This window comes from Streptomyces sp. NPDC058741, from assembly GCF_042746715.1.
Lineage (GTDB): Bacteria > Actinomycetota > Actinomycetes > Streptomycetales > Streptomycetaceae > Streptomyces.
In genome coordinates this window covers 1-56,599 of the sequence record NZ_JBHYQH010000039.1, presented here as the reverse complement: position 1 = coordinate 56,599, position 56,599 = coordinate 1, and the positions used below count along the sequence as shown (strand labels likewise).

Below are 56,599 nucleotides of genomic sequence, written 5' to 3'. Positions count from 1 at the left end.
AGGCCTTCGTCATCCCGTCGGGCTCCATGGAGCAGACGATCCAGATCGGCGACCGCGTGCTGGTCGACAAGCTCACTCCGTGGTTCGGCTCCAAGCCGCAGCGCGGGGACGTCGTCGTGTTCAAGGACCCCGGCGGCTGGCTCCAGGACGAGCAGACCACGACCAGGAAGAACGACCCCATCGTCGTCAAACAGGTCAAGGAAGGGCTCACCTTCATCGGCCTGCTGCCGTCGGAGAACGACAAGGACCTCATCAAGCGGGTCGTCGGCGTCGGCGGCGACCGCGTCAAGTGCTGCGACGCCCAAGGGCGCGTGACCGTCAACGGCATCCCGCTGAACGAGGACTACCTCTACCCCGGCGCCGCGCCCTCCGACACGCCGTTCGACATCACGGTCCCCCCGGGACGCCTGTGGGTGATGGGCGACCACCGCAACAACTCGGCCGATTCCCGGGCCCACCAGGACACGGACTACGGCGGCACGGTCTCCGAGGACGAGGTCGTGGGCCGCGCCATGGTCATCGCCTGGCCCCTCGGCCACTGGACCACCCTGGAGGAGCCGAACACCTACGCCTCCGTGTCCGACTCGGGCACCGGGTCGACCGCTGCCGCACGGCTGTCGCATAGGGTTGCCTCGGACGATTCGAACGGAACGATCCAGCTCCCGACTCCTGCGGAACTCCCGCTCGTTATGGGAGTGGTGGGCCTGCGCCGCGGATGGGGCAGGCGGCGGCACAGAGTGAGGAGTTGGCGTGGGGGATGTGGCGGTTGGCGCACGGTCCGGACACGACGGCGAGGAGCACCGCGGACGCCCGGCGGAATCCACCGTCCCGGCCGCGGACAGCGCCGTGACCTCAGGGAATGACTCCGGGGCAGCCGAGGACGACAGGGTGACGGGCGAGTACGGCACAGCCGAGAGCGAAGGTCCGGGCGGTACCTCGGGGACACCGAGGAAGCCGCGCTCCTTCTGGAAGGAGCTGCCCATCCTGATCGGCATCGCGCTGGTGCTCGCGCTGCTGATCAAGACCTTTCTGGTGCAGGCGTTCTCCATCCCGTCCGACTCGATGCAGAACACCCTCCAGCAGGGTGACCGCGTCCTGGTCGACAAGCTCACCCCCTGGTTCGGCTCCGAGCCCGAGCGCGGCGAGGTCGTCGTCTTCCACGACCCCGACAACTGGCTGGCGGGCGAGCCGACCACCGACCCGAACGCCCTCCAGACGTTCCTCAGCTGGATCGGCCTCATGCCGTCCGCGGAGGAGAAGGACCTCATCAAGCGCGTCGTCGGCGTCGGCGGTGACACGATCGAGTGCAAGGGCACCGGCCCGCTGACGGTCAACGGCAAGGCACTGAACGAGCAGTCCTACGTCTACGCCGGCAACACGCCGTGCAGCGTCGACGACCAGGGCGGCCGGTTCAAGGTGAAGGTCCCCGAGGGCTTCATCTGGGTCATGGGCGACCACCGGCAGAACTCGCGCGACTCCCGCTACAACCAGTCGGACAAGAACAACGGCATGGTCCCCGTGAAGGACGTCGTCGGACGCGCCGTCGTCATCGCCTGGCCGGTCAACCGCTGGGGCACCCTGCCGGTGCCGGACACCTTCGACCAGCCGGGGCTGAGCGCACGGGCGACCGCCGCCGTCCTGCCCCTCGCGCCGCAGGGACTGGCGCTGGCCGGCATCGTGCCGGTGGTGTGGTGGCGCCGCAGGAAGCCCTGATTCCGGCAGCGGGCTGACCCTGGTCGGTACCCCCGGGTAGGGTGCGGACCCATGGGTGGCGAGAGCTTGACGCACACGGCCCCGCGCGGCGGCGGCCCAGGTACGGGCCCGGTGGGCAGCCGGACCGGACAGCGGTTGTCCGGGCTGGCCGTCGCACTGGGCCTGGTGCTTTTCCTCGGGGGCTTCGCCTGGGGAGCGGTCGTCTACCGGCCGTACACCGTCCCCACCAGCTCGATGACGCCCACGATCGACGCCGGCGACCGGATCCTGGCGCAGCGCGTCGACGGCGGCGAGGTGCGCAGGGGTGACGTCGTCGTCTTCCAGGACACGTCCTGGGCGAACGCGCCGATGGTCAAGCGCGTGGTCGCCGTCGGCGGCGACACGGTCTCCTGCTGCCAGGACGGCAGGCTCAAGGTCAACGGCAAGGAGATCGACGAGACGTACCTGCCCGAGGGCACACCGGCGGGTACGACCAACTTCCCGACCGTGACCGTCCCCGAGGGCCGTCTCTTCCTGCTCGGCGACGAGCGCGGCAACTCCGTGGACTCCACCGCCCACCTCACCGACGCCGCCCGCGGCACGGTGGCCCGCTCCGCCGTGGACGCGCGCGTGGACGCCGTCGTCTGGCCCTTGAAGGGCATGGTGGAGCGTCCCACCGGCTTCGAGCCCCTCAACACCCTCTCCTCGCCCGGACCGCTGCGGACGATCACGCTCCTCGTGATCGCCGGCGCGGTCCTCGTCCTCGCCGGCGGCGCCTACGGGCCCGTGGCCAAGCGTGCGGGGGCGGCCCGGGCCCGGCGGGCGGACGCGGAGCCCGCCGGTGTCCGCTGAGACCGCGGGCGCGGTTCAGGACACCTACGAGGACGGGCTGCGCAAGGTCGCCCGGGTGGTCCTGCTGGACCCGCGCGACCGCATCCTGCTGCTGCACGGGCACGAGCCGGACGATCCGGCCGACGACTGGTGGTTCACGCCCGGCGGCGGTGTGGAGGGCGAGGAGACCCGTGAGGAGGCCGCCCTGCGGGAACTCGCCGAGGAGACGGGGATCACCGAGGTCGAGCTCGGCCCGGTGCTGTGGCGGCGGACGTGCTCGTTCCCGTTCGCGGGCCGCCGCTGGCACCAGGACGAGTGGTACTACCTGGCCCGTACGGACCGTACGGCGGTCGCGGCCGCCGGGCTGACCGACCTGGAACGGCGCAGTGTCGCCGGAGCGCGCTGGTGGACGTGTCCGGAACTGACCCGGGCACATGAGACGGTGTATCCGACCAGACTCGCCGGGCTGCTGCGCACGCTGCTCGACGAAGGTCCCCCGGCCAGGCCCGTGATCCTTGACCCGGAAATCGTCTAGGGGCTCGCGGCACTGGCGCACAATGGTGGGATCGCACGGCTGAAGGGGAACATGCCATGAGCGCCGAGGACCTCGAGAAGTACGAGACCGAGATGGAGCTGAAGCTCTACCGGGAGTACCGCGATGTCGTCGGTCTGTTCAAATACGTGATCGAGACTGAGCGGCGCTTCTACCTCACCAACGACTACGAGATGCAGGTGCACTCGGTCCAGGGTGAGGTGTTCTTCGAGGTGTCCATGGCGGATGCCTGGGTGTGGGACATGTACCGGCCGGCGCGGTTCGTGAAGCAGGTCCGGGTGCTGACGTTCAAGGACGTGAACATCGAGGAGCTGAACAAGAGCGACCTGGAGCTGCCGAGCGGCTGAGACCGCTCGCTCCTCAGTTCGCCCGCGCTGATTTCCCGTCCTGGGGATCACCCGGGAGGGGGGGTGGAGTTTTCCACATCCACCGGGCCGTCCACCAAGATCCACTCGGCGGGCGCGGCTGCCTGATCGTCGGTGCCGGAGGTGGTGCCGACATGACCGCACATCGGGCACGCAGCGCAATGGGCAGGTACGGCGAGACCCTGGCCGCACGACGGCTGGCCGAAGCCGGCCTGACGGTACTGGAGCGCAACTGGCGCTCCGGCCGTACGGGTGAGATCGACATCGTGGCCAGGGACGGCGACGTCCTGGTCGTCTGCGAGGTGAAGACCCGCAGGGAAGGTACCTTCGAGCATCCGATGGCGGCCGTCACGCCGCGGAAGGCCGAGCGGCTGCGGGACCTCGCCGAGCGCTGGATCCAGACCCACGGGGGCGCTCCGCCCGGCGGGGTCCGCATCGACCTGGTCGGCGTGCTGCTGCCGGCCCGTGGTGCCGCCGTGGTCGAGCACGTGCGGGGGGTGGCGTGATGGGATTCGCCCGTACGTGTTCGGTGGCACTGGTGGGCGTCGAGGGCGTGGTCGTCGAGGTCCAGGCGGATCTCGAACCGGGTGTCGCGGCGTTCACGCTGGTGGGGCTGCCCGACAAGAGCCTCACGGAGAGCCGCGACCGAGTCCGCGCGGCGGTCGTCAACTCGGGCGCGGCCTGGCCCCAGAAGAAGCTCACGGTGGGCCTGAGCCCCGCTTCCGTCCCCAAGTCCGGCAGCGGCTTCGACCTGGCGGTCGCGACGGCCGTCCTGGGCGCGGCCGAACGCATCGACCCGCGGGTCCTCGCCGACATCGTGATGATCGGCGAGCTGGGCCTGGACGGGCGGGTGCGGCCGGTGCGGGGCGTTTTGCCGGCGGTGCTGGCGGCGGCGGACGCGGGCTACGAACAGGTGGTGGTGCCGGAGTGCGCGGCCGCCGAGGCGTCGCTCGTGCCCGGGGTGTCCGTGCTGGGTGTGCGCAGCCTGCGGCAGCTGATCTCCGTCCTGACCGACGAACCCGTGCCGGACGAGGAGCCGGACGAGCAGGGGCGCCCCGACCCCCTCCTCGCCGGTCTGCGGGTGCCGGGCACGGGCGCGGCGACCGGCATGCACAGCGCCGGCGCGGCCCAGCACGACCACGGGCACGACCTGGCGGACGTCGTCGGGCAGACCTCGGCGCGCACGGCCGTGGAAGTGGCGGCGGCGGGCGGGCACCACCTCTTCCTCGAAGGCCCTCCCGGAGCCGGCAAGACCATGCTCGCGGAGCGGCTCCCCGCCATCCTGCCCCGGCTCGGCCGGCAGGAGTCGCTGGAGGTCACCGCGGTCCACTCCGTGGCCGGCCTGCTGCCTCCCGGCAAGCCGCTGATCGACGTCGCCCCGTACTGCGCCCCGCACCACTCGGCCACCATGCAGTCACTGGTCGGCGGCGGCCCCGGCGTCGCCCGGCCCGGCGCGGTCTCGCTGTCCCACCGGGGCGTACTTTTCCTGGACGAGACCCCGGAGTTCAGTGGCCGGGCCCTGGACGCCCTGCGCCAGCCGCTGGAGGCCGGGCACGTCGTGATCGCGCGCAGTGCGGGCGTGGTGCGCTTCCCGGCCGAGTTCCTCATGGTGCTCGCGGCGAATCCGTGCCCCTGCGGCCGGTTCTCGCAGCGGGACACCCTGTGCGAGTGCCCGCCCTCGGCGATCCGCCGCTACCAGGCCAGGCTCTCCGGCCCGCTGCTCGACCGCGTCGACCTGCGGGTCGAGGTGGACCGCGTCACCCGCACCGAGCTGACCGCCCGCGGTGCCCGGGGCGAGTCCACCGCCACGGTCGCCGACCGGGTGCGGGCGGCCAGGGAACGGGCCGCCGAGCGCCTCAGCGGTACGCCCTGGCGCACGAACAGCGAGGTGCCCGGCCGCGAGCTGCGCAGCCACTGGTGTGCCCTGCCCGGAGCGATGGACGCGGCCGAGCGGAGCCTGGAGCGGGGCGTGCTGACCGCCCGCGGACTGGACCGCGTCCTGCGCGTCGCCTGGACCGTCGCCGACCTCGTCGGCCACGACCGGCCCGACGCGACGGACGTCGCCCTCGCGCTCCAGCTGCGCACCGGTGTGCCGCGGGGCGTGCCCATGGCCATCGGGGCGCCGGCGTGAGCGGCGTGGACGTGAGCGGCGCGGACGTGAGCGGGCCAGGGGTGCCCGACGACGACCTGCTCGCCCGTGTCTTCCTCACCCGGGTCATCGAACCGGGCGACGAGACCGGCGGGCGGTGGGTGCGGGAGCTCGGGGCCGGGGAAGTGGCGCGGCGATTGCTGGAGGGCGGGACGGCGCTGCCAGGGGTGAGCGGGAAGCGGTGGGCCGGACTGCTCGCCCGGGCCGCGGTCGCGCAGCCGCGGCAGGACCTCGCCGTCGCCCGCGGCGCCGGGGTGCGGTTCGTGTGCCCCGGGGACACCGAGTGGCCGGGCCAGCTCGACGATCTCGGGGACTCCCGGCCCCTCGGGCTGTGGGTGAGGGGGAGGGCCAGCCTGCGGATGTGGGCGCTGAGATCCGTGGCCCTCGTCGGGGCCCGCGCCTGCACCGAGTACGGGGCCCACATGGCGGCCGCCCTCGCCGCCGGCCTCGCCGAGCAGGGCTGGGTCGTGGTGTCCGGCGGGGCCTACGGCGTCGACGGAGCGGCACATCGCGGGGCACTCGGCGCCGGCGGCGCCACCGTCGCCGTCCTCGCCTGCGGGCTCGACCAGCCCTACCCGCGCGGACACACCCAGCTGATCAGCAGAATCGCCGAACAGGGACTGGTCATGGGCGAGCTGCCGCCTGGCGAGCATCCGACCCCGAGCCGTTTCCTGCTGCGCAACCGGGTGATCGCCGCCCTCACCCGCGGAACCGTCGTCGTCGAGGCCGCCCTGCGCAGCGGCTCCCTGGTCACGGCGCGGGCGGCGCAGCGTCTCGGCCGCCACACCATGGGCGTCCCGGGCCCCGCCACCAGCGGCCTCTCCGCGGGAGTGCACGATCTGCTGCGCGGCGAGGCGGTCCTGGTCACCGACGCCGCCGACGTCGTCGAACTGGTCGGCGACATCGGACAGCTCGCTCCCGACCGGCGCGGCCCCGTCCTGCCCCGGGACCTGCTGGATCCGGCCACCCGGCAGGTGCTGGCCGCGCTGCCGACGCGCCGGGCCGCCCGGCCGGACGAGATCGCGCGCCGCGCGCAGACCGCACCCGACGACGCGGTCGCGAGACTGTACGAACTCCGCGCACTCGGTTACGTCGAACGACATGGCGAGGGCTGGAAGTTGACACGCCAGGCGGTGACGTCGGCGCGGCGTGATCGGGAGCCGTGTTGACCGCTCCTGTTCGGCCGTCCGGGGGAACCCCTACAGCCCTTGGAAATGCGCCCAGTTGGGCCTCTGCGGTGATCGCAGGGAGCCGTTCGCGCGAGTGGGCGGACCACCTTCCGGAACGACTCTACGCCCGCTCCGGTCCTCACTCTTCGCGCACCGCGACACCGCAGTCACGCTACGCTCACGAGGATCCCGACACGGACAGGCAACTCGACATCAGACAGACAGCTCACGCCAGCGACACCACTCCGCAGCAGAACGGCACAAGGCGACGAATGCCCCAGCACACCTCCGGCTCCGACCGGGCGGCGATTCCCGCAGCCGCCCGTGACGGCGGCAGCGTGCGGCCGCCCGCTCCCTCGACGCTCGACGAGCTGTGGCGGTCGTACAAGGCGACGGGGGACGAGCGGCTGCGGGAGCAGCTCATCCTGCACTACTCGCCGCTGGTCAAGTACGTCGCGGGACGGGTCAGCGTGGGCCTGCCGTCCAACGTGGAGCAGGCGGACTTCGTCTCGTCCGGGGTGTTCGGGCTGATCGACGCGATCGAGAAGTTCGACCTCGACCGCGAGATCAAGTTCGAGACGTACGCGATCACCCGGATCCGGGGTGCGATGATCGACGAACTGCGGGCGCTGGACTGGATCCCACGCTCGGTACGGCAGAAGGCGCGCAACGTGGAACGGGCCTACGCCACGCTGGAGGCGCGCCTGCGCCGGACTCCCACCGAGGGCGAGGTGGCCGCCGAGATGGGCATCGCCGTGGAGGAACTGCACGCGGTCTTCAGCCAGTTGTCGCTGGCCAACGTGGTGGCCCTGGAAGAGCTGCTGCACGTCGGGGGCGAGGGCGGCGACGGGCTCAGCGTCATGGACACCCTGGAGGACACGGCCGCGGACAACCCGGTGGAGGTCGCCGAGGACCGGGAGCTGCGGAGATTCCTCGCCCGGGCGATCAACACGCTGCCCGAGCGGGAGAAGACGGTCGTCACGCTGTACTACTACGAGGGCCTCACCCTGGCCGAGATCGGCAACGTGCTCGGTGTGACGGAGAGCCGGGTCAGTCAGATCCACACCAAGTCGGTGCTCCAATTACGGGCGAAGCTGGCGAGCTTCGGCCGTTGAGCGGACCCGGCGGTGCCGGACGGGGGGAGCCACTCCCCACGGGCCCGGCGCGTCCGTACAGTGGTCGGCGTGCCAAGGATTCGAGCGGCCTCCGTGGCCGAGCACCGGTCGATGCAGCGAGCCGCCCTGCTGGACGCGGCTCGTTCCTTGTTGTCCGAGGGCGGTACGGAGGCGCTGACCTTCCCGGCCCTCGCCGAGCGGACGGGCCTCGCGCGCTCGTCCGTCTACGAGTACTTCCGGTCACGGGCCGCCGTGGTCGAGGAACTGTGCGAGGTCGACTTCCCGGTCTGGGCGGCCGAGGTGTCGGCGGCGATGGCACGCGCGGGGACGACCGAGGCCGAGGTCGAGGCGTATGTGCGCCGGCAGCTGGAGCTGGTGGGGGACCGGCGGCACCGGGCCGTGGTGGCGATCTCGGCGAGCGAGCTGGACGCCGGAGCGCGGGAGAAGATCCGGGCCGCCCACGGCGGGCTGGTCGCGCTGATCGTCGACGCTCTGGGGGAGTTGGGCCACGAGCAGCCCCGGCTCGCGGCGATGCTCGTGCAGGGGGTCGTGGACGCGGCGGTGCGGCGGATCGAGCTGGGCGCGGAGGAGCCCGGGGCGGTCACGGAGGCGGCCGTCTCCATGGCTCTGCGGGGTGTCCGGGGCTGAGCCGGGCCCCGGCCCGGGCTCACACGAGCGGCAGCAGCCGTGACGGGCCTGCGCGCAGGAGCCACGGCGGCAGCAGGGACAAGGGATTCAGGTAGCCCCCGGCCCTGCGCAGGCCCCAGTGCACGCAGGTCGTCGCCGTGCAGTGCGAGCCCTTCGCCTCCACCGTGCCGATGACCTCGCCCGGTGCCACCTCCGTGCCCTCCTCGACGGACGGCGTGACCGGTTCGTACGTCGTGCGCAGGGGAGGGGCGCCCGTCCCCGACAGCTCCACCGAGACCACCCCCCTGCCCGCCACCCGGCCGGCGAAGGACACCGTCCCCGCCGCCACCGCCCGCACCGGTATGCCCGGTGCGGCGGCCAGGTCCACGCCCCGGTGGCCCGGACCGTAGACCGTCGCCGGAGGCTCCCAGCCGCGCAGGACCGCGGGGCGTGAGCCGACCGGCCACCCCCGCCCCACCGCCGGCACCGGGCCGTCCGGCACTGGGCCGTCCGGTACGGGGCCGTCCGGTACGGGGCCGTCCGGTACGGGGCCGTCCGGTACGGAGCCGTCCGGGACGGGGGTGTCCGCCGCGAACAGGGGCGGCGGCGGTGCCAGCAGGGCCGCGGCCGTCAGGACCAGCAGCAGGGCCAGGCGCGTGATCACACGCACAGATCGCTTCGCTCGCATGCGAGAAGCGTCCCGGATCACCGGTCGCCACCCCCCGCTCCTGTGGACCGGTGCCCGGTTGTGGACAACGGCGTCACCCGGGGCCCCGCGGGTCCCGTACACTTCTGGTGGCGACCCGGGCCACCGGGTCGACTTCGCACGCCCCGGTACGCACCCCGGAAACGGGTCGTATCAGCGCCCCTCGGTCCCTCGTGGCACGGCGCACAGCGGGCGTCAGGCGCGGAAGCCGTCCGGCATCCGCGGCACAACCGAGAACATTCAAGGAGATACGGCCATGGCCGTCGTCACGATGCGGGAGCTGCTGGAGAGCGGCGTCCACTTCGGTCACCAGACCCGTCGTTGGAACCCGAAGATGAAGCGCTTCATCTTCACGGAGCGCAACGGCATCTACATCATCGACCTGCTCCAGTCGCTGTCGTACATCGACCGCGCCTACGAGTTCGTCAAGGAGACCGTCGCCCACGGCGGCACGGTCATGTTCGTCGGCACGAAGAAGCAGGCGCAGGAGGCCATCGCCGAGCAGGCCACCCGCGTCGGCATGCCCTACGTCAACCAGCGCTGGCTCGGCGGCATGCTCACCAACTTCTCGACCGTCTACAAGCGCCTGCAGCGCCTGAAGGAGCTCGAGCAGATCGACTTCGAGGACGTCGCGGCCTCCGGTCTGACCAAGAAGGAGCTCCTGGTCCTCTCCCGCGAGAAGGCCAAGCTGGAGAAGACCCTCGGCGGTATCCGCGAGATGCAGAAGGTGCCGAGTGCCGTCTGGATCGTGGACACCAAGAAGGAGCACATCGCCGTCGGTGAGGCCCGGAAGCTGAACATCCCGGTCGTCGCGATCCTCGACACCAACTGCGACCCCGACGAGGTCGACTACAAGATCCCGGGCAACGACGACGCGATCCGCTCCGTCACCCTGCTCACCCGCGTCATCGCCGACGCCGTCGCCGAGGGCCTGATCGCCCGCAGCGGTGTCGCCACCGAGGGCAAGGGCGAGAAGGCCGCGGGCGAGCCGCTCGCCGAGTGGGAGCGCGATCTGCTCGAGGGCGAGAAGAAGGCCGACGAGCCCGCCCCCGCCCCCGCCGACGAGGCCGCCCCGGCCGCCGAGGGCGAGCAGCCGGCCGAGGCCGACAAGCCCGCCGAGGCCGCCCCGGCCGCCGAGGGCGAGCAGCCGGCCGAGGCCGAGCAGGCCTGACCCGTCAGTCCGAGGTGACGGCGGGAGCGGCACCCATCCCCTGGCGCCTTCGGCGCGGGGAAGTCCGTTCCCGCCGTTCACCCGTAGGACAGCGGAAGGACAGCGCCCTCTGGCTCCCTGGGGCGCATCAGCGGATCTCCGATCTCCCAGACTTCGAGAAAGATTCACAGACTCATGGCGAACTACACCGCCGCCGACGTCAAGAAGCTTCGTGAGCTCACGGGCGCCGGCATGATGGACTGCAAGAAGGCGCTGGACGAGGCCGAGGGCAACGTCGAGAAGGCCGTCGAGGCGCTCCGCATCAAGGGCCAGAAGGGCGTCGCCAAGCGCGAGGGCCGCTCCGCCGAGAACGGCGCCGTGGTCTCGATCATCGCCGACGACAACTCCTCCGGTGTCCTCGTCGAGCTGAAGTGCGAGACGGACTTCGTCGCCAAGGGCGACAAGTTCCAGGCCGCCGCCACCGCGATCGCCGAGCACGTCGCCAAGGCCTCCCCGGCCGACCTCGACGCCCTGCTGGCCTCCGAGATCGAGCCCGGCAAGACCGTCCAGGCGTTCGTGGACGAGGCCAACGCCAACCTGGGCGAGAAGATCGTCCTGGACCGCTTCGCGCAGTTCGCCGACGGCTTCGTGCTCGCCTACATGCACCGCACGATGCCCGACCTGCCGCCGCAGATCGGTGTCCTCGTCGAACTCGACAAGCCCAACGCCGAGGTTGCCAAGGGCATCGCCCAGCACATCGCCGCCTTCGCGCCGAAGTACCTCTCCAAGGAGGAGGTCCCGGCCGAGGTCGTCGAGGCCGAGCGCCGCATCGCCGAGGAGACCACCCGCGCCGAGGGCAAGCCCGAGGCCGCCCTGCCGAAGATCGTCGAGGGTCGCCTCAACGGCTTCTTCAAGGACGCCACGCTGCTCGGCCAGCCCTACGCGCTCGACAACAAGAAGTCGGTCCAGAAGGTCCTGGACGAGGCCGGTGTCGCCCTGAAGCGCTTCACGCGCATCAAGGTCGGCATCTGAGTCCGTACCGCGATCGACGCCCGGCCCCGATAGGGTCGACAGCAGTCGTCCGCGTACGCCGCCACATGGGTGGCGGACGACAGCAGATCTGACGAGGAGGCCATTGCCGTATGGGATGCGAAACACGCCCCACCGGCAATGGCCTTCTTGGTATGTGCAACACGTGAAAGAGGCGGGAACCCCATGACCACCAAGGCCCAGAAGAGCGACGACGGCAAAGTACGCGGCCGGTTTCTGCTGAAGCTGTCCGGAGAGGCCTTCTCCGGTGGTGGGGGCCTGGGCGTCGACCCCGACGTGGTGCACAAGATCGCCCGCGAGATCGCGGCCGTCGTGCGCGACGGAGCGCAGATCGCGGTCGTCATCGGCGGCGGCAACTTCTTCCGCGGCGCCGAGCTCCAGCAGCGTGGCATGGACCGTGCCCGCTCCGACTACATGGGCATGCTCGGCACCGTCATGAACTGCCTCGCCCTCCAGGACTTCCTGGAGAAGGTCGGTGTGGACTGCCGCGTGCAGACGGCCATCACCATGGGCCAGGTCGCCGAGCCGTACATCCCGCTGCGCGCCGTACGGCACCTGGAGAAGGGCCGCGTGGTGATCTTCGGTGCGGGTATGGGCATGCCGTACTTCTCCACCGACACCACCGCCGCCCAGCGCGCCCTGGAGATCGACGCCGAGGCGCTGCTGATGGGCAAGAACGGTGTGGACGGGGTCTACGACTCCGACCCGAAGACCAACCCGGACGCCGTGAAGTTCGACCATCTCGGCTACGGCGAGGTGATCACGCGCGACCTCAAGGTCGCCGACGCGACGGCCGTGACCCTGTGCCGTGACAACAAGCTCCCGATCGTGGTCTTCGAGCTGCTGACCGAGGGCAACATCGCGCGGGCCGTCAAGGGTGAGAAGATCGGCACGCTGGTGGGGGACCCCGGCAGCCGGGACTGATACACCGAGTACCACCCCGTCCGGGGGACGGACGGGTCGGAGCCGGGCCGGGGGGATGGACAATGTCCCGCCGGTCGGGAACCGTGCAGAAGGAAGACGCGACGCAGCCGGCCGCCGCCCCACCTGGAACCGCAGCCGGGCCTACTCAAGACACGCAGGAGCAAGTGGTGATCGAAGAGACCCTCCTCGAGGCCGAGGAGAAGATGGAGAAGGCCGTCGTGGTCGCCAAGGAGGACTTCGCCGCGATCCGCACCGGCCGTGCGCACCCGGCGATGTTCAACAAGATCGTGGCCGACTACTACGGTGCGCCGACCCCGATCAACCAGCTGGCCTCGTTCTCGGTGCCCGAGCCGCGTATGGCCGTGGTGACCCCGTTCGACAAGAGCGCGCTGCGCAACGTCGAGCAGGCGATCCGCGACTCCGACCTGGGCGTCAACCCGAGCAACGACGGCAACATCATCCGAGTGGTGTTCCCCGAGCTGACCGAGGAGCGCCGCCGGGAGTACATCAAGGTCGCCAAGGGCAAGGGCGAGGACGCGAAGATCTCGATCCGCTCCGTGCGCCGCAAGGCCAAGGAAGCCATCGACAAGCTGATCAAGGACGGCGAGGTCGGCGAGGACGAGGGCCGCCGTGCGGAGAAGGAGCTCGACGACACCACCGCGAAGTACGTCGCGCAGGTGGACGAGCTCCTGAAGCACAAGGAAGCGGAGTTGCTCGAGGTCTGATGAACGACTCTTCCTGGGGGGCGCCGCCACAGGCCGGGTACTGGGGGCCCACCGACCAAGGGCATGGCCACGCATACGGCCGGAGCCCGGGCCACGGGCACGTCCGGATCCAAGGCCACGGGTACGTCCAGGGGGCCGCCCCGGCGGGTCCCGCATACGATGCGCAGGAAGCGCCTCAGACTCGGCCCATGCCCATCGTGCCCGACGCAGCCGCGTACGGCGGCAACCAGGATGACGACCGGGTGGCCGCTCCACCGAGCGGCCCTCCGGTACGAAGCGAGACGAATCCGGAGCCCATGCCCGACGCGTCACAGCCGGCGCCCAAGCCGCAGAAGAAGAGCGCGGGTCGCGACCTCAGTGCCGCGATAGGGGTCGGCGTCGGTCTCGGAGCGGTGATCGTCGCCTCGCTGTTCATCGTCAAGGCCGTGTTCGTCGGTGTCGTCGCGGTCGCCGTCGTCGTGGGGCTGTGGGAGCTGACCAAGCGCCTGGAGGAGCGCAAGGGCATCCGGGCGCCGCTCGTGCCGCTCGCGCTCGGCGGTGCCGCGATGGTCGTCGCCGGGTACGTCCGGGGCGCCGAGGGCGCGTGGGTGGCGATGGCGCTCACGACCCTGGCCGTGCTCGTCTGGCGCATGACGGAACCGCCCGAGAACTACCTGAGGGACGTCACCGCGGGCGTCTTCGCGGCGTTCTACGTGCCGTTCCTCGCGACGTTCGTCGCGTTGATGCTCACCGCGGACGACGGGTCGCAGCGGGTGCTCACCTTCCTGCTGCTCACCGTGGTCAGCGACACCGGTGCCTACGCCGTCGGCTGGCGGTTCGGCAGCCACAAGCTCGCCCCGCGCATCAGCCCCGGCAAGACCCGCGAGGGCCTGCTCGGCGCGGTGGCGTTCGCGATGGTCGCGGGCGCGCTGTGCATGCAGTTCCTGATCGACGACGGAGCCTGGTGGCAGGGTCTGGTGCTGGGCCTCGCCGTCGCGTGCACCGCCACGCTCGGCGACCTCGGCGAGTCCATGATCAAGCGGGACCTCGGCATCAAGGACATGGGCACCCTGCTGCCGGGGCACGGCGGCATCATGGACCGGCTCGACTCCCTGCTGCCCACCGCTCCGGTGGCGTGGCTGCTGTTCGTGCTGTTCGTCGGCTCCGGCTGACCCGGCCCCGCCTCGCCCGGCGAGCCCCCGCCCCACCGGGCGGGGGCTCGCCCGCTTCTCGCGGCCGTCTCGGGAAGACGACCGCGGGGACGAAGTGGGACGATGCTGATGTACCTGCAGCAAAGGGGCCATCATGTCCAGCATCAGAGAGACCATCGATGTCGACTGCCGTCCCGAGGACGTCTACGACTACGTCACGGACTCCTCGCACATGCCGGAGTGGCAGCTGAGCGCCGTGTCCGCCGAGCGCCTCGACAAAGGGCCCGTCGGTGTCGGCAGCCGGGTCCGCGTCACCCGGCACATGGGACGCCGGGTCATGCCGCAGACCATGGAGATCACCGAGTACGACCCGCCGCACAGCTGGGGCATGCGCGGCGTCGACGGCCCGGTCCGGGCCCTGGTGCACGGCGAGATCGAGCCCTTCGACGAGGGCCGCCGCTCCCACGTCACGATCGACGTCGACTTCGAGGGCCACGGCATGGGCAAGGTCCTGGTCCCCCTCGTCGTACGCCCGCAGATCCGCAAGGAACTCCCACGCAACGAGCGGCTCCTCAAGGACCGTCTGGAGCGCCCGGGGGAGTAGGCGGGCCCGAGGTGTGCGCTGCGACGTCATGGCGCGGCGCACACCCGGGACGGCTCAGCGAGATGTGAGCATCGGTTCTCGCCAGGGTGAGCTCACGCCCACGGGTCGGTGAACGACCCGCCGGGTACCGGCTTGGCGATGAGCGCTGTGGGGATGAAGAAGTTCACCTGTCCGATCGCGAACAGCAGCGTGGCAAGCGCCTTGGGCTCGTAGTGCTCGGCTGCCTGCGCCTACGGCGCGTCCGGGCCCCTCTCGCCGGCCGCGGACGGCTGCAACCCGGCTTCCACGCGTGCCGGCGCGGCACGCTCCGCACCCGTGAAGTACGGCGAGTCCCGCCAGGACGCCACTGAAGTGATCCGCTCCTTCGACTGCCCGCCCCTACCGCACGGAGACCGAACGACGCGAAGCGTTCCCCGGTTGGCTCCACACCTACAATCACCACCGCGGACACACCGCGCTGAAAGGCCAACCACCCGCCAGCCGCGTCCCCAACCTCACGGCTCAGTACACCTAGCGCAGGAAGCCCGTGTGCAACACGGTCAGGTAGGTGCTGCCGACGATCTGACCAGCACGGAGCTGGAACAGGCTGATCGTGGAGCGCGGTACCGAACCGTTGCCGGTGGCTCTGAACAGCGCCGTCGACACCTCCGCCAGCTCGGGAACGAGCTCCGCGGGATCGCCGGGCATCCGCGGAACCATCGGGATCTCCGCCGTGATCGAACATGTTTCCATCGCCTTCTCCTCAGGCCTTCAGGTTGCTGTCACCGTCCTGACGGATCGCGGCAGAGGAATGCGACACGGGAGGTGATCGACGACCAGCGGCGACCACCGACGCCGGGCGCCCGGGTCGGCAGGGGCAGGCCACCCGAGTCGATCTGCGACACTGATACAGCCATGCCTAAGCCCGGAGAACTCACATTCGTCGCCCCCCGCGGAGCCAAGAAGCCGCCGCGGCATCTTGCCGATCTCACTCCTGCCGAGCGCAAGGAGGCCGTCGCCGCGGTCGGGGAGAAGCCGTTTCGCGCCAAGCAGCTGTCGCAGCACTACTTCGCGCGGTACGCGCATGATCCGGAGCAGTGGACGGACATCCCCGCCCAGGCGCGCGGCCGGCTGCAGGAAGCGCTGCTGCCCGAGCTGATGACCGTCGTGCGGCATCTGTCGACCGACCAGGGCACCACCCGCAAGACGCTGTGGCGGCTGTTCGACGGGACGCTCGTCGAGTCCGTGCTGATGCGCTACCCGGACCGGGTGACCATGTGCATCAGCTCGCAGGCCGGGTGCGGGATGAACTGCCCGTTCTGTGCGACCGGGCAGGCGGGGCTGGACCGGAACCTGTCCACCGCCGAGATCGTGCACCAGATCGTGGACGGGATGAGAGCCCTCAGGGACGGGGAGGTCCCCGGCGGTCCCGCGCGGCTCAGCAACATCGTGTTCATGGGAATGGGCGAGCCGCTGGCGAACTACAACCGGGTCGTCGGTGCCATCCGGCGGCTGACCGACCCCGAGCCCGACGGGCTGGGTCTCTCACAGCGCGGGATCACCGTGTCGACGGTCGGGCTCGTCCCGGCCATCCACCGGTTCGCCGACGAGGGCTTCAAGTGCCGGCTGGCGATCTCGCTGCACGCCCCCGACGACGAGCTGCGCGACACCCTCGTCCCGGTGAACACGCGGTGGAAGGTCCGGGAGGTGCTGGACGCCGGTTTCGAGTACAGCGACAGGTCCGGACGGCGGCTGTCCGTCGAGTACGCGCTGATCCGCGACATCAACGACCAGGCCTGGCGCGGAGACCGGCTCGGGCGGCTGCTCAAGGGCAGGCCCGTGCACGTCAACCTCATCCCGCTGAACCCGACGCCCGGGTCGAAGTGGACCGCCTCCCGGCCCGAGGACGAGAAGGCGTTCGTCGAGGCCATCGCCGCCCACGGTGTGCCGGTGACGATCCGGGACACCCGTGGACAGGAGATCGACGGGGCGTGTGGTCAGCTCGCGGCCACCGAACGGTAGTCTGACCGGCGTAAGAACATCTGCATATTCCGACAGGGGAGCGCCACAGCGCTGAGAGTGCGGCACACGGCCGCAGACCCTCCGAACCTGGCCCAGGTCATTCTGGGTAGGGAGATCGGTCACCACTCGAGCTGTTGCGCCCTGGCCGGGACCTCGGAACGTCCCGGCCAGGGCCGCGTCTTCTCCTGGTCACCCAGGAGGAATCCAGTGAGCATCAACAGGAACCGGCTGACGGCGGCGGTCGTGGGGCTCGGGCTGGCCGGCACGCTCGCCGCGTGCGGCTCGTCCGGCGGCGGTCAGGGGTCCGGCGGCTCCAGGACCGTCACCCTCGTCAGCCACGACTCGTGGGCCGCGTCCGAGGACGTCATCGCCGCCTTCGAGAAGGAGTCCGGCTACAAGGTCGACGTCCTCAAGGACGGCGACGCCGGGCAGGCCGTGAACAAGGCCATCCTCACCAAGGACAACCCGCAGGGCGACGTCTTCTTCGGCGTCGACAACACCCTGCTCTCCCGTGCCCTCGACAACGGCCTGTTCCAGCCGTACGAGGCGAAGGGCTCGGAGCAGATCAAGGCCCAGTACCGGGTCGATCGGGAACGGCATCGCGTCACGCCCGTCGACACCGGCGACATCTGCGTCAACTACGACAAGAAGTACTTCGCCGACCGGGGTCTCGAGCCGCCGAAGAGCTTCGACGACCTGGTCAAGCCCGCCTACAAGAACCTGCTGGTCACCGAGAACGCCTCCTCGTCCTCGCCCGGCCTCGGATTCCTGCTCGGGACCGCCGCGCGGTACGGCGACGACGGCTGGCAGGGTTACTGGAAGAAGCTCAAGGCCAACGGTGTGAAGGTCGTCGACGGCTGGGAGCAGGCCTACAGCGAGGAGTTCTCCGGTTCGGCCGCGGGCAAGAAGGCCAAGGGCGACCGGCCGCTCGTCGTGTCGTACGCCTCCTCACCGCCCGCCGAGGTCGTCTTCGCCGATCCGAAGCCGAGCACGGCCCCGACCGGGGTCGCCGAGGGCACCTGCTTCCGGCAGGTCGAGTACGCCGGGCTGCTGAGCAACGCGAGGAACAGCGAGGGCGGCAAGGCGCTCCTCGACTTCCTGATCAGCGAGAAGTTCCAGAACGACATGCCGCTCAACATGTTCGTCTACCCGGTGCGCGCGGGCGCCCAGGTGCCGCCGGAGTTCGTCAAGTACGGGCCGCAGGCGAAGGATCCCGGGACCATGGACCCGGCGAAGATCGCCGAGAAGCGGGACGAGTGGATCAAGTCGTGGACGTCACTCGTACTGAAGTGACCGGCCGGGCGCGGGGCGCGGCGGCGCGGATCGGCCTGCTGGCCGTGCCCGTCGCGTTCTTCGCGGTCTTCTTCGCCTACCCCGTCGCCGCGATCGTCGCGCGCGGGCTGAAGGTGGACGGGGCCTGGCAGTTCGGGCGGCTGGGGGAGGTGCTGGCGCAGTCCGACGTCCGGCACGTCCTGTGGTTCACCACCTGGCAGGCCTTCGTCTCCACCGCGCTCACCTTGCTGATCGCGCTCCCCGGCGCGTACGTCTTCGCGCGCTTCGACTTCCCCGGCAAGCAGGTGCTGCGGGCGGTGGTGACGGTGCCGTTCGTGCTGCCGACGGTGGTCGTCGGCACGGCGTTCCTGGCGCTGGTCGGACGCGGCGGGCTGCTGGACGAGCTGTGGGGCCTACGGCTGGACACCACCGTCTGGGCGATCCTGCTCGCGCACGTCTTCTTCAACTACGCGGTGGTCGTACGCACCGTGGGCGGGCTGTGGGCGCAGCTCGACCCGCGGCAGGAGGAGGCCGCGCGGATGCTCGGCGCGTCACCGCTGAGGGCGTGGCGGCAGGTGACCCTGCCGGCCCTCGCCCCGGCCGTGGCCGCCGCCGCGCTCATGGTCTTCCTGTTCACCTTCACCTCCTTCGGCGTCGTCCAGATCCTCGGCGGGCCCACCTTCTCGACCCTGGAGGTGGAGATCTACCGGCAGACGTCGGAGATCTTCGACCTGTCCACTGCGGCCGTGCTGACGCTGATCCAGTTCGCCGCGGTGGGCGCCATCCTCGCCGTGCACGCCTGGACCGTGCGGCGGCGGGAGACCGCGCTGTGCCTGGTGGACGCGGCCACGACCGCGCGCCGGCCGCGCGGCGCCGGGCAGTGGGCGCTGCTCGGCGGGGTGCTCGCCACCGCCGTCGTTCTGCTGGTGCTGCCGCTCGCCGTGCTGGTGCGGCGCTCCCTGGACGCGCCCGGGTTCGGCTACTACCGGGCGCTGACGCGGGACGACGGGGGAGTGTTCCTGGTGCCGCCGATCGAGGCGATCGGCAACTCCCTGTCGTACGCCGCCGCCGCGACCGCCGTCGCCGTGGTGATCGGCGGGCTCGCCGCCGTCGCGCTGACCCGACGGGACGCGGGGCGGTTCGTGCGGGGCTTCGACGCGCTGCTGATGCTGCCGCTGGGGGTGTCGGCGGTGACCGTCGGCTTCGGCTTCCTGATCTCCCTCGACGAGCCGCCGCTGGACCTAAGGGCCTCGTGGATCCTCGTCCCGCTCGCGCAGGCGCTGGTCGGGGTGCCGTTCGTGGTGCGGACCATGCTGCCCGTGCTGCGGGCGGTGGACGCGCGGCTGCGGGAGGCGGCGTCGGTGCTGGGGGCCTCGCCCTGGCGGGTGTGGCGCGAGGTGGACCTGCCGATGGTGCGGCGCGCGCTGCTCGTCGCGGCCGGGTTCGCCTTCGCCGTGTCGCTCGGGGAGTTCGGGGCGACGGTGTTCATCGCCCGGCCCGACAACCCGACGCTGCCGGTGGCCGTGGCACGGCTGCTGGGGCGGCCCGGGGAGCTGAACTACGGCCAGGCGATGGCCCTGTCGACGATTCTGATGGTGGTGTGCGCCGTGGCCCTGCTGATGCTGGAACGGCTGCGCACGGACCGGAGCGGGGAGTTCTAGATGCTGCTGAGTCTCAAGGGCGCGACGGTCCGATTCGGCGGGCGGGCCGTGCTGGACGCCGTCGATCTGGCGGTCGCCGAGCACGAGATCGTGTGTGTGCTCGGGCCGAGCGGCAGCGGCAAGTCGACCCTGCTGCGGGCGGTGGCCGGGCTGCAGCCCCTCGACTCCGGGCGCGTGGCGCTCGACGGGCGGGATCAGGCGGGCGTCCCCGCGCACCGGCGCGGGGTCGGGCTGATGTTCCAGGACCACCAGTTGTTCCCGCAGCGGGACGTGGCCGGGAACGTCGCCTTCGGCCTGCGGATGCACGGGGCGTCGAAGGCGCGGCAGGCCGACCGCGTGGGGGAACTGCTGGAGCTCGTCGGGCTGCCGGGCGCGGGGCGCCGGGCCGTCACCGCCCTGTCCGGCGGGGAGCAGCAGCGGGTCGCGCTGGCCCGGGCCCTGGCGCCGAGCCCCCGGCTGCTGATGCTGGACGAGCCGCTGGGCCAGCTCGACCGGTCGCTCCGGGAGCGGCTGGTCGTCGAACTCAAGGAACTCTTCGGACGGTTGGGCACCACGGTGCTCGCCGTGACGCATGACCAGGGGGAGGCCTTCGCACTGGCCGACCGGGTCGTGGTCATGCGGGGCGGGCGGATCGCCCAGTCCGGGACGCCGCTGGAGGTGTGGCAGCGGCCGGCCGACGCGTTCGTCGCGCGCTTCCTCGGCTTCGAGAACGTCGTCGAGGCGGCGGTCGGGGCGGAGGCCGCGGACACGCCGTGGGGCAAGGTGCCGGTGCCGGAGGGCGCCCCGCAGGGCACGCGGGTGCTGCTCGTACGCCCCGGTGGTGTGCGTCTGGTGGCCGCCGACGCGGGTCTGCGCTGCACGGTGGCGGCGCGGACCTTCAGGGGCACCCATGTCGCCGTCCACCTCCAGCCGCGCGACGCCCCGCGTCTGGAAGCGGCCTGTGCGCTGCGGGCGGCGCCCGAGGTGGGGGACGACGTCGGGGTGGAGTTCGACGCGGCCGAGATCGTGGTGCTCGGCTGAGGCGGGCGTCCCCCGAGGGGTCCTGCTCCCTCCGGCGGGAGACGGGCCCGCCCCCTGGTGAGGGGACGGGGCGTGTCGGGGTCGCGGTGAGGCGTCAGCTGTCGCTCTTCGCCCCGCGGCGGCGCATGCCGTAGAACACCGCGCCGCCGCCCACGACGACCAGGGCCGCAGCGATGCCGGCGATGACACCGGTGTTGGAGCCGGCGCCGGTCTCGGCGAGGTTCGAGTCACCGGCCGGGCCGGCTACGTTGCCCGCCGGCGTGGTGCTGTCGCTCTGCGACGGCTCGGGAGCCGGGGTGGCGGTCTTCTCGGCCGGCTTCGACGGGGTGGCCGACGGGGCCGACGGGGCGGGCTTGGCGGGCGGAGCCGAGGCCCGGGGCTTCTCCTCGTCCTTCTTCTTGCAGGCGGTCGCCGGCGTGACGAGGTTGGGCTTGATGTCCTCGTCGACGTACGGGGTGGCCTTGACGCGGACGCGGTACTCGGCGTTCGGCTTCCACTTCTCCGCGAAGGTGATCGTGGTGCCTCCGCGGGAGCCCTTGACCACCAGCGCGCCGACCTTTCTCGCGTCGGCGCCGTTGTTCTGCAGGTACACGGTGACCGTGGCCGGGACGCCGGTGGGGTCCACGTCCGTGACGGTGATGAAGCCCTTGCCGCCCTCACACTTGGCCTCGGCGGAGAACTCCTTGATGTTCCAGGCGAGCGCGTCCCCGGCGGCACCGAGCGCGAGCGCGGCCGAGGCGGAGACGACACCGAGGACCCGCAGGGAACGGGCGACCGTACGATGCGAGGCCCTACGGCGGAATACGGACAGAACTGCCACGTTTGTCCTTAACGGGATGTGTGATGAGGGGGTTTCAGGCGGTGTTGACGGAACATCAGCACCACCCGGAGGCTCACAGGTCTATAAGCGCCGCATAAGTAGTGTCAACGCATAGACGGCTCGCAAGCACGTGCTTTGCCGTCTCATTAACCGCCGAGACGTTTCAACGCCCCGGGAGCCTCCTCGATCCGGTCGACGAGCGCGATCCGCGTCTCCATCGGCCGTCCCCCGGCCAGCGACTTCAACAGCGGCCACGCGGGCAGCCGTTCCGTCCAGTGCGCCCGGTCCACGAGCACCATCGGCGTCGGCTCGCCGCGCGACTCGTAGTAGTCGGGCGTCGCGTTCTCGAGGTCTCCTGCACGGTACCGGCCGCGCCCGGCAGGAACACCACCCCCGCGTTCGAGCGGGCCAGCGGGCCGTCCTCGCGGGTGGCGTTGACGAAGTACTTGGCGAGGTGCGAGGCGAAGGCGTTCGGCGGCTCGTGGCCGTAGAACCAGGTCGGGGTGCCGACGGAAGGCCCGCCGCCGGGCCACCGGGTGCGTATCCCGAAGGCGGCCGACGCCCAGGCGGTGATCGACGGGGTCAAGTGCGGTGCCTCGGAGTGCAGTTCGAGCGACTCGGCAAGCATCCCGTCGTCGAACGGTGCCGCGAGGGCACCGAGGTTGGCCGCCTCCATCGCGCCGGGGCCGCCGGCGGTGGCGACGGTGAGGCCGGCCCGGGCCAGTTCCCGGCCGAGCCGTGCCGCTCCCGCCTACTCCTCGGTGCCGCGGGCCATCGTGTGCCCGCCCATCACGCCCACCACCCGCGCGCCCGAGAGGACTTCGTCCAGGGCGTCCGAGACGGAGTCGTCGTGGACCGCGCGCAGCATCGACGTGTGGATGTCCTTGTCCGCCTTGGTGCGCTGGAACCAGGAGGAGGCCAGGGCGTCCGGGGTGGACTCGTAGCCGTCGGCCAGGGACGCGAACAGCTCGTCCGGTGAGCAGAGCAGACCGCGGTACGGATCGAAGGGCAGGCCGGGCACCGGAGGGAAGACCAGGGCGCCGTCCGCGCGCATCTTCGCGGCGGCCTCCTCGCGCGTCGCGCAGCCGAGCGAGACGGCGCCCGTGGTGTCGGTGGTGAGCAGTTCGCGCGTACGGTCCGTCAGGTCCACGCCCCGGACGCGGTAACCGGCGAGCGTGCCGCGCGCCGAGACGGTCGCGTCGAACTCCTGGAGCGTCTCGATCTCATGGTCGTCATGGTGGGCCGTGGGGCCCCTGCTCGAACGGAGTCGAGAGCTTGGGGGAGGGCGGCATCCTCCGCACCCGCCCATGCCAGGGGCGGTCGTCAGCCCTGGACGGCGGCCGGGTCCATCCACACGACCTCGAAGGTGTGGCCGTCCGGGTCGTCGAAGGCGCGACCGTACATGAACCCGTGGTCCTGCGTCTCGCCGGAGACGGAGCCGCCGCCCGCGACGGCCCTGTCGACCAGTTCGTCGACCTTCTCGCGGCTCTCGGCGCTCAGCGCGATCAGCACCTCGCTGGTCCGCGTGGAGTCCGCGACCTCCTTCTTGGTGAACTGGCGGTACTTCTCCTCCGTGTGCACCATCACGACGATGGTGTCGCTGATCACGACGGACGCGGTGGAGTCGTCGCTGAACTGCGCGTTGATCGAGTAGCCCAGCTCCGTGAAGAACTTCTTCGAGGCGCCGAGGTCGGCGACGCACAGGTTCACGAAAATCATCTGCCGGTACATGCGAGGTCTCCTCCGACGGGGTCCTGCTCGTTACGCTGGGATAGACCTGGGACCCCGGCGGAACTCATCGCCGTCCCGGGATCTTTTCCCGCCCGGGTCTTCCGGCGGTCCTGAAGGGGCCTCAGCGCGCCAGGGGCAGGGCCGCCAGCTCGGCGACCGTCAGGGTGAGCGGGCCGAACAGGGCGAGCAGCGCGCCCGCGCGCAGGGCGGCGGCGCTGCGCAGCACCGAGGCGGGGGCGCCGAGGCGCAGCAGCGCGGCGGTGGTCTCGGCGCGGTCCTGCCGGGCCTCCACGGCGGCCGTGAGCAGGGTCGCCACGGTGCAGCCGGTCACCAGGACCACGCCGAGGGTGGTGAGCGGGCCCAGGGACAGTCCGTCCGGGCCGTGCAGCAGCGCCATGGCCCACGCGGCGGACAGCACCGCGCAGACGACACCCAGGGGGCGGCCGACGCGGACGGCCTCCGCCATGAGGATCCGCCCGGCCAGGAGCCGGAGGGCGCCGGGGCGGGCCGACTGGAGCAGCCGTCCGCACAGGTGCGTCAGACCCGGTCCGGCCAGGGCCAGCCCGACGGCGGCCAGCGCCCAGCCGGCCAGGATGCCGGGGGAGGCGCCGGAGAAGGCGAGGTCGGGGGGCGTCGGAGCGGTGCGGCTGGTGTAGGTCTCGACGGCGAGCCCTGCGGCCAGGACGGCGATGCCCCAGGGAAGGCCGGAGGGTGCCGCGGTGGGGCTGTCGCTCTGCGGGGTCTCGCGCAGGGCCGCGTCGAGGGCATCGGGGTCGTCGGCCCCCAGGGCGGCCACGGCGTCCGGCGCCGCCGGGTGGCGGCCGGCCGGGCCGGTGGTGTCGCCGCCGGGGTGCGTCGCGACCGTCCGGGCGTCGTCCGCGGCCGGCCCCGTCGTGCCCGTGTGCGGGCCTCCGGGCCGCGCGGAGTCCCCGGCCGCGGGGGCCGGCGGCTCGGCGGGATCCGCGACCGCGCTCACCGTGCCGCCGGTGCCCGCCGCCGTCGCCGGGGCCGCCGCTCCCGCGCCGGCCGTCGGGGGGCCGCCATGCGTCGCGGGCGCGGCGGGGCGGCCGCCGGAGGGCCGGACGATCTGCCGGCCGAACCGGCCGTACGCCCCGAACGTCTCGCGTGCGCTCTCGCGACGGTACGCGCCGAAGCGGCCGTACATCCCGGGCGTCCGGGGCGCGGCCGGGCTCGCCTGCCGCGGCCGGAGCGACAGCGCCACCGCCACCGATGCGCCGACGGGCACGACGCCCAGCAGCGTGAGGGTGCCCGCGAGCGGCAGGGGCCGGCCGGCGCCGAGGGGCTCGGCGGCGGCGCCGTCGAAGGGCAGACCCGTCAGGTCGCCCCGCAGGTGCAGGAAGACGAGCAGGGCCAGCATCGAGCCGAGCGCGCAGGACAGGGCCGTGGTCGTCGCCGAGACGGCCATCATGCGCAGCGGGCCGAGGCCGATCGCCGACAGGCCCTGGCGGGGCCGGGTGCCGGGGTCGGTGCGGGCCACCGCGACCGCGAAGTACACCGTGGCGGCGAGCGGGGCCGAGCACCAGGCCAGACGCACCAGGGAGCCACCGGTGGAGGCGGGGTGGCCGAGGGCGTGGCCCAGGGCGCAGAGCAGCAGGAAGGCCGTGCCCCCCGAGGCCGCGGCGACCAGCAGGCGGCGCAGCTGGACGGCGGGGTGGCCGCCGCGCGTCAGACGGAGAGCGAGCACGCGGCCCGGCCTTCCGCCTCGGAGGGCTCGGCGACCGGCGGCAGGTGCACCGTCTGCACGCGCCGCCCGTCGAGCAGCGAGACGGTGCGGTCGGCGAGGGCCGCGGTCTCCGCGTCGTGGGTGGAGAGGACGACGGTGATGCGGTGGGAGCGTGCCGCGGTGGTCAGGGTGCGCAGCACATGGGCGCGGTCGGCGCGGTGCAGGGGCGCGGTGGGCTCGTCGGCGAACAGCACCGAGGGGGCGGGGGCCAGGGCGCGGGCGATGCAGACGCGCTGCCGCTCGGCCTGCACCAGCTGGTGCGGGCGCTTGCGGGCGCTGTCGCCGATGTCCAGACGCTCCAGCCACTCCAGGGCCGCGGTCTTGGCGCGGCGCCGGCTGGTGCCGCGCAGCATCAGCGGCAGCGCGGTGTTCTCCCAGGCGTTGAGCTCGGGGACGAGGGAGGGGGAGGGGTCGATCCAGCCGAAGCGGTCGCGGCGCAGCCGCTCGCGGTTGAGGGGGCCCATGGTGTGCACGGGCACGCTGTTGAACCAGACCTCGCCGCGCCGGACGGGCACCAGGCCGGACAGGCACCGCAGCAGGGTCGTCTTGCCGCTGCCGCGCGGGCCGCCGATGGCGAGGATCTCGCCCTCCCGGACGCCGAGCGAGACGCCGCAGAGCGCGGGCGAGCCGTCGTCGTGCTGGAAGTGCAGGGCACGTGCCCAGAGCACGTCGTTGTCCGGCGGGGCCTCCATGGGCGTACACCTCGGTTCAGATCCGTAGTTCCCGTGCCATCCCCCGTGCGGGGGAACGAAGGCGGGGCCGATCGGTCACTGGGCACGCTAGGCAGACGGCGGCGGGGCGCCGGACAGCACGTGGCCCCGGGCCGCCGTTTCTCACTCGAACGGGCGGCACCGGGGCCGGTGTTGATCATCCATGCAGACGATCGGAGCGACGGCTCAGAGCTTGGTCCACGCCTCCTCGAGGGTGACGCGCAGGATCTGCTCGATCTCGTCGAACGTCGACTGGTCCGAGATCAGCGGCGGGGCGAGCTGGACGACCGGGTCGCCGCGGTCGTCCGCACGGCAGTACAGGCCGTTCTCGTAGAGCTTCTTGGAGAGGAAGCCGTACAGCACGCGCTCGGTCTCGTCCTCGTTGAAGGACTCCTTGGTGGCCTTGTCCTTGACGAGCTCGATGCCGTAGAAGAACCCGTTGCCGCGGACGTCGCCGACGATCGGCAGGTCGTGGAGCTTCTCCAGGGTGGCGCGGAAGTTGCCCTCGTTGTCCAGGACGTGCTGGTTGAGCTTCTCGCGCTCGAACAGGTCGAGGTTGGCCAGGCCCACGGCCGCGGAGACCGGGTGGCCGCCGAAGGTGTACCCGTGCAGGAAGGTGTTGTCGCCCTTGTAGAACGGCTCGGCCAAGCGGTCGGAGACGATGCAGGCGCCGATCGGGGAGTAGCCCGAGGTCATGCCCTTGGCGCAGGTGATCATGTCCGGGACGTAGTCGAACTTGTCGCAGGCGAAGACCGTGCCGAGGCGGCCGAAGGCGCAGATGACCTCGTCCGAGACGAGCAGCACGTCGTGCCGGTCGCAGATCTCGCGGACCCGCTGGAAGTAGCCGGGCGGGGGCGGGAAGCAGCCGCCCGCGTTCTGCACCGGCTCCAGGAAGACCGCGGCGACCGTGTCCGGGCCCTCGAAGAGGATCTGCTGCTCGATCTGGTCGGCGGCCCAGCGGCCGAAGGCCTCGGGGTCGTCGCCGAACAGCGCAGCGCGGTAGATGTTGGTGTTGGGGACCTTGTGCGCGCCCGGGACCAGTGGCTCGAAGGGAGCCTTCAGGGCCGGCAGGCCGGTGATGGACAGGGCGCCCTGCGGGGTGCCGTGGTAGGCCACCGCGCGGGATATGACCTTGTGCTTGGTGGGCTTGCCGACCAGCTTGAAGTACTGCTTGGCGAGCTTCCAGGCGGTCTCGACGGCCTCGCCGCCGCCGGTGGTGAAGAAGACCTTGTTCAGGTCGCCCGGGGCGTGGTGGGCGAGGCGCTCGGCCAGCTCCACTGCCTTGGGGTGGGCGTAGGACCACACGGGGAAGAACGCCAGCTCCTGCGCCTGCTTGAAGGCGGTCTCGGCCAGCTCCGTGCGGCCGTGGCCGGCCTGCACCACGAACAGGCCCGCGAGACCGTCGAGGTAGCGCTTGCCCTGGTCGTCGTAGATGTACGTGCCCTCGCCCCGGACGATGGTGGGGACGGGGGCCTTCTCGTACGACGACATGCGCGTGAAGTGCATCCACAGGTGGTCGTACGCGGACTGGGAGAGGTCCTTGCTCACGGCTATCGGGTCCTCACGGTTATCGGGTTCCCCACATGTAGGTCTGCTTCTTGAGCTTGAGGTAGACGAAGCTCTCGGTGGAGCGCACTCCGGGAACGGCCCGCATGCGCTTGTTGATGACCTCCAGGAGGTGGTCGTCGTCCTCGCAGACGATCTCCACCATCAGGTCGAAGGAGCCGGCGGTCATCACCACGTACTCGCACTCGGACATGGCCGTCAGCGCGTCGGCGACCGACTCCACGTCGCCCTCGACGTTGACGCCGACCATCGCCTGCCTGCGGAAGCCCACGGTGAGCGGGTCCGTGACGGCGACGATCTGCATCACGCCCTGGTCGAGCAGCTTCTGGACGCGCTGGCGCACGGCCGCCTCCGACAGACCCACGGCCTTGCCGATGGCGGCGTACGGCCGGCGGCCGTCCTCCTGCAGCTGCTCGATGATGGCGAGGGAGACGGCGTCCAGCTGCGGCGAGCTGCCGTTCCTGGACTCACGGGAGGACTCGCGGTGCTCCCGCGAGCCGTTCTGGTCTGCGCTTCGACTGGCCACGGGGTCACTGTGCACGAGGTCTCGACACTTCCGCAAGCCGCAATCGATGAAATCCGTTGTTTGCATGTCCTGAGGCTGCGGATTCCGCACGATCGAAGGGAGTGGGGGTGTTGAAAACGTGGGTGGGCCGACTAGGGTGGTGTCTCAAGTACTGGACATCCCCAACTGGAGGGCCGGCAGTGAGCACCGAGCTGCGTCGTCTGCGCAATTACATCGGCGGTGAGTTCCGGGACGCCGCCGACGGACGGACCACCGAGGTGGTCAACCCCGCGACGGGCGAGGCGTACGCGACCGCTCCGCTGTCCGGGCAGGCGGACGTGGACGCCGCCATGGCGGCGGCCGCCGAGGCCTTTCCCGGCTGGCGCGACACCACGCCCGCCGAGCGCCAGAAGGCCCTGCTGAAGATCGCGGACGCCTTCGAGGAGCGCGCCGAGGAGCTGATCGCGGCCGAGGTGGAGAACACGGGCAAGCCCGTCGGGCTGACCCGCTCCGAGGAGATCCCGCCGATGGTCGACCAGATCCGCTTCTTCGCGGGCGCGGCGCGGATGCTGGAGGGCCGTTCGGCCGGTGAGTACATGGAGGGCCTGACCTCCATCGTGCGCCGCGAGCCGGTCGGCGTCTGCGCGCAGGTGGCGCCCTGGAACTACCCGATGATGATGGCCGTGTGGAAGTTCGCCCCGGCGCTCGCGGCGGGCAACACGGTCGTGCTGAAGCCGTCCGACACCACCCCGGCCTCCACGGTCCTGATCGCCGAGATCATCGGCTCGATCGTCCCCAGGGGCGTCTTCAACGTCATCTGCGGCGACCGCGAGACCGGCCGCATGATGGTCGAGCACCCCGTCCCGGCGATGGCCTCCATCACCGGCTCGGTGCGCGCCGGCATCCAGGTCGCCGAGTCCGCCTCCAAGGACGTCAAGCGCGTCCACCTGGAGCTGGGCGGCAAGGCGCCGGTCGTGGTCTTCGAGGACACCGACATCGCCAAGGCCGTCGAGGACATCTCGGTCGCGGGCTACTTCAACGCCGGCCAGGACTGCACGGCCGCCACGCGCGTGCTCGTCCACGAGTCCATCCACGACGAGTTCGTCTCCGCGCTGGCGAAGGCGGCCTCCGAGACCAGGACCGGGCAGCCGGACGACGAGGACGTGCTCTACGGGCCGCTGAACAACCCCAACCAGCTCAGGCAGGTCGAGGGCTTCATCGAGCGGCTGCCGGCGCACGCCCGCGTGGAGGCCGGCGGCAAGCGGGTCGGCGACAAGGGCTACTTCTACGCGCCGACCGTCGTCTCGGGCCTGAAGCAGGACGACGAGATCATCCAGCACGAGGTCTTCGGCCCGGTCATCACCGTGCAGTCCTTCCGCGACGAGGACCAGGCGGTCGAGTGGGCCAACGGCGTCGAGTACGCCCTCGCCTCCTCCGTGTGGACCAAGGACCACGGCCGCGCCATGCGGATGTCGAAGAAGCTGGACTTCGGCTGCGTGTGGATCAACACCCACATCCCGCTGGTCGCCGAGATGCCGCACGGCGGCTTCAAGAAGTCCGGCTACGGCAAGGACCTGTCGGCCTACGGCTTCGACGACTACACGCGGATCAAGCACGTGATGACGTCGCTGGACGCGTGACCCCTCGCACTGCCGAGCGGCCCCGGACGGTTCCCCGCCGTCCGGGGCCGCTCGTGCGTCCCGAGGTGGGAGCCCGCTTGTGAACATGTTCAACTCGGGCGTGGAGTGCGCCTCAGGAGCGACAGAGCCGCTCTGCTGAAGGGCGTCCGTGCGTGGCTGGTCTTCTTCGTGGTGTGTCTGGTGCTCAGCGGCGCCGCCGCCTGCCCCCTGGTCCACGAACTGCGGTGGGCCGAGGGCCTGTTGCGGGCGCTGTCCGTGGGTGATTACCTGCCCGGTCTGACGGAGTGGATCAGGAGGGTGCGCGAGGGGCTCGACCGGGCGGACGCCGACCACCCCTTCCTCCCGTACGGCACCGACTGGCTGGTCTTCGCGCACCTGGTGATCGCGGTCGCCTTCTACGGGCCCTACCGCGACCCGGTCCGCAACATCTGGGTCGTCGGGTTCGGGGTGATCGCCTGCGTCGGCGTCATCCCGCTCGCCCTGATCTGCGGACCGATCCGCGGCGTCCCCTTCTGGTGGCCGGTGATCGACATGGCGTCCGGTGTGTTCGGGGTGATCCCGCTGTACGTCGTGCGACAGCGGACCAAGCGGCTGGAGGCGCCGACCGCGCCGGTGGCCGCCGTCCCGGTGCCAGACGTCTGAACCGGGAACCGTGGTCCGCCACGTCGGCGAGACCGGGCGGCCTGGCACAATCCCGACCGCCGCGTACGCGGCACCGGCACGGACGGCGAGACGGTGCCGCGGCACCTCACCCGCGCGGCCCGGGCCAGTCAGGCGACGGTGCCATGGCGCTCGCGCGCGCGGCGCGCAGCACGTCGACGCGGTTGGTCGTGATGGAGTCCACGCCCGCGGCCAGCAGCCTGCGCATGGAGCGGCGGGTGTCGGGTGTCCAGACGGACAGCAGGCAGCCGTCGCGGTGGACCCGGTCGGCGAGCGGCCGGTCCACCAGGGAGAACCGGTAGTTGAGCCAGCGCGGGCGGATCGCCTCCAGCAGCGCGGGCCGCGGCGGGGCGAGCGTCGTCCAGGTGAGGGCGATCTCGGCCGCCGGGTCCGCGGCGCGCACGGCGAGCATGGCGCCGGCGCCCGCGCAGTAGTACGCACGGTCGGCCGCCCCGGACTCCCGTACGACGTCCACGACCCGGCGCACCGCCCGCACGTCGGGCGAGCCCGGCAGGTCGACCATCACCCGGTGCCCGCCGGTCGCGGCCAGCGCCTCGGCCAGGGTGGGCACCCCGCCGCCGGTCAGCCCGCGCACCTCCTCGCAGGACAGCGCGAGCACCGGCCGCTCCAGCTCCCAGAGCCGCTTCAGCGTCGCGTCGTGCAGCAGCACGGGCACGCCGTCGCGGGTCAGCCGAACGTCGATCTCCACCGCGTCCGCGCCCCGCGCGAGGGCGGAACGCAGGGAGGCGACGGTGTTCTCCCGATACCGGTAGGGGTCGCCCCGGTGGGCCACGGCGGTCACCGTCCGCGCGGGCCGCTCCGCCATGGACGTCACCGGTCGAGCCACCCCGCGGTGTAGGCGTCGATCTCGTCCGTGATCCGGGCCCGGCCCGCCGTGTCCAGGAAGGACGCCTCGACGGCGTTCTTCGCCAGCTCGGCCAGGCCGCGTTCGTCGAGGTCGAGGAGCCGGGCGGCGACGGCGTACTCGTTCTCCAGGTCGGTGCCGAACATCGGCGGGTCGTCGGAGTTGACGGTCACCATGACCCCGGCCTCCACGAACTGCCTGATCGGGTGCTCGTCGAGGGTGCGCACCGCGCGGGTGGCTATGTTCGAGGTGGGGCACACCTCCAGCGGGATCCGCCGCTCGGCGAGGTGCGCCAGCAGCTTCGGGTCCTGCGCGGCGCTGGTGCCGTGCCCGATGCGCTCGGCCCCCAGATGCGTCAGGGCGTCCCACACCGTCTCCGGGCCGGTGGTCTCCCCGGCGTGCGGGACGGAGCGCAGTCCGGCCGCGATCGCGCGGTCGAAGTAGGGCTTGAACTGCGGGCGCGGCACGCCGACCTCGGGCCCGCCCAGCCCGAAGGACACCAGCCCCTCCGGACGCAGCCGGTCGTCGGTGGCGAGCCGGGCCGTCTCCTCGGCCGCCTCCAGGCCCGCCTCGCCGGGGATGTCGAAGCACCAGCGCAGCACGGTCCCGAACTCGGTCTCGGCCGCCGTGCGGGCGTCCTCGATCGCGTCCATGAAGGCCCGCTCGTCGATGCCGCGCCGGGTGGAGGAGAACGGCGTGATGGTCAGCTCCGCGTACCGCACCTGCTGGCGGGCCAGGTCCCGGGCCACCTCGTAGGTGAGCAGCCGGACGTCCTCCGGGGTGCGGATGAGGTCGACGACCGACAGGTACACCTCGATGAAGTGCGCGAAGTCGGTGAAGGTGAAGTACTCGGTCAGCGCCTCGGGGTCGGTCGGCACCTTGGAGTCCGGGTGCCGGGCGGCCAGTTCGGACACGATCCGGGGGGAGGCGGAGCCCACGTGGTGCACGTGGAGTTCGGCCTTGGGCAGGCCGGCGACGAACGCCTTCAGGTCGCGAGGGGCATGGGGGTCGACGAGATGCTCGGTCAAGGGTTCCTCCCCGGACGGCGCCCCGGACGGCGCGGGGCCGGCGGGCGCGGGTGATCGGCTGATCGGTCACTCGGATTCATCGTATGCGGTGGCCGTCGCGTGCCTTCGGGGGTACGGGACCGCACCGCGACGCGGGACGGCCGCGGGAGTCCGGCCGACCCCCGGTGCCCCCGCCCTGTGGCCCCGGCCGCCCCGCCCCTTAGCATGGCGGCACGACCGATCCAGGGGGGATGCACCGATGACGGACCCGACGCAGCCGGACGCCGGCGGCGGCCACGACCCGTGGGCGCCTCCGGGGAGCAAGCCCTCGCTCGACGAGAACCCGGCCCCGCGTCCGCCGTCCGTGCACGACCAGGCCACCGTCACCTCCATGCCCGGCCTGGGCTTCACGCCGCCCGCCGGCACGCCCTCCTACGACGGCACCGGCCCGGGTCAGGCGGTCCCGCCCCCGCCGGTCGCCCCCACGGGCCCGGCGACGACGGGCGGCTACGGCTACCCCGGCTACCCGCAGACGGGCTACGGCTGGCCCGGGATGCCCCCGGCCCCGCAGAACGGCCTGGGCATCGCCGCCATGGTGCTCGGCATCGTCTCCTGCACCCTGTTCTGCATGTACGGCGTGGTCTCGCTGGTCACCGGCATCCTCGCCGTCGTCTTCGGCATCAAGGGCCGCAAGCGCGCCGAGGCCGGCATCGCCACCAACCACGGTCAGGCGCAGGCGGGTCTGATCATGGGGATCATCGGGATCATCCTCGGCATCGTGGTGATCGTGCTGATCGCCGTCGGCATCACGGCCGCGATCAACAACGACGACAGCTACGACGAGGACCCGTACTACGGAGCCCGGGCTCCCGTGGCCACCGTGCCCCTCCACCGCTGAAACACCCGTACACCGTGGGGGAGTCGGCCACTACGATTCCCTGGTCTGACCAACGGAGGGGAGTTCGTCATGTCCAACACCAATCCCGCGCCCGGTGGCTTCGGCCCGCCGTCCCAGCCGCCGCAGCAGCCGGCCCCCGGCCACGGCTTCCCGCAGCAGAGCGGCCCGGGGTACGGCTACTCCCAGGGCGGCCCCGGCTACCCGGCGTCGCCGCCGGTCAGCTACCCGCAGCCCCCGGGCTACGGGATGCCCCCGGCGCAGCCGAGCAACGGCATGGGCACCACGGGTCTGGTGCTGGGCATCATCGGCGTGGTCTGCAGCGTGACCTTCCTGCTGTGGTTCTTCGGCGTGATCCTCGGCATCCTCGCGATCATCTTCGGCGCCATCGGCCGGGGCAAGGCCACCCGTGGTGAGGCCACGAACAAGGGCGCGGCGACCGCCGGCCTGGTCTGCGGCATCATCGCCACCGTGATCCTGCCGCTGCTGGGGTTCCTGCTGTTCGCCGGCATCATGGGCGGGCTCGGCGCGGCCGCCTGAACGGATGTCCGTGAGGGCCGGTCCCTGAACGGACGTTCCCCGAGGGGGCCGGTCCCGCACCGGCCCTTCACTCATGCCCCGGCAGCCCGCAGCCGCTCCCGGGCCTCCATCAGCGCGAAGCCCAGCAGGTTCGGACCGCGCCACCGCTCGGGATCTCCGGCCGCCTCGTCGTCCGCGGCCAGTCCGATGCCCCAGATCCGGTCCACCGGGCTGGCCTCCACCAGCACCCGGTCGCCCGTGCTCAGCAGATACTCCCGCAGCCGGGGATGCGCGGCGAACTTGTGGACGCTGCCCTCGACGACGATCCGGAAGCGCTCCCGCCGCCACGTCGTCTCGTCGAAGCCGCGCACCAGCCGCCCCGCCTTCTTCGCCCCGGCGGGATCCCCGGCGGCGAGCACGGACCGCTCCGCCGCCGCGTCCTCGAAGAGCCGGGCCTTGGCCGCCATCATCCAGTGCTCGGCCGTCGCGTACTCCACGCCGTCCACCGAGAACGGCGCCGGCCACCACTGGCTCAGGCAGCTCGCCCCGATCCGGCCGTCCGGCAGCGGCCGATGCCCCCAGAACCGCAGATACCTGATCCTCGCGCCCGCGTGAACGGCCCTGATCAGGGCTTCCCGCGAGCCGATCGCCCCCGTGATCTCCACCATGCACGCAAGTCTGGCACGCACCACTGACACAGCGTCCCGCCTTTTCGCGGGGGACTCGACACCTGGTCGACAGATTCCGTCGCGTAACCAAAACTAAACAACGGAATCCCTTGTTGGCCTGCCGTCCCTCTGCCAGGATCGGCACTCAATTCGAGCCTGAGCCACGCCGGGACCCTCATGGGGACACGGAGGAGAGCGACATGCACCATCCGGGCACTGCCACCCCGGACCGATTCCCGGCCGAGGAGCGCTTCGCGGCGGGCGCGCAGTTCATCGCGGGCCGCCCGGCCGAGGGCACCTCCGGCCGGACGCACGCGGTCCTCGACCCGGCGTCGCGCGAGGAGGTCCTCACCTACGAGCTGGCGGGCACGGCCGACGTCGACCGGGCCGTCGCCGCCGCCCGCGCGGCCTTCCCCGAGTGGGCGGGGGCCACCCCCGGCGAGCGGTCCGACGCCCTGCACCGGTTCGCAGCGGTCCTCGCCGAGCGGGCCGAGGACTTCGCCCGCGCCGAGTCCCTGCAGTGCGGCAAGCCGCTGAAGCTGACCCGCGAGTTCGACGTCCCCGGGACGATCGACAACACCGCCTTCTTCGCCGGTGCCGCCCGCCACCTCCAGGGCCAGTCCGCCGGTGAGTACTCCGGCGACCACACCTCCTACGTCCGGCGCGAGCCCATCGGTGTGGTCGGCTCCGTCGCGCCCTGGAACTATCCCCTCCAGATGGCCGCCTGGAAGATCCTCCCGGCGATCGCGGCGGGCAACACCATCGTGCTGAAGCCCGCCGAGCTCACCCCGCTGACCTCGCTGCTCTTCGCCCAGGCGGCCACGGACGCGGGGATCCCGGACGGTGTGGTCAACATCGTCACCGGCACCGGCAAGGAGGCCGGGGAGCACCTCGTCGGCCACCCCGACGTGGCCATGGCCTCCTTCACCGGCTCCACCGCCGTCGGCAGGCGGGTCGCCGAGATCGCCACCGCCACCGTCAAGCGCCTGCACCTCGAGCTCGGCGGCAAGGCGCCCTTCGTGGTCTTCGACGACGCCGACCCGGAGGCCGCCGCCCAGGGCGCCGTCGCGGGCGCGCTCATCAACACCGGGCAGGACTGCACGGCCGCCACGCGCGCGTACGTGCAGCGACCGCTGTACGAGGCGTTCGTCGCGCGGACCGCGGCGCTCATGGAGACCGTCCGGCTCGGCGACCCCTTCGCCGCCGGAACCGACCTCGGGCCCCTGATCTCGCACGCCCAGCGCGACCGGGTCGCCGGCTTCGTCGACCGGGCGCGTGCCTACGCGCGCGTGGTCACCGGCGGTGAGGCACCCGGCGGCGAGCTCGCCAAGGGCGCCTACTACCGTCCCACCCTGATCGCCGGCGCCGCCCAGGACAGCGAGATCGTCCAGTCGGAGATCTTCGGCCCGGTCCTGGTCGTACTACCCTTCGACACCGACGACGAGGGCATCGCCCTCGCCAACGACACTCCCTACGGCCTCGCCGCCTCCGCCTGGAGCCGGGACGTGTACCGGGCGAACCGGGCGACCCGCGAGATCAAGGCCGGCTGCGTGTGGGTCAACGACCACATCCCGATCATCAGCGAGATGCCGCACGGCGGCTACAAGTCCTCCGGCTACGGCAAGGACATGTCCGCGTACTCCTTCGAGGAGTACACCCAGATCAAGCACGTCATGTTCGACAACACCGCGGTGGCCGCGAAGGACTGGCACCGCACCGTCTTCGGGGATCGATAGCCGTATCAGGCCGCCCGACCCGCGGCCGCCCACCCTCCGAAAGGGCACCACGCGCATGGAGCAGTACGAGCCCGACCGCCTGTCCGCGGCCCAAGTGGCCGCCATGCGGCGCAGTCTCACCAACGGCAGGGCCGCCCTCACCCGGCGGTCCCTGCTACGCGCCTCCGCGGGCGGCGCACTGGCGGTCGGCGGACTGGCGACGCTGAGCGCCTGCGGCATCCCGGCGGCCGGTCAGTCGCAGGGCGGCGTCTCGGCGCAGGACCACTCGGCCGAGGAGAAGACCGTGAACTTCTCCAACTGGACCGAGTACATGGATGTCGACGACAGCGGAAAACGGCACCCCACGCTCGAGGAGTTCCGCAAGCGCACCGGCATCAAGGTCAAGTACACCGAGGACATCAACGACAACAACGAGTTCTTCGGCAAGATCAAGCCGCAGCTCGCCGCGGGCCAGGACACCGGACGCGACCTGATCGTCCTCACCGACTGGCTGGCCGGCCGCCTCATCCGCCTGGGCTGGGCGCAGAAGCTCGACCCGAGCAACCTGCCGCACGCCTACGCCAACCTGTCGGCCCAGTTCCGCAGCCCCGACTGGGACCCGGGCCGCGCCTACTCGTACGTCTGGCAGGGCATCTCCACGGTCATCGCGTACAACAAGAAGGCCCTCGACGGCGTCGAGGTGAGGTCGCTCTCCGACCTGCTCGACAATCCCAAGCTCAAGGGACGTGTCGGCTTCCTGTCGGAGATGCGCGACAGCGTCGGCATGACGCTGCTCGACATGGGCAGGGACCCGGCGAACTTCACCGCCGACGACTACGACGCCGCCATCGCCCGGCTGCAGAAGGCCGTCGACAAGGGCCAGATCCGCCGCTTCACCGGCAACGACTACACCTCGGACCTGACCAGCGGCGACTTCGCCGCCTGCGTCGCCTGGGCCGGTGACGTCGTCCAGCTCAAGGCGGACAGCCCCGACATCGACTTCCTCATCCCGGACAGCGGCTACATGACGTCCACCGACAACCTGCTCGTCCCCAACAAGGCCCGGCACAAGACGAACGCCGAGCGGCTCATCGACTTCTACTACCAGCCGAAGCCCGCCGCCGAGCTGGCCGCGTACATCAACTACGTGTGCCCCGTCGACGGGGTGAAGGCCGAACTGGCGAAGATCGACGAGGACGCGGCGGACAACCCGCTGATCATCCCCGACAAGGCCATGGCGGCCAAGTCGCACGCCTTCCGCTCGCTGAGCTCGAAGGAAGAGACCGAGTTCGAAGAGAAGTTCGCGAAGCTGACGGGGGCGTGACCACCATGACGAACACCACCGGCCCCGGCGGCGACGTCCGTCTCACGGGCATAGCCAAGACCTACGGCTCCTTCACCGCCGTCCACCCGCTCGACCTGACCGTCCCGCAGGGTTCCTTCTTCGCCCTGCTCGGCGCCTCCGGCTGCGGCAAGACCACCACCCTGCGCATGATCGCCGGCCTGGAGGAACCGTCCGCCGGCACCGTCTTCCTCGGCGACCAGGACGTCACCGCGCTCCCGCCGTACAAGCGGCCGGTGAACACGGTCTTCCAGTCCTACGCCCTCTTCCCGCACCTCGACATCTTCGAGAACGTCGCCTTCGGCCTGCGCCGGCGCGGCCTGAAGTCGGTGAAGAAGCAGGTCGAGGAGATGCTGGAACTGGTCCAGCTCGGCGAGCAGGCCCGCAAGAAGCCGCACCAGCTCTCCGGCGGCCAGCAGCAGCGCGTCGCCGTGGCCCGCGCGCTGATCAACCACCCCAAGGTGCTGCTGCTCGACGAGCCCCTCGGCGCCCTCGACCTCAAGCTGCGCCGGCAGATGCAGCTGGAGCTCAAGCGCATCCAGACCGAGGTCGGCATCACCTTCATCCACGTCACGCACGACCAGGAGGAGGCCATGACCATGGCCGACGCGGTCGCCGTGATGAACGCCGGCCGCGTCGAGCAGCTCGGCTCCCCGGCCGAGCTCTACGAGAACCCGCGCACCACGTTCGTCGCGAACTTCCTCGGCACGTCCAACTTCATCGAGGCCGAGGTCGACTCCGCGAGCGGCGGCGAGATCGTGCTGAAGGCGGGCGGCGGCAAGCTCATCCTGCCCGAGGCGCGCTGCTCCGCACCCGCGGTGAACGGCGGCAAGGTGCTGGTCGGCGTCCGCCCGGAGAAGATCTCCCTCACCCACGCCGACGACGCCGGCGGCATCCCGGAGGGCCGCAACCGCATCACCGGCAGGATCTCCGACTCCAGCTTCATCGGCGTCTCCACGCAGTACGTCGTCGACAGCCCGGTCTGCACGGACTTCGAGGTCTACGCCCAGAACATCGACCGCGACCCCCGCCTGGTGCCGGGCACCGAGGTCGTCCTGCACTGGAGACCGGCCCACACCTTCGGCCTGGACGCCGCCCAGGACGCCGACGCCGGAGTGGAAGAGGCGGCCTGATGTCGACACTCACCGAGGCGCCACCGCCCCTCGCCCCACAGGCACCGCGGACGAAACCCCCGAGGCGCCGGGGCCGCTGGACGCCGTACTGGCTGCTGCTGCCGGGCATCCTCTGGCTGCTCGTCTTCTTCGCGCTGCCGATGGTCTACCAGGCCTCCACCTCCGTGCAGACGGGCTCCCTGGAGGAGGGCTACAAGGTCACCTGGCACTTCGCCACGTACTGGGAGGCGCTGTCGGAGTACTGGCCGCAGTTCGTCCGCTCGGTGCTCTACGCCGGCACCGCGACGATCCTGTGCCTGCTGCTGGGCTACCCGCTCGCCTACCTGATCGCCTTCCGGGCGGGCCGCTGGCGGAACCTGATCATGATCCTGGTGATCGCTCCGTTCTTCACCAGCTTCCTGATCCGCACCCTGGCCTGGAAGACGATCCTCGCGGACGGCGGCCCGGTCGTCGGCGCCCTCAACACGCTGCACGTCCTGGACGTGACCAGCTGGCTGGGCCTGACCGCCGGCGACCGCGTGCTGGCCACCCCGCTGGCGATCATCTGCGGTCTGACGTACAACTTCCTGCCGTTCATGATCCTGCCGCTCTACACCTCGCTGGAGCGCATCGACGGCCGGCTCCACGAGGCGGCCGGGGACCTGTACGCGCGGCCCTCGACGACCTTCCGCAAGGTCACCTTCCCGCTGTCGATGCCCGGCGTCGTCTCCGGCACACTGCTGACCTTCATCCCGGCGGCCGGTGACTACGTCAACGCCGACCTGCTCGGCTCGACCGACACCCGGATGGTCGGCAACGTGATCCAGACGCAGTTCCTCAGAGTGCTCGACTACCCGACGGCGGCGGCGCTGTCCTTCATCCTCATGGCGGCCATCCTCCTCATGGTCACCTTCTACATCCGCAGGTCCGGGACGGAGGATCTGGTCTAAATGCCCTTCGTCAACTGGCTCAAGAGGCATCTCGTCGTCATCGCGGGACTGCTGACCCTCGCCTATCTGCTCCTGCCGAACGTCATCGTCACGGTGTTCTCCTTCAACAAGCCGAAGGGGCGCTTCAACTACGAGTGGCAGCAGTTCTCGCTGGACGCCTGGAAGGACCCGTGCGGGGTCTCCGGGCTGTGCGGCTCGCTCTCCGTCAGCCTGCAGATCGCCGTCTGGGCCACCCTCGGCGCCACCCTCCTCGGCACCCTGATCGCCTTCGCGCTGGTCCGCTACCGCTTCCGCGCCCGCGGCGCCGTGAACTCGCTGATCTTCCTGCCGATGGCGATGCCCGAGGTCGTGATGGCCGCCTCGCTGCTCACCCTGTTCCTCAACATGGGCGCCCAGCTGGGCTTCTGGACGATCCTCATCGCGCACATCATGTTCTGCCTGAGTTTCGTCGTCACGGCCGTCAAGGCGCGCGTGATGTCGATGGACCCGAAACTGGAGGAAGCGGCCCGGGACCTCTACGCGGGCCCGTTCCAGACCTTCGTCCGGGTCACCCTGCCCATCGCGGCGCCCGGCATCGCCGCGGGCGCGCTGCTGGCCTTCGCGCTCTCCTTCGACGACTTCATCATCACGAACTTCAACGCGGGCTCGACCGTCACGTTCCCGATGTTCGTCTGGGGCTCGGCACAGCGCGGCACGCCCGTCCAGATCAACGTCATCGGAACGGCCATGTTCGTCATCGCCGTGCTGCTCGTGCTCGTGTCCATGGCGGTCGGGAACCGCCGCAACAGACAACAGGCCTGACCGTAGGGAGTTGACATCATGGCCCCGAGCGCCATGAACCGGTGGACCCGTTCGCTCTCCGACGCCCAGCCCGTCCCGTACTGGCTGGACGACCCCGGGCGGCCCCGCCCCGAACCCGCCCTCACCACCTCCGAGACCTGCGACCTGCTGGTCGTCGGCGGAGGCTACAGCGGCCTGTGGACGGCACTGAACGCCAAGGAGCGCGACCCCGGACGGGACGTGGTGCTCGTGGAGGGCCGCGAGGTGGGCTGGGCCGCCTCCGGCCGCAACGGCGGATTCTGCGCCGCCTCCCTCACCCACGGCCTGCCCAACGGCCTCACCCGCTGGCCGGACGAGATCCACACGCTCCAGGAGCTGGGCGCCCGCAACCTCGACGCCATCGAGGCGGCGGTCGCCCGGCACTCCATCGACTGCGACTTCGAACGCACCGGCGAGATCGACGTCGCCACCGAGCCCTACCAGGCGCGTGAACTGCGCGACTGGTACGAGGAGACCTCCCGGCGGGGCCTGGCCGACGGCGTCGAGTACCTGGACGCCGACGCCGTACGGGAGCAGGTGGACTCACCCACCTTCCGCGCGGGCCTGTGGGACCGCACCGGCGTCGCCATGCTGCACCCGGCGAAGCTCGCCTGGGGCCTGAAGCAGGCGTGCCTGCGGCTGGGCGTCCGCGTCCACGAGCACACCCCCGCGCTCGACCTGAAGCCCTACGGCCCGGGCATGGCCGTGCGCACGCCCTACGGCCGGATCCGCGCCCGCCGCGTCGCCCTCGGCACGAACGTCTTCCCGAACCTGGTCCGGCGGGTCCGCCCGTACACCGTCCCGGTCTACGACTACGCCCTGATGACCGAGCCGCTCAGCGCCGGGCAGCTGGAGTCGATCGGCTGGAAGAACCGCCAGGGCATCGGCGACAGCGCCAACCAGTTCCACTACTTCCGCCTGTCCGCCGACAATCGGATCCTGTGGGGCGGCTACGACGCGGTCTACCCCTACGGCGGCCGCGTCCGCGCCGAGTACGACGACCGGCCCGAGACCTACGCCAAGCTCGCCGGGCACTTCTTCACCTGCTTCCCGCAGCTGGAGGGCGTCCGCTTCACCCACGCCTGGGGCGGAGCCATCGACACCTGCTCCCGCTTCTCGGCGTTCTTCGGCACCGCCCACCAGGGCAGGGTGGCCTACGCGGCCGGTTACACCGGGCTCGGCGTCGGCGCCACCCGGTTCGGCGCCGACGTGATGCTGGACCTGCTGTCCGGTGAGCGCACCGAGCGGACCGGGCTGGAGATGGTCCGCCGCAAGCCGCTGCCGTTCCCGCCCGAGCCCTTCGCCTGGACGGGCATCGCCCTCACCAAGTGGTCCCTGGCCCGGGCCGACGCCCAGGACGGGCGGCGCAACCTCTGGTTGCGCACCATGGACCGGCTGGGGCTGGGCTTCGACAGCTGACGCGGTGGTGGACCGGCGGGGTGTGAGCCGGTTCACTCCGACGAGATGCCGCAACCCGCGCAATGACCCCGCACCGGCCCTCACTCCCTCGTGACGTCCTCGCACCCGCGAGACCGGGGCTTCACGAGAGGGACAGGAGGTCTTCCTGATGACACGGGCGATGACGGCGGTGGAGTGGCTCTCCTCCGTCGCACCCGATCCCGGGTCCTGCCGCCGGGAGTGGGAGCGCGACCCGATCGGGGTGGCGCTCCTGCCGGCGGGGAGCGCCCGGGACGTGCTCGTCCTGCCCGGCGGACTCGGCGACGCCACGCTGGACGTGCTCAGCCGCGTCCCCGACCGGCCGGGTCCGGTGCTCGTCGACTTCGGGGACGCCCGCATGGGGTGCTTCGTCCCGCCGGTCACCGCGGCCCGCTGGCTCGGCGCCGGCATCCGCACCGCGGGCGCCGGCACCTGGATCGTCGTGCCGTACCCGGACCGCTCCTCGCCCGGCGGTGTCCGCTGGCTGGTCCCCCCCCGGACGGCTCGGGCCTGCTGACGGACCCGGCCCTGCTGGAAACCGGCGATGCACGAGGCGGCGGCTGCGCCGGCCACGGAGCAGCGTGACCGATGACCTGGGCGTGCTGTCCAGGGACGGCACACCACCTAGCGCGACGGCTCCGCCCGCGCGCGTCGCCGGAGGAACAGCCACAGCGCCGTGAGCAGCACCGCCCCCAGGCACCAGCCGGCCACGACGTCCAGCGGCCAGTGGTAGCCGCGCCGGACCAGGCCGTAGCTCACCCCGAGGACGAGGGTGGCGCAGACGGCGAGCAGCACACCGCGGGCGAGTGCCGTGCGGAGCCAGGGCAGCATCAGCACGGTCGCGGAGCCGTAGGCGAGGGCGGCCGTGGCGGTGTGCCCGGAAGGGTAGTAGCCGGTCGCGGGCGGCACGGCCGGAGGACCCGGACGGTCCGTGAGCTCCTTGAGCGGGACGACGAGCGCCGGGACCAGGACCATCACCAGGGCCGCGGCGGCGACCGGCAGCCACCAGCGCACCGCACCGGCCCGGCGGGCCCGCAGGGCGACGTACCCGAGCGCGACGGCGAGCACCGGCACCGCGACCCCGACGTTGCCCAGGTCGGCCAGCAGTTCGGAGCAGCGGTCCGGGTTCACGAGGAGGCGGCCGGCGCGCTCGTCGAGCCGGACGAGAGGGCCGTCCGCGACGACCTGCCAGGTGATCAGGCCGAAGACGAGCGCCGGCAGGACGAGCAGGAGGACGACCGGGCCCATGAGCGCGGGACGTTCCCGGTTCGCGGAGATCGGCACGGGGCACAGCTTGGCACGAGCACACACCCGCCCTCACGGAGGGGCACGATGTCGGTGCCGGGTGCGAGACTGCCCGGCATGACGGAACCGAACCCGAAAGCGGACCTGCTGCGCTACCTCCAGGACGCCCGCGACGCGCTCCTCTGGAAGCTCGAAGGACTCTCCGAGTACGACGTCCGCCGTCCGCTCACCCCGACCGGCACCAATCTGCTGGGGCTGGTCAAACACGTCGCCGGGGTGGAGCTGGGGTACTTCGGGGACACCTTCGGGCGGCCTTACTTCGACGGGGAACCGCCGTCCTGGTGGTACGCGCGCGACCCCGAGGAGAACGCGGACATGTGGGCCACCCCGGACGAGACCCGCGAGGAGATCACGGGGCTCTACCGCGCGGCGTGGCGGCACACCGCCGCCACCGTCGAGGAGCTCGCTCTGGACGCCGTCGGCCAGGTGCCGTGGTGGCCCGAGGAACGGCGGGACGTGACCCTGCACCACGTCCTGGTGCGGGTGATCTCCGACACCCAGCGGCACGCCGGGCACGCCGACGTCGTGCGTGAACTCATCGACGGGAGCGTCGGCCTGACACCGCGCACGAGCAGCGTGCCGCAAGGCGACCGGGCGGCGTGGGAGCGCCACCGGGACCGGCTGGAACAGGCCGCTCGGGAAGCCGGCGACGGCCGGTCCCGCGCGGGTGCCTGAAGAGGAGGAGGGTCGGCCGCCCCGGAACAGGGGGGGGGTGGTTCCGGGGCGGCCGCTGGACCGGAACGTCGCGCGCCCCGGGGGGTTTGGGGCGGGCGACCGTCCGACCGGTGAGGAGATCCAGAGCGTTGGGGGCTCTGTCGTGTGCGCGAGGGCACGACCAGGTCGAAGCCGGGGAGGCACCGGCCTGATGTCACCCACAGTCCCCTGTGGGCGGGGGTGTATCTCTCATCGGGGTAGAACCTACGACAGGGGCTGGTCCGGGGACAGCCCGCGAGACGCCCTGTCATCCACCTCGCACACCTTCTTCACAGCCTCTGCCGCTCGCCGCCCCGGGAAGGGAACCGGAGCGGCTCACCTGCCCCGACGGCGGCTCGGATGCGCGGCCCGGCCGGTGTCAGACGCGTGCGAAACCCTGCTCGATGATGTCGAGGCCCTCGTTCAGCAGGTCCTCGCCGATCACCAGCGGTGGCAGGAAGCGGAGCACGTTGCCGTAGGTGCCACAGGTCAGGACCAGCAGGCCCTCGGCGTGGCAGGCCTTGGCGAGCGCGGCGGTCGCCTCCGGGTTCGGCTCCTTGGTGGCGCGGTCCTTGACCAGCTCGACGGCGATCATCGCGCCGCGGCCGCGGACGTCGCCGATGATGTCGAACTTCTCCTGCATGGCCGTCAGACGGGCCTTCATCACGGCCTCGATGCGCTTGGCCCTGGCGTTGAGGTCGAGCTCCTTCATCGTCTCGATCGCGCCGAGCGCGCCCGCGCAGGCGACGGGGTTGCCGCCGTAGGTGCCGCCGAGGCCGCCGGCGTGCGCGGCGTCCATGATCTCGGCGCGCCCGGTCACCGCCGCGAGCGGCAGACCGCCGGCGATGCCCTTGGCGGTGGTGATGAGGTCCGGGACGATCCCCTCGTCCTCGCAGGCGAACCACTGGCCGGTGCGGCAGAAGCCGGACTGGATCTCGTCGGCGACGAAGACGATGCCGTGGTCGGAGGCGAACGTCCGGATCGCCGGCAGGAAGCCCTTGGCCGGCTCGATGAAGCCGCCCTCGCCGAGCACCGGCTCGATGATGATCGCGGCGACGTTCTCCGCGCCGACCTGCTTGCCGATCTGGTCGATGGCCTGCGCGGCGGCCTCGGGACCGGCGTTCTCGGGCCCGGTCGGCCAGCGGTAGCCGTACGCCACCGGCACGCGGTAGACCTCGGGCGCGAACGGACCGAAGCCGTGCTTGTACGGCATGTTCTTCGCGGTCAGCGCCATCGTCAGGTTGGTGCGCCCGTGGTAGCCGTGGTCGAACACGACGACGGCCTGCCGCTTCGTGGCGGCGCGCGCGATCTTCACGGCGTTCTCGACGGCCTCGGCGCCGGAGTTGAACAGCGCGCTCTTCTTCGCGTGGTCACCCGGGGTGAGCTCGGCGAGCGCCTCGGCGACCTCGACGTAGCCCTCGTACGGCGTGACCATGAAACAGGTGTGGGTGAAGTCGGCGAGCTGCGCCGACGCGCGCCGTACGACGGCCTCGGCGGAGGCGCCGACGGACGTCACGGCGATGCCCGACCCGAAGTCGATCAGACGGTTGCCGTCGACGTCCTCGATGATCCCGCCCCCCGCGCGCGCCGTGAACACGGGCAGCACGGACCCCACACCCTGCGCGACCGCGGCGGTACGGCGGGCCTGCAGCTCCTGCGACTTCGGACCGGGAATGGCGGTGACGACGCGACGCTCCTGCGGAAGTGCGCTCATGCGGGGCTCCTGGATGGTGCGGGACTTGTACAGACCGTTGACTTCTTTTCTCGCAGGCTAGGACGGGGTGACGGGGGTGGGCATGCTCCATGTGGGCGTTGTCGGCACAGCGGCTTGTCCGGGGTGGACATGGCGGCTTGGCGGGCCGCTGCCCGCGACGCGGCCGCGTAAGCGGTGAACTCCCCAGCGGAGGGCGTTAGATTGGCTCGCTGATGGTGGACGGAGCGGCTGGTCAGGGGGCAAGGGCGATGGACAGCGACGGGACCCGGGACGCGCGGGGTACGCATGTGAATCCGGTGCCGCGTCCGGCGGGACCCCCGGAGGTGCCCGCGATGCCTCCCCGGCCGCCGCGGGCACCGGCGGCACCGCCGCCCGACGGTTCGGCCTTCCTCGCCTGGCTCCGCGCGCCGCGGCCCGACGCCGCGCCCGGCGTGTGGCGGTTCGGGCACCGGCCGCGGCCCGCGGAGGAGCCCGAGGAGATCCCCACCCGGCAGCTGCTGAGCGGTGCGCTGATCGCCTTCCTGGTGGGGTGGCTGATCTGGTCGCTGCTGCAGAACGGGTACCTCGGCAGCTGGTGGTGGGTGCCGTTCGACCTGATCGTCCCCGACGTCTGGCGCGGCGGCGACAGCGATCTCGGCGAGACCGGCACGTTCCTGGTGTACCGGGGCTACGAACTGCTCGTCGCTCTGGCGATCACGGTCGGGGTGGCCCGGCTCGGCCGCTGGGGCGAGGTCTGGCGCCGCTTCGTCGTGCCCCGGTTCCGCCGGCCCGAGGCCCAGGAGGCCGATCCGGCGTCCCAGGACGACCCGGCCCAGTGGAACGAGCTGCGCGCCGCGGGGGCCGCCGACGCCGCCGAGCGGCTCGCGGCCGACGCCCGCTCCGGGTTCATGAAGGACGTCGACCACGCCCGGATCCTCCGTGCCTGGCAGGGCGTGCGCACCGGGCGGCACAGCCTCGCCACGTTCAGCGCCGCCGTGCTCACGGACGGCGCGGCCGCCTGCCTCCACCCCTCCGGCGAGCGCGACCTGCCCGCCCGGCTCGCCCTGCACGACCTGGTCACCGGCCAGGTCCGGCTCGGCACGACCGTGGACGACGTCCGCAACCCCTACGCCTACCGCGGGGCGGGCCTGGCCCTCGGCCCCGACCTCCTCGGCACCTCGCTGCTGGCCGTCGGTCCCGCGGGGTCCGGCAAGACGGGGGCGGTCGTCCGGCCCGTCGCCGAGTCGCTCTGTCTGCACGCCCTGGCCGGGCGGGCGGCCGTGGTCGTCCTCGGCGCCGCCGGGGCGGGGCTGGGGCCGCCCGACTCCTACGACGTCGTCGTGCGGATCGGGAACCCGGAGTCGGAGTACGACCTCGATCTGTACGGGGGCAGCAGCGACCCCGACGAGGCCGCGGCGGTGCTCGCGGAGGGACTCGTCGGGGATCTGGCCGACCCGCATCCGGGCAGCGACAGCCGGCGCTCCACGACCCTGCTGGCGCAGTTGCTCGGGCCCTTCCGGGCCGTCCACGGGCGCTTCCCCTCCGTACCCGAGCTGCGGCAGCTGCTCGACGGGGCGCCCGGGCCGTTCGCCGCGCTGCGGCAGGGGCTGCGGGACGCCGGGCAGGAGTCGCTGCTGCGGGAGCTCGACGCCCGGGAGCGGCAGATGGGGCAGCCCGGGGACGTCGGCGGGGTACTGGCCGATCGCGTGGCGCTGCTCGACCGGCCCGCCTTCGCCGGGTTCTTCGACACCTCCGGGCAGTCGCGGCCCTTCACGCTCAAGGCCCTCGACCACCCCGTGCGCGTCCGCGTCGACCTGCCCGAACGCGGGCACGCCGACGCCTCCCGGATGCTGGCCCGGCTGGTGCTGGCGCAGTTCACGGCCAGTGTCGCCGTACGGGAGGACCGGTCGCTGTTCGCCTGCCTGGTGCTGGACGACGCGACCGGGGTCGTCACCCCCGAGGCCGTGCGCGGCATCCAGCGGCTGCGCTCCGGCAACGCCGGTGTGGTGCTGACCCTGCGGACGCTGGACGACGTGCCCCGGCCGTTGCGCGGGCCGCTGCTCGGGGCCGCCGGCTGTCGGATGGCGCTGGCGGGGCTCACGCCCTGGGACGGGCAGGACTTCGCCGAGGTGTGGGGCAAGGAGTGGACCGAGGCGCGGGACGTCACCGACCGGCAGATCATCGCGGAGACACCGGCCGGCAAGGCACTGCACGCCGTGCGGCGGGCGATCACCGGCAAGGCGCCGACCGCCCGGGCCGTGACCGTCCGCCAGGTCGAGCGCGAGCGCTGGTCCGCCTCCGAGCTGGCCCACGGCGTTCCCGCCGGGCACGCCGTGCTGTCCCTCACCGATGTGCACGGCGAGCACGCACCCCCCCTGCTGGTGAACCTCCGGGGGTGATGCTCCCGGCGTCCACGGGGGCCGGAGTGGTGATGCGGGAGGCGTTCATGCCGGTCCGCGGGGGACCGGCCGTTCCCGGTGTCTCTAGACCGTACGCTGAGGCAGAATCGTCGCAGGTCGTTCATACGCCGCGGCCAAAAGAGCACAGAGATCACGCCGGTCACACGGACCTGACGCACACCTGAAGGCCTCATGCCCCCGACGCTCGCCTCGCTCGTCCACCACTCCGCGCTCAAGCTGACCGTGCGGGCGGGGGAGGACCGCCTCGACGTGCCGGTGCGCTGGGCGCACGTCAGCGAACTCGCCGACCCCGTGCCCTACATGGAGGGCGGGGAACTGCTGCTGATCACCGCGCTCAAGCTGGACGCCGAGGACCCGGAGGCCATGCGGCGCTACGTGCGGAGGCTGGCCGGCGCCGGAGTGGTCGGGCTCGGCTTCGCCGTCGGCGTGAACTACGAGGAGATCCCCGAGGCACTCGTCGACGCCGCCGAGGAGGAGGGCCTGCCGCTGCTGGAGGTGCCGCGCCGCACGCCGTTCCTGGCCATCAGCAAGGCCGTGTCCGCCGCGATCGCAGCCGAACAGTACCGGGCCGTCACCGCCGGGTTCGCCGCCCAGCGGGAGCTGACCCGGCAGGCGCAGACGGGCGGGCCCGAGGGACTGCTGGCCGCTCTCGCCCAGCAGGTCGACGGCTGGGCGGCGCTCTACGACGCCTCGGGCGCGGTCGTCGCCGCGGCCCCGGAGTGGGCGGGACGCCGGGCCGCGCGGCTCACCGGCGACGTGCAGCGGCTGCGGGACCGCGCCGCGCACGCCTCCTCGGTGGTCGGCGGGCCGGAGAACGAGGACCGGGTCGAACTGCACTCCCTCGGCACCGGCCGGCGCCCACGCGCCGCCCTCGCCGTGGGGACGGCCGCCGCCCCCGGCACCGCCGAGCGCTATGCCGTCCACTCGGCCATCGCCCTGCTGACCCTGACCACGGAACGCTCCCGTGCCCTCCAGGCCGCCGAGCAGCGGATCGGCGCGGCCGTGCTGCGCATGCTGCTGGCCGGAGAGCCGGACCACGCCCGCGCGGTCGCCGGCGACCTGTACGGCGGGCTGCTCGACGCGCCGTTCCGGATGATGGTCGCGGAGCGGATACCGGTGTCGGCGTCGGTGGCACTGGCCCGCGCCGAGGCCCGGACGGGCGCCGCCCCGGCCGCCGAACGGCCCTCCGCCGCCGCGCCGGCCGCGGCCGGCACCGGCGGCGACCCCCTCGCGGCCCTCGCCGATGTCGTCGAGTCCGCGGCGGCCCGGGCCGGCGAGGCCGTGCTGGTGGTGCCGGAGGGGGAGCGTCTCGTGGTGCTGGCCGCCGACGGCGGCGCCGCGGCGGAGGCCTGCGGCGCGTACGCGGCCGCGCTGGAGACCGCCCGGGCCGGCGTGCGTGAGAAGGTGCCCGGGGGCGAGGAGGACGAGCTCTTGGTGGGCCTGTCGGCACCGGCCGGGCCGATCGCCGCGTCCGCCGCGTACAAGCAGGCCGAGCAGGCGCTGTCGGTGGCGCGGCGGCGCGGGCGCGTGCTCGTGGAGCACGAGCAGATGGCGGCCGGATCCGTGCTGCCGCTGCTGGCGGACGACGCCGTACGGGCGTTCGCCGACGGCATGCTGCGCCCCCTGTACGAGCACGACGCCACCGGCCGCGGTGACCTGGTGGCCTCGTTGCATGCCTGGCTCTCCAGGCACGGTCAGTGGGACGCGGCGGCGGCCGACCTGGGCGTGCACCGGCACACCCTGCGTTACCGGATGCGCCGGGTGGAGGAGATCCTGGGCCGCTCCCTGGACGACGCGGACGCCCGGATGGAGCTCTGGCTGGCTCTCAAGGCGACGTCAGCGGAGTAGCCGATGCGGGGGGTGCCGACGGTGGCGGCCTACCCGGATGTGCCTCGGCACGGTCGCACTCCTGACGGATGACGACTGGCCGATCCGGCAGTGGGACGCGGCGGCGGCCGGCTCGGGCGCGCACCGGCACACCCTGCGTTGTGGGCGGGGGCGACGGCGGCGGCGTGCCAGGACGTGCATCCGCACGGTCCGGTCGCACCAGGGACGGACTGGCCGATCCGTAGCGTCGCGGCGTGCGACTGCTCCACCTCGGACAAGCGCCGTTCGGCCGGCCCGCGCCTACCGTTGGTTCCGCAGTACTGGACCACCCCCGACGCCGAAGGGCCGGAACCGACATGACCTCCACCCACGCCTTCTGGCTCGCCGGCCGCCAGGCCACCGGCGAGGACACCTTCGACGTCGCCTCCCCCTGGGACGGGCGACGCGTCGGCACGGTGAGCGTGCCGACGGACGCGCAGGTCGAGGAGGCCGTGGCCGCCGCGTACGCGGTGCGGGACGAGTTCGCCGCGACCCCGGCGCACGTGCGGGCCGCCGCCCTCGACCACGTCAGCAAGCGTCTGGCCGAGCGCAGCGAGGAGATCGCGCGGCTGATCTCCGCCGAGAACGGCAAGCCCCTGAAGTGGGCGCGGGGCGAGGTCGGCCGGGCCGTGTCCGTGTTCCGGTTCGCGGCCGAGGAGGCCCGGCGCTTCAACGGCGGCGAGGCCCAGCGGCTCGACACCGACCTCGGCGGCCAGGGCCGGCTCGCCCTCACCCGCCGCTTCCCCAAGGGCGTCGTCCTCGGGATCGCGCCGTTCAACTTCCCGCTGAACCTCTGCGCCCACAAGGTCGCCCCCGCCATCGCCGCCGGCGCCCCGATCATCCTCAAGCCCGCCCCGGCCACCCCGCTGTCCGGACTGAGCCTGGGCGAGCTGCTGGCCGAGACCGGGCTGCCCGCGGGCTCCTGGAGCATCCTGCCGGTCGAGAACGCCAAGATGCCCGCCCTCGTGCAGGACGAGCGCCTGCCCGTCATCTCCTTCACGGGCTCCGAGAAGGTCGGTTACGCGATCATGGACTCGGTGCCGCGCAAACACTGCACCCTGGAACTGGGCGGCAACGGGGCGGCCGTCGTCCTCGCCGACTGGGCGAGCGACGAGGACCTGGACCAGGCGGCGAGCCGCATCGCCACCTTCTCCAACTACCAGGGCGGCCAGTCCTGTATCTCCGTCCAGCGGGTCATCGCCGACGCCTCGGTGTACGACCGGCTGCTGCCGCGCATCGTGGCCGCCGTCGAGGCGCAGGTCACGGGCGACCCGAGCGACGACGCCACCGACGTCGGCCCGCTGGTCAGCGAGGACGCCGCCCAGCGCGTCGAGGCGTGGGTCCAGGAGGCCGTCCGGGCCGGTGCCGAGCTGCTCACCGGCGGCAAGCGCGAGGGTACGAGCTACGCCCCCACCGTGCTGGCCGGCGTCCCGGCCGACGTGACGCTCTCCTGCGAGGAGGTCTTCGGACCGGTCCTCACCGTGCAGAAGGTGGACGGCGAGGCCGAGGCGTTCGCCGCCGTCAACGACTCCAAGTACGGCCTGCAGGCAGGCGTGTTCACCCACGACCTGCAGACCGCCTTCCGCGCCCACCGGGCCCTGGAGGTCGGCGGTGTCGTCGTCGGCGACGTCCCCTCCTACCGCGCCGACCAGATGCCGTACGGCGGCGTCAAGCAGTCCGGTGTGGGCCGCGAGGGTGTGCGGTTCGCCATGGAGGACTACACCTACGAGCGCGTGATGGTCCTCACCGGCATCGCCCTCTGACCCCTGGCAACCATCTCCACACAGGCTCCGCGAAGGGGCCCGGTACCGGAAGGCACCGGTGCCGGGTGCTTCAGGAGGTGCCCGCTCCCGTGCCGTTCCAGGCGGCACGTCTCCTGGACGACCCAGCCGCCCGGCTGGTCGGCGGGGGGTGCAGGAAGCCGTCCTCGGCGACCGACAGACACCGGCCGATGGCAACGTCCGAGCGAGGCCCCGGCCGCGGGAAGGTGCCCGGGAGGCACCTGTATGCAACACCGCGGCGCGGCGCGCTACAAGGGCCGGGCACGCCGCGCGCCCCTTCGGCCGAACGGACGCGCGAGGACTGGTGGCGGCGTCCGTATTCGGGTACCAACGATCGAGTAGCACTGGTCGGTAACGTACAGTCCTCAATCTTCCTAGTTGCGGCGAGGTGCCCCTCATGTCCGCTTCCACCACCCCCTCATCCCGTCCCGCCGTCACCGAGCGGGAGGCCCGAGAGGTGGCGGAGGCCGCCCGGGAACAGCACTGGCGCAAGCCCAGCTTCGCCAAGGAGCTGTTCCTCGGCCGCTTCCGGCTCGACCTCATCCACCCCCACCCCGTCCCCGACGACGAGGCGGCCCAGCGCGGCGAGGAGTTCCTCGCCAAGCTCCGCGACTTCGTCGAGACCAAGGTCGACGGCGCCCTCATCGAGCGCGAGGCCCGGATCCCCGACCAGGTGATCGACGGCCTGAAGGAGCTCGGCGCCTTCGGCATGAAGATCGCCACCAAGTACGGCGGGCTCGGCCTGACGCAGGTGTACTACAACAAGGCCCTCGCCCTGGTGGGCTCCGCCAGCCCCGCGATCGGCGTACTGCTGTCCGCGCACCAGTCGATCGGCGTGCCCCAGCCCCTGAAGCTGTTCGGCACCGAGGAGCAGCGCGAGCGCTTCCTGCCGCGCTGCGCCCGCACGGACATCAGCGCCTTCCTGCTCACCGAGCCCGACGTCGGCTCCGACCCGGCCCGCCTCGCCACCACGGCCGTGCCTGACGGCGACGACTACGTCCTCGACGGCGTGAAGCTGTGGACCACCAACGGCGTCGTCGCCGACCTGCTGGTCGTGATGGCCCGAGTGCCGAAGAGCGAGGGCCACAAGGGAGGCATCACCGCCTTCGTCGTGGAGACCAACGCCCCCGGTGTCACCGTCGAGAACCGCAACGCCTTCATGGGCCTGCGCGGCATCGAGAACGGTGTCACCCGCTTCCACCAGGTCCGCGTCCCCGCTTCCCACCGGGTCGGGGCGGAGGGCCAGGGCCTGAAGATCGCCCTGACCACCCTCAACACCGGTCGGCTGTCCCTGCCCGCCTCCTGCGTCGCGGCCGGCAAGTGGTGCCTGAAGATCGCCCGGGAGTGGTCGGCGGCCCGCGAGCAGTGGGGCAAGCCCGTCGCGCACCACGAGGCGGTCGGCTCCAAGATCTCCTTCATCGCGGCCACGACGTTCGCCCTGGAGGCCGTCACCGACCTGGCCTCGCAGATGGCCGACGAGGACCGCAACGACATCCGCATCGAAGGCGCCCTCGCCAAGCTCTACGCCTCCGAGATGGCCTGGACGATGGCCGACGAGCTGGTCCAGATCCGCGGCGGCCGCGGCTTCGAGACGGCCGACTCCCTCCGGGCCCGTGGCGAACGCGGCGTCCCCGCCGAGCAGTTGCTGCGCGACCTGCGCATCAACCGCATCTTCGAGGGCTCCACGGAGATCATGCACCTGCTGATCGCCCGCGAGGCCGTCGACGCCCACCTCTCCGTCGCCGGTGACCTCATCGACCCGGAGAAGTCCCTCGGCGACAAGGCGAAGGCGGGCGCCAACGCGGGCGCCTTCTACGCCAAGTGGCTCCCCAGGCTGGTCGCGGGACCGGGCCAGCTCCCCACCTCGTACGGCGAGTTCAGGAACGGCGTCGACCTCTCCGGTCACCTGCGCTACGTGGAGCGCACCGCCCGCAAGCTCGCCCGCTCCACGTTCTACGCCATGTCCCGCTGGCAGGGCCGCATGGAGTCCAAGCAGGGCTTCCTCGGCCGGATCGTCGACATCGGCGCCGAGCTGTTCGCCATGAGCGCCGCGTGCGTGCGCGCCGAGCACCTGCGCAGCCGGGGCGACCACGGCCGCGAGGCCTACCAGCTCGCCGACGTCTTCTGCCGCCAGGCCCGCATCCGGATCGAGGAGCTCTTCACCCGCCTGTGGACCAACACCGACGACCTCGACCGCAAGGTCGTCAAGGGCGTCCTGTCCGGCACCTACACCTGGCTGGAGCAGGGCATCATCGACCCGTCCACGGACGGGCCGTGGATCGCCGACGCGGCACCGGGACCGTCCCGGCGGGAGAACGTCCACCGGCCGATCCGGTAGGCCGGCCCTCCCGGGGGCGCGGGCCGATGCGGCGCGCGCCCCCGGGGAGGGGACGCGCTGTCCTCGCACACGATGCTTACGGCAACAATGGAGGGATGAGCGACAGTCCAGCCCCACTCGCCGACCCGCACCTCGTCTACGACCCGGTGGCGGGCGACGGCCCGAAGGACGTGGTGATCCTCGGGTCCACCGGGTCCATCGGGACCCAGGCCATCGACCTCGTGCTGCGCAACCCCGACCGGTTCCGGGTCACCGGCCTGTCCGCCAACGGCGGCCGCGTGGCCCTCCTCGCCGAGCAGGCCCGCCGGCTGCGCGTGCGCACGGTCGCCGTGGCCCGCGAGGACGTCGTACCGGCCCTGCGCGAGGCGCTCACCGCGCGGTACGGCCCGGACACACCGCTCCCCGAGATCCTCGCCGGCCCCGACGCCGCCACCCTGCTCGCCGCCTCCGACAGCCACACCGTCCTGAACGGCATCACCGGCTCCATCGGACTCGCCCCGACCCTCGCCGCCCTGGAGGCGGGCCGCACCCTCGCGCTCGCCAACAAGGAGTCGCTCATCGTGGGCGGCCCGCTGGTCAAGGCCCTGGCCAAGCCCGGCCAGATCATCCCGGTCGACTCCGAGCACGCCGCCCTCTTCCAGGCCCTGGCCGCCGGCACCCGCGCCGACGTCCGCAAGCTGGTCGTCACCGCCTCCGGCGGCCCCTTCCGCGGCCGTACGAAGGAGGAACTGTCCCAGGTCACCGTCGAGGACGCCCTCGCGCACCCCACCTGGGCCATGGGCCCGGTCATCACGATCAACTCCGCGACCCTCGTCAACAAGGGCCTGGAGGTCATCGAGGCGCACCTGCTCTACGACATTCCCTTCGACCGCATCGAGGTCGTCGTGCATCCCCAGTCGTACGTCCACTCGATGGTTGAGTTCACGGACGGATCGACACTGGCCCAGGCGACCCCGCCCGACATGCGCGGGCCCATCGCCATCGGCCTCGGCTGGCCCGAGCGCGTGCCCGACGCCGCCCCCACCTTCGACTGGAGCAAGGCCTCGACCTGGGAGTTCTTCCCGCTCGACCACGAGGCCTTCCCCTCCGTGAACCTCGCCCGGCACGTCGGCGAGCTCGCGGGCACCGCCCCGGCGGTGTTCAATGCGGCCAACGAGGAGTGCGTGGAGGCGTTCCGCCGGGGCGCCCTGGCCTTCAACGGGATCATGGACACCGTCACCCGGGTGGTCGAGGAGCACGGCACCCCGCGTACGGGAACCTCACTCACCGTGTCGGACGTCCTCGAAGCGGAGACCTGGGCGCGCACCCGGGCCCGGGAACTGGCGGCACAGACGGCGGAGGCCCGTGCATGACGACCCTGATGTTCATCCTCGGCATAGTGCTCTTCGCGGTCGGCCTGCTGTTCTCGATCGCGTGGCACGAGCTGGGGCACCTGTCCACCGCCAAACTCTTCGGCATCCGCGTGCCGCAGTACATGGTCGGCTTCGGTCCCACCCTCTTCTCGCGCCGCAAGGGGGAGACCGAGTACGGGGTCAAGGCCGTCCCGTTCGGCGGTTACATCCGCATGATCGGCATGTTCCCGCCCGGCCCCGACGGCCGTATGGAGGCCCGCTCCACCTCCCCGTGGCGCGGCATGATCGAGGACGCCCGCACCGCGGCCTACGAGGAACTGCAGCCCGGCGACGAGAAGCGGATGTTCTACACGCGCGCCCCCTGGAAGCGCGTGATCGTGATGTTCGCCGGCCCCTTCATGAACCTGGTCCTCGCGGTGGTGCTGTTCCTCATCGTCCTGATGGGCTTCGGCATCACGCAGCAGACCACCTCGGTCAGCTCGGTCTCCCAGTGCGTCATCGCGCAGAGCGAGAACCGCGACAAGTGCGAGAAGGGCGACCCGGCCTCCCCGGCCGCGGCGGCCGGCCTCAAGGCGGGCGACAAGATCGTCTCCTTCGACGGTGTGCGCACCGACGACTGGAACGAGCTGTCCGACCTGATCCGCTCCGCCCCCGGCAAGGAGGTGCCCATCGTCGTCGAGCGGGGCGGCGAGGACGTCACCCTGCGCGCCACGATCGCCACCAACAAGGTCGCCAAGAAGGACGGCAGCGGCCAGATCGTCGAGGGCGAGTACGTCCAGGCCGGCTTCCTCGGCTTCAGCGCCGCCACCGGCGTCGTCAAACAGGACTTCGGCGACTCCGTGACCTGGATGGGCGACCGCATCGCCGACGCCGTCGACTCCCTCGCCGCCCTCCCCGGCAAGATCCCGGCCCTGTGGAACGCGGCCTTCGACGGCGCCGAACGCGAGGCGGACTCCCCGATGGGCGTGGTCGGCGCGGCCCGCGTGGGCGGCGAGATCTTCACGCTCGACATCCCGCCCACCCAGCAGCTGGCCATGGCCGTCATGCTGGTCGCCGGCTTCAACCTCTCGCTGTTCCTGTTCAACATGCTTCCGCTGTTGCCGCTCGACGGCGGCCACATCGCGGGCGCCCTGTGGGAGTCGCTGCGCCGCAACCTGGCCAGGCTGCTGCGCCGCCCCGACCCGGGACCCTTCGACGTGGCGAAGCTCATGCCGGTCGCCTACGTCGTCGCCGGGATCTTCATCTGCTTCACGATCCTGGTCCTGATCGCGGATGTGGTGAACCCGGTGAGAATCTCCTAGTCACACGGAGCCGCAGGCGGCCCGGCACGCTCCGTGCCGGGCCGCCTCCGCTCGGGTGGCGCCCCGGGTGGGATGTGCCCGAGCCCCCGCCCGTGCCGTAATCTCGAAGCGCGGAGCCCGCTGCTCACGGGGCCGGACCTTGATCCACGACTTGGGGTTGCACAGCAGATGACTGCGATTTCTCTCGGCATGCCGTCCGTTCCGACCAAGCTCGCCGAGCGCCGGAAGAGCCGCCAGATCCAGGTCGGGTCCGTGGCCGTCGGCGGGGATGCCCCCGTGTCGGTGCAGTCGATGACCACGACGCGCACCTCCGACATCGGCGCCACCCTCCAGCAGATCGCCGAACTGACCGCGTCCGGCTGCCAGATCGTCCGCGTCGCCTGCCCCACCCAGGACGACGC

The 56,599-nt window shown here is 71.9% G+C and carries 50 protein-coding genes, 4 pseudogenes and 1 riboswitch (1 of these 55 cut by a window edge); of the genes and pseudogenes, 40 read left to right on the top strand and 14 right to left on the bottom strand.

The window, feature by feature from the left end; all coding sequences use genetic code 11:
• From lepB (ACFW6P_RS25740) to ACFW6P_RS25695, 10 genes are all read left to right on the top strand, one after another.
• Nucleotides 1-863, top strand: the 3' portion of a protein-coding gene (lepB, locus tag ACFW6P_RS25740; RefSeq protein ID WP_386358307.1) for a signal peptidase I. Its footprint begins 229 nt before the window's first position; the window shows 863 of its 1,092 coding nt (coding positions 230-1,092); the start codon falls outside the window, past its left edge; the stop codon is at nt 861-863.
• Nucleotides 751-1,713 (top strand): signal peptidase I, encoded by a 963-nt coding sequence (gene lepB / locus ACFW6P_RS25735; RefSeq protein ID WP_386358309.1) that lies wholly within the window; start codon nt 751-753, stop codon nt 1,711-1,713. The genes lepB (ACFW6P_RS25740) and lepB (ACFW6P_RS25735) overlap by 113 nt, the downstream gene beginning before the upstream one ends.
• A 51-nt stretch (nt 1,714-1,764) precedes the next feature.
• Nucleotides 1,765-2,544 (top strand): signal peptidase I, encoded by a 780-nt coding sequence (gene lepB / locus ACFW6P_RS25730; protein WP_386358311.1) that lies wholly within the window; start codon nt 1,765-1,767, stop codon nt 2,542-2,544.
• Entirely contained in the window at nt 2,534-3,058 is a 525-nt protein-coding gene (locus tag ACFW6P_RS25725) for an NUDIX hydrolase (RefSeq protein WP_386358313.1), read from the top strand. Before lepB (ACFW6P_RS25730) ends, ACFW6P_RS25725 begins: the two co-directional genes overlap by 11 nt.
• Before the next feature lie 56 nt (nt 3,059-3,114).
• A complete protein-coding gene (locus ACFW6P_RS25720) occupies nt 3,115-3,423 on the top strand; it encodes a DUF2469 domain-containing protein (RefSeq protein ID WP_003993268.1) in 309 nt (102 codons plus the stop codon).
• 122 nt (nt 3,424-3,545) lie between these two features.
• Nucleotides 3,546-3,947, top strand: coding sequence for a YraN family protein (locus ACFW6P_RS25715; RefSeq protein WP_386358368.1), 402 nt, complete (start codon nt 3,546-3,548; stop codon nt 3,945-3,947).
• On the top strand, nt 3,947-5,572 hold the full coding sequence (locus ACFW6P_RS25710) for a YifB family Mg chelatase-like AAA ATPase (RefSeq protein WP_386358314.1): 1,626 nt from the start codon (nt 3,947-3,949) through the stop codon (nt 5,570-5,572). Before ACFW6P_RS25715 ends, ACFW6P_RS25710 begins: the two co-directional genes overlap by 1 nt.
• Nucleotides 5,569-6,759 carry a DNA-processing protein DprA gene (dprA, locus tag ACFW6P_RS25705; protein ID WP_386358316.1) on the top strand — a complete coding sequence of 397 codons (1,191 nt, stop codon included), beginning with the start codon at nt 5,569-5,571 and terminating at the stop codon, nt 6,757-6,759. Before ACFW6P_RS25710 ends, dprA begins: the two co-directional genes overlap by 4 nt.
• A 272-nt stretch (nt 6,760-7,031) precedes the next feature.
• Nucleotides 7,032-7,874 (top strand): RNA polymerase sigma factor WhiG, encoded by an 843-nt coding sequence (gene whiG / locus ACFW6P_RS25700; protein ID WP_386358317.1) that lies wholly within the window; start codon nt 7,032-7,034, stop codon nt 7,872-7,874.
• A 93-nt stretch (nt 7,875-7,967) separates the two neighbouring features.
• Nucleotides 7,968-8,522, top strand: a complete 555-nt coding sequence (locus ACFW6P_RS25695; protein WP_386358369.1) for a TetR/AcrR family transcriptional regulator — start codon at nt 7,968-7,970, stop codon at nt 8,520-8,522.
• Between the two features lie 19 nt (nt 8,523-8,541).
• Here the strand turns inward: ACFW6P_RS25695 and ACFW6P_RS25690 are convergent, their stop codons facing one another.
• The gene (locus tag ACFW6P_RS25690; RefSeq protein WP_386424935.1) at nt 8,542-9,189 is read right to left on the bottom strand and encodes a murein hydrolase activator EnvC family protein; all 648 of its coding nucleotides are present in this window, start codon (nt 9,187-9,189) and stop codon (nt 8,542-8,544) included.
• 274 nt (nt 9,190-9,463) lie between these two features.
• Here ACFW6P_RS25690 and rpsB point away from each other — a divergent pair, with 274 nt between their 5' ends.
• The 7 genes and pseudogenes from rpsB to ACFW6P_RS25655 all read left to right on the top strand — a co-directional run.
• Complete coding sequence (rpsB, locus tag ACFW6P_RS25685; protein ID WP_386424932.1) at nt 9,464-10,378, top strand: 30S ribosomal protein S2; 915 nt, start codon at nt 9,464-9,466, stop codon at nt 10,376-10,378.
• Between the two features lie 174 nt (nt 10,379-10,552).
• Nucleotides 10,553-11,389 (top strand): translation elongation factor Ts, encoded by an 837-nt coding sequence (gene tsf / locus ACFW6P_RS25680; RefSeq protein WP_386358323.1) that lies wholly within the window; start codon nt 10,553-10,555, stop codon nt 11,387-11,389.
• A gap of 183 nt (nt 11,390-11,572) precedes the next feature.
• Nucleotides 11,573-12,331 carry a UMP kinase gene (gene pyrH / locus ACFW6P_RS25675; protein ID WP_386358324.1) on the top strand — a complete coding sequence of 253 codons (759 nt, stop codon included), beginning with the start codon at nt 11,573-11,575 and terminating at the stop codon, nt 12,329-12,331.
• 167 nt (nt 12,332-12,498) lie between these two features.
• Complete coding sequence (gene frr, locus ACFW6P_RS25670) at nt 12,499-13,056, top strand: ribosome recycling factor (protein ID WP_386358326.1); 558 nt, start codon at nt 12,499-12,501, stop codon at nt 13,054-13,056.
• On the top strand, nt 13,056-14,207 hold the full coding sequence (locus tag ACFW6P_RS25665) for a phosphatidate cytidylyltransferase (protein WP_386358328.1): 1,152 nt from the start codon (nt 13,056-13,058) through the stop codon (nt 14,205-14,207). Before frr ends, ACFW6P_RS25665 begins: the two co-directional genes overlap by 1 nt.
• Nucleotides 14,208-14,340: 133 nt before the next feature.
• Nucleotides 14,341-14,790, top strand: coding sequence for an SRPBCC family protein (locus ACFW6P_RS25660; RefSeq protein ID WP_386358330.1), 450 nt, complete (start codon nt 14,341-14,343; stop codon nt 14,788-14,790).
• 394 nt (nt 14,791-15,184) lie between these two features.
• Nucleotides 15,185-15,304 (top strand): annotated as a pseudogene (locus ACFW6P_RS25655) (IS481 family transposase); the annotation flags it as partial.
• On the opposite strand, the pseudogene ACFW6P_RS25650 reads toward ACFW6P_RS25655, so the two are convergent.
• Nucleotides 15,304-15,477 (bottom strand): annotated as a pseudogene (locus tag ACFW6P_RS25650) (carboxymuconolactone decarboxylase family protein); the annotation flags it as partial. The pseudogenes ACFW6P_RS25655 and ACFW6P_RS25650 sit on opposite strands and share 1 nt — an antisense overlap.
• Nucleotides 15,478-15,684: 207 nt before the next feature.
• Between ACFW6P_RS25650 and rlmN the strand changes: the two are divergent.
• The 4 genes from rlmN to ACFW6P_RS25630 all read left to right on the top strand — a co-directional run bounded on the left by rlmN (nt 15,685) and on the right by ACFW6P_RS25630 (nt 20,744).
• On the top strand, nt 15,685-16,791 hold the full coding sequence (gene rlmN / locus ACFW6P_RS25645) for a 23S rRNA (adenine(2503)-C(2))-methyltransferase RlmN (protein WP_386358332.1): 1,107 nt from the start codon (nt 15,685-15,687) through the stop codon (nt 16,789-16,791).
• 24 nt (nt 16,792-16,815) lie between these two features.
• Nucleotides 16,816-16,922: riboswitch (TPP riboswitch) on the top strand.
• 76 nt (nt 16,923-16,998) lie between these two features.
• Nucleotides 16,999-18,084 carry a thiamine ABC transporter substrate binding subunit gene (locus tag ACFW6P_RS25640; RefSeq protein WP_386424929.1) on the top strand — a complete coding sequence of 362 codons (1,086 nt, stop codon included), beginning with the start codon at nt 16,999-17,001 and terminating at the stop codon, nt 18,082-18,084.
• Between the two features lie 38 nt (nt 18,085-18,122).
• Entirely contained in the window at nt 18,123-19,724 is a 1,602-nt protein-coding gene (locus tag ACFW6P_RS25635; RefSeq protein WP_386424943.1) for an ABC transporter permease, read from the top strand.
• The gene (locus ACFW6P_RS25630) at nt 19,725-20,744 is read left to right on the top strand and encodes an ABC transporter ATP-binding protein (protein WP_386358336.1); all 1,020 of its coding nucleotides are present in this window, start codon (nt 19,725-19,727) and stop codon (nt 20,742-20,744) included.
• Nucleotides 20,745-20,838: 94 nt separating this feature from the next.
• On the opposite strand, the gene ACFW6P_RS25625 is transcribed toward ACFW6P_RS25630, so the two are convergent.
• The 7 genes and pseudogenes from ACFW6P_RS25625 to ACFW6P_RS25595 all read right to left on the bottom strand — a co-directional run bounded on the left by ACFW6P_RS25625 (nt 20,839) and on the right by ACFW6P_RS25595 (nt 27,856).
• Nucleotides 20,839-21,564, bottom strand: coding sequence for an LAETG motif-containing sortase-dependent surface protein (locus tag ACFW6P_RS25625; RefSeq protein WP_386424927.1), 726 nt, complete (start codon nt 21,562-21,564; stop codon nt 20,839-20,841).
• 146 nt (nt 21,565-21,710) lie between these two features.
• Nucleotides 21,711-22,873 (bottom strand): annotated as a pseudogene (locus ACFW6P_RS25620) (Rossmann fold nucleotide-binding protein).
• Between the two features lie 14 nt (nt 22,874-22,887).
• Nucleotides 22,888-23,295: a VOC family protein gene (locus tag ACFW6P_RS25615; RefSeq protein ID WP_386358340.1), complete on the bottom strand. Its 408-nt coding sequence runs from the start codon at nt 23,293-23,295 to the stop codon at nt 22,888-22,890.
• A 121-nt stretch (nt 23,296-23,416) separates the two neighbouring features.
• Entirely contained in the window at nt 23,417-25,000 is a 1,584-nt protein-coding gene (locus tag ACFW6P_RS25610; protein WP_386424924.1) for a hypothetical protein, read from the bottom strand.
• Entirely contained in the window at nt 24,982-25,731 is a 750-nt protein-coding gene (locus ACFW6P_RS25605) for an ABC transporter ATP-binding protein (protein WP_386424922.1), read from the bottom strand. The genes ACFW6P_RS25610 and ACFW6P_RS25605 overlap by 19 nt, the downstream gene beginning before the upstream one ends.
• 204 nt (nt 25,732-25,935) lie before the next feature.
• Nucleotides 25,936-27,297, bottom strand: a complete 1,362-nt coding sequence (locus tag ACFW6P_RS25600; RefSeq protein ID WP_386358345.1) for an aspartate aminotransferase family protein — start codon at nt 27,295-27,297, stop codon at nt 25,936-25,938.
• A gap of 19 nt (nt 27,298-27,316) precedes the next feature.
• On the bottom strand, nt 27,317-27,856 hold the full coding sequence (locus ACFW6P_RS25595) for an Lrp/AsnC family transcriptional regulator (protein ID WP_386358346.1): 540 nt from the start codon (nt 27,854-27,856) through the stop codon (nt 27,317-27,319).
• Between the two features lie 164 nt (nt 27,857-28,020).
• Here ACFW6P_RS25595 and ACFW6P_RS25590 point away from each other — a divergent pair, with 164 nt between their 5' ends.
• A complete protein-coding gene (locus tag ACFW6P_RS25590) occupies nt 28,021-29,460 on the top strand; it encodes a gamma-aminobutyraldehyde dehydrogenase (protein ID WP_386358347.1) in 1,440 nt (479 codons plus the stop codon).
• Nucleotides 29,461-29,565: 105 nt separating this feature from the next.
• Nucleotides 29,566-30,102: a hypothetical protein gene (locus ACFW6P_RS25585; RefSeq protein WP_386358348.1), complete on the top strand. Its 537-nt coding sequence runs from the start codon at nt 29,566-29,568 to the stop codon at nt 30,100-30,102.
• Nucleotides 30,103-30,208: 106 nt separating this feature from the next.
• On the opposite strand, the gene ACFW6P_RS25580 is transcribed toward ACFW6P_RS25585, so the two are convergent.
• Both ACFW6P_RS25580 and ACFW6P_RS25575 read right to left on the bottom strand, forming a co-directional pair.
• Nucleotides 30,209-30,946, bottom strand: coding sequence for a glycerophosphodiester phosphodiesterase (locus ACFW6P_RS25580; RefSeq protein ID WP_386424919.1), 738 nt, complete (start codon nt 30,944-30,946; stop codon nt 30,209-30,211).
• Nucleotides 30,947-30,951: 5 nt separating this feature from the next.
• On the bottom strand, nt 30,952-32,013 hold the full coding sequence (locus ACFW6P_RS25575) for an adenosine deaminase (protein WP_386424917.1): 1,062 nt from the start codon (nt 32,011-32,013) through the stop codon (nt 30,952-30,954).
• Nucleotides 32,014-32,251: 238 nt separating this feature from the next.
• Here ACFW6P_RS25575 and ACFW6P_RS25570 point away from each other — a divergent pair, with 238 nt between their 5' ends.
• Together ACFW6P_RS25570 and ACFW6P_RS25565 are read left to right on the top strand one after the other, a co-directional pair.
• Nucleotides 32,252-32,890 (top strand): DUF4190 domain-containing protein, encoded by a 639-nt coding sequence (locus ACFW6P_RS25570; protein WP_386358352.1) that lies wholly within the window; start codon nt 32,252-32,254, stop codon nt 32,888-32,890.
• Nucleotides 32,891-32,959: 69 nt separating this feature from the next.
• Nucleotides 32,960-33,427 (top strand): DUF4190 domain-containing protein, encoded by a 468-nt coding sequence (locus ACFW6P_RS25565; protein WP_386424914.1) that lies wholly within the window; start codon nt 32,960-32,962, stop codon nt 33,425-33,427.
• A gap of 71 nt (nt 33,428-33,498) precedes the next feature.
• On the opposite strand, the gene ACFW6P_RS25560 is transcribed toward ACFW6P_RS25565, so the two are convergent.
• On the bottom strand, nt 33,499-34,074 hold the full coding sequence (locus ACFW6P_RS25560) for an NADAR family protein (protein WP_386358356.1): 576 nt from the start codon (nt 34,072-34,074) through the stop codon (nt 33,499-33,501).
• Nucleotides 34,075-34,274: 200 nt separating this feature from the next.
• Here ACFW6P_RS25560 and ACFW6P_RS25555 point away from each other — a divergent pair, with 200 nt between their 5' ends.
• The 7 genes and pseudogenes from ACFW6P_RS25555 (at nt 34,275) to ACFW6P_RS25525 (ending at nt 42,041) form a co-directional block, all read left to right on the top strand.
• On the top strand, nt 34,275-35,810 hold the full coding sequence (locus ACFW6P_RS25555) for a gamma-aminobutyraldehyde dehydrogenase (RefSeq protein ID WP_386358358.1): 1,536 nt from the start codon (nt 34,275-34,277) through the stop codon (nt 35,808-35,810).
• A 55-nt stretch (nt 35,811-35,865) separates the two neighbouring features.
• Nucleotides 35,866-37,113: a spermidine/putrescine ABC transporter substrate-binding protein gene (locus ACFW6P_RS25550; protein ID WP_386358360.1), complete on the top strand. Its 1,248-nt coding sequence runs from the start codon at nt 35,866-35,868 to the stop codon at nt 37,111-37,113.
• Between the two features lie 5 nt (nt 37,114-37,118).
• Nucleotides 37,119-38,264, top strand: coding sequence for an ABC transporter ATP-binding protein (locus ACFW6P_RS25545; protein ID WP_386358372.1), 1,146 nt, complete (start codon nt 37,119-37,121; stop codon nt 38,262-38,264).
• Entirely contained in the window at nt 38,264-39,193 is a 930-nt protein-coding gene (locus ACFW6P_RS25540) for an ABC transporter permease (protein ID WP_386358362.1), read from the top strand. Before ACFW6P_RS25545 ends, ACFW6P_RS25540 begins: the two co-directional genes overlap by 1 nt.
• Nucleotides 39,194-39,994, top strand: coding sequence for an ABC transporter permease (locus ACFW6P_RS25535; protein ID WP_386358364.1), 801 nt, complete (start codon nt 39,194-39,196; stop codon nt 39,992-39,994).
• An 18-nt stretch (nt 39,995-40,012) separates the two neighbouring features.
• Nucleotides 40,013-41,431, top strand: coding sequence for an NAD(P)/FAD-dependent oxidoreductase (locus ACFW6P_RS25530; protein WP_386358366.1), 1,419 nt, complete (start codon nt 40,013-40,015; stop codon nt 41,429-41,431).
• A 148-nt stretch (nt 41,432-41,579) separates the two neighbouring features.
• A pseudogene (locus ACFW6P_RS25525) lies at nt 41,580-42,041 on the top strand (hypothetical protein).
• Nucleotides 42,042-42,073: 32 nt separating this feature from the next.
• Here ACFW6P_RS25525 and ACFW6P_RS25520 read toward each other — a convergent pair.
• Nucleotides 42,074-42,733, bottom strand: a complete 660-nt coding sequence (locus ACFW6P_RS25520; RefSeq protein WP_386359737.1) for a phosphatase PAP2 family protein — start codon at nt 42,731-42,733, stop codon at nt 42,074-42,076.
• Nucleotides 42,734-42,811: 78 nt separating this feature from the next.
• Here ACFW6P_RS25520 and ACFW6P_RS25515 point away from each other — a divergent pair, with 78 nt between their 5' ends.
• Nucleotides 42,812-43,429, top strand: a complete 618-nt coding sequence (locus ACFW6P_RS25515; RefSeq protein WP_386359735.1) for a DinB family protein — start codon at nt 42,812-42,814, stop codon at nt 43,427-43,429.
• Nucleotides 43,430-43,826: 397 nt separating this feature from the next.
• Here ACFW6P_RS25515 and gabT read toward each other — a convergent pair whose 3' ends face one another.
• Nucleotides 43,827-45,122, bottom strand: coding sequence for a 4-aminobutyrate--2-oxoglutarate transaminase (gene gabT / locus ACFW6P_RS25510; RefSeq protein ID WP_386359741.1), 1,296 nt, complete (start codon nt 45,120-45,122; stop codon nt 43,827-43,829).
• 287 nt (nt 45,123-45,409) lie between these two features.
• Between gabT and ACFW6P_RS25505 the strand changes: the two genes are divergently transcribed.
• The 7 genes from ACFW6P_RS25505 to ACFW6P_RS25475 all read left to right on the top strand — a co-directional run.
• Nucleotides 45,410-47,539, top strand: coding sequence for an ATP-binding protein (locus tag ACFW6P_RS25505; RefSeq protein ID WP_386424911.1), 2,130 nt, complete (start codon nt 45,410-45,412; stop codon nt 47,537-47,539).
• A 192-nt stretch (nt 47,540-47,731) separates the two neighbouring features.
• The gene (locus ACFW6P_RS25500) at nt 47,732-49,408 is read left to right on the top strand and encodes a PucR family transcriptional regulator (RefSeq protein WP_386424908.1); all 1,677 of its coding nucleotides are present in this window, start codon (nt 47,732-47,734) and stop codon (nt 49,406-49,408) included.
• Between the two features lie 335 nt (nt 49,409-49,743).
• Nucleotides 49,744-51,189, top strand: a complete 1,446-nt coding sequence (locus ACFW6P_RS25495; protein ID WP_386359731.1) for an aldehyde dehydrogenase family protein — start codon at nt 49,744-49,746, stop codon at nt 51,187-51,189.
• Nucleotides 51,190-51,604: 415 nt separating this feature from the next.
• Nucleotides 51,605-53,545 (top strand): acyl-CoA dehydrogenase family protein, encoded by a 1,941-nt coding sequence (locus ACFW6P_RS25490; RefSeq protein WP_386359729.1) that lies wholly within the window; start codon nt 51,605-51,607, stop codon nt 53,543-53,545.
• Nucleotides 53,546-53,640: 95 nt separating this feature from the next.
• Complete coding sequence (dxr, locus tag ACFW6P_RS25485; protein ID WP_386359728.1) at nt 53,641-54,897, top strand: 1-deoxy-D-xylulose-5-phosphate reductoisomerase; 1,257 nt, start codon at nt 53,641-53,643, stop codon at nt 54,895-54,897.
• Between the two features lie 8 nt (nt 54,898-54,905).
• A complete protein-coding gene (locus ACFW6P_RS25480) occupies nt 54,906-56,198 on the top strand; it encodes a M50 family metallopeptidase (RefSeq protein ID WP_386359739.1) in 1,293 nt (430 codons plus the stop codon).
• Between the two features lie 168 nt (nt 56,199-56,366).
• Nucleotides 56,367-56,599: flavodoxin-dependent (E)-4-hydroxy-3-methylbut-2-enyl-diphosphate synthase (locus ACFW6P_RS25475; protein WP_366815309.1), on the top strand; the 233-nt coding region annotated here is incomplete at its 3' end.

What these genes read in the sequence shown, in the direction of transcription:
- lepB (WP_386358311.1), top strand. Translation starts at nt 1,765, where the DNA reads ATGGGTGGCGAGAGCTTGACGCACACGGCCCCGCGCGGCGGCGGCCCA.
- ACFW6P_RS25720 (WP_003993268.1), top strand. Translation starts at nt 3,115, where the DNA reads ATGAGCGCCGAGGACCTCGAGAAGTACGAGACCGAGATGGAGCTGAAG.
- ACFW6P_RS25710 (WP_386358314.1), top strand. Translation starts at nt 3,947, where the DNA reads ATGGGATTCGCCCGTACGTGTTCGGTGGCACTGGTGGGCGTCGAGGGC.
- whiG (WP_386358317.1), top strand. Translation starts at nt 7,032, where the DNA reads ATGCCCCAGCACACCTCCGGCTCCGACCGGGCGGCGATTCCCGCAGCC.
- ACFW6P_RS25690 (WP_386424935.1), bottom strand. Translation starts at nt 9,189, where the DNA reads ATGCGAGCGAAGCGATCTGTGCGTGTGATCACGCGCCTGGCCCTGCTG.
- rpsB (WP_386424932.1), top strand. Translation starts at nt 9,464, where the DNA reads ATGGCCGTCGTCACGATGCGGGAGCTGCTGGAGAGCGGCGTCCACTTC.
- tsf (WP_386358323.1), top strand. Translation starts at nt 10,553, where the DNA reads ATGGCGAACTACACCGCCGCCGACGTCAAGAAGCTTCGTGAGCTCACG.
- pyrH (WP_386358324.1), top strand. Translation starts at nt 11,573, where the DNA reads ATGACCACCAAGGCCCAGAAGAGCGACGACGGCAAAGTACGCGGCCGG.
- ACFW6P_RS25665 (WP_386358328.1), top strand. Translation starts at nt 13,056, where the DNA reads ATGAACGACTCTTCCTGGGGGGCGCCGCCACAGGCCGGGTACTGGGGG.
- ACFW6P_RS25660 (WP_386358330.1), top strand. Translation starts at nt 14,341, where the DNA reads ATGTCCAGCATCAGAGAGACCATCGATGTCGACTGCCGTCCCGAGGAC.
- rlmN (WP_386358332.1), top strand. Translation starts at nt 15,685, where the DNA reads ATGCCTAAGCCCGGAGAACTCACATTCGTCGCCCCCCGCGGAGCCAAG.
- ACFW6P_RS25630 (WP_386358336.1), top strand. Translation starts at nt 19,725, where the DNA reads ATGCTGCTGAGTCTCAAGGGCGCGACGGTCCGATTCGGCGGGCGGGCC.
- ACFW6P_RS25615 (WP_386358340.1), bottom strand. Translation starts at nt 23,295, where the DNA reads ATGTACCGGCAGATGATTTTCGTGAACCTGTGCGTCGCCGACCTCGGC.
- ACFW6P_RS25605 (WP_386424922.1), bottom strand. Translation starts at nt 25,731, where the DNA reads ATGGAGGCCCCGCCGGACAACGACGTGCTCTGGGCACGTGCCCTGCAC.
- ACFW6P_RS25580 (WP_386424919.1), bottom strand. Translation starts at nt 30,946, where the DNA reads ATGGCGGAGCGGCCCGCGCGGACGGTGACCGCCGTGGCCCACCGGGGC.
- ACFW6P_RS25570 (WP_386358352.1), top strand. Translation starts at nt 32,252, where the DNA reads ATGACGGACCCGACGCAGCCGGACGCCGGCGGCGGCCACGACCCGTGG.
- ACFW6P_RS25565 (WP_386424914.1), top strand. Translation starts at nt 32,960, where the DNA reads ATGTCCAACACCAATCCCGCGCCCGGTGGCTTCGGCCCGCCGTCCCAG.
- ACFW6P_RS25560 (WP_386358356.1), bottom strand. Translation starts at nt 34,074, where the DNA reads ATGGTGGAGATCACGGGGGCGATCGGCTCGCGGGAAGCCCTGATCAGG.
- ACFW6P_RS25555 (WP_386358358.1), top strand. Translation starts at nt 34,275, where the DNA reads ATGCACCATCCGGGCACTGCCACCCCGGACCGATTCCCGGCCGAGGAG.
- ACFW6P_RS25550 (WP_386358360.1), top strand. Translation starts at nt 35,866, where the DNA reads ATGGAGCAGTACGAGCCCGACCGCCTGTCCGCGGCCCAAGTGGCCGCC.
- ACFW6P_RS25545 (WP_386358372.1), top strand. Translation starts at nt 37,119, where the DNA reads ATGACGAACACCACCGGCCCCGGCGGCGACGTCCGTCTCACGGGCATA.
- ACFW6P_RS25540 (WP_386358362.1), top strand. Translation starts at nt 38,264, where the DNA reads ATGTCGACACTCACCGAGGCGCCACCGCCCCTCGCCCCACAGGCACCG.
- ACFW6P_RS25535 (WP_386358364.1), top strand. Translation starts at nt 39,194, where the DNA reads ATGCCCTTCGTCAACTGGCTCAAGAGGCATCTCGTCGTCATCGCGGGA.
- ACFW6P_RS25530 (WP_386358366.1), top strand. Translation starts at nt 40,013, where the DNA reads ATGGCCCCGAGCGCCATGAACCGGTGGACCCGTTCGCTCTCCGACGCC.
- ACFW6P_RS25515 (WP_386359735.1), top strand. Translation starts at nt 42,812, where the DNA reads ATGACGGAACCGAACCCGAAAGCGGACCTGCTGCGCTACCTCCAGGAC.
- ACFW6P_RS25505 (WP_386424911.1), top strand. Translation starts at nt 45,410, where the DNA reads ATGGACAGCGACGGGACCCGGGACGCGCGGGGTACGCATGTGAATCCG.
- ACFW6P_RS25500 (WP_386424908.1), top strand. Translation starts at nt 47,732, where the DNA reads ATGCCCCCGACGCTCGCCTCGCTCGTCCACCACTCCGCGCTCAAGCTG.
- ACFW6P_RS25495 (WP_386359731.1), top strand. Translation starts at nt 49,744, where the DNA reads ATGACCTCCACCCACGCCTTCTGGCTCGCCGGCCGCCAGGCCACCGGC.
- ACFW6P_RS25490 (WP_386359729.1), top strand. Translation starts at nt 51,605, where the DNA reads ATGTCCGCTTCCACCACCCCCTCATCCCGTCCCGCCGTCACCGAGCGG.
- dxr (WP_386359728.1), top strand. Translation starts at nt 53,641, where the DNA reads ATGAGCGACAGTCCAGCCCCACTCGCCGACCCGCACCTCGTCTACGAC.
- ACFW6P_RS25480 (WP_386359739.1), top strand. Translation starts at nt 54,906, where the DNA reads ATGTTCATCCTCGGCATAGTGCTCTTCGCGGTCGGCCTGCTGTTCTCG.